Origin of the sequence: Kitasatospora cystarginea, assembly GCF_039533515.1 — a bacterium.
In the GTDB taxonomy this organism is placed as follows: domain Bacteria; phylum Actinomycetota; class Actinomycetes; order Streptomycetales; family Streptomycetaceae; genus Kitasatospora; species Kitasatospora cystarginea.
In genome coordinates, this window is the sequence record NZ_BAAATR010000039.1 from 1 (window position 1) to 57,388 (window position 57,388).

General features: G+C 73.0%; 49 protein-coding genes and 1 pseudogene (1 of these 50 cut by a window edge). 24 read left to right on the forward strand and 26 right to left on the reverse strand.

The genetic code is table 11. The features are described from left to right. Positions 1-537: 537 nt before the first annotated feature. A complete protein-coding gene (locus tag ABD369_RS31605) occupies positions 538-987 on the forward strand; it encodes a PTS sugar transporter subunit IIA (protein WP_344640025.1) in 450 nt (149 codons plus the stop codon). A gap of 183 nt (positions 988-1,170) precedes the next feature. Further along, positions 1,171-2,841: a phosphoenolpyruvate--protein phosphotransferase gene (ptsP, locus tag ABD369_RS31610; RefSeq protein ID WP_344640026.1), complete on the forward strand. Its 1,671-nt coding sequence runs from the start codon at positions 1,171-1,173 to the stop codon at positions 2,839-2,841. 60 nt (positions 2,842-2,901) lie between these two features. Here the strand turns inward: ptsP and ABD369_RS31615 are convergent, their stop codons facing one another. The 3 genes from ABD369_RS31615 to ABD369_RS31625 all read right to left on the reverse strand — a co-directional run bounded on the left by ABD369_RS31615 (position 2,902) and on the right by ABD369_RS31625 (position 6,646). Next, positions 2,902-4,920 carry an acetoacetate--CoA ligase gene (locus ABD369_RS31615; protein ID WP_344640027.1) on the reverse strand — a complete coding sequence of 673 codons (2,019 nt, stop codon included), beginning with the start codon at positions 4,918-4,920 and terminating at the stop codon, positions 2,902-2,904. 149 nt (positions 4,921-5,069) lie between these two features. Beyond that, on the reverse strand, positions 5,070-5,627 hold the full coding sequence (locus ABD369_RS31620) for an NUDIX domain-containing protein (RefSeq protein ID WP_344640028.1): 558 nt from the start codon (positions 5,625-5,627) through the stop codon (positions 5,070-5,072). Next, the gene (locus ABD369_RS31625; RefSeq protein ID WP_344640029.1) at positions 5,624-6,646 is read right to left on the reverse strand and encodes an NUDIX hydrolase; all 1,023 of its coding nucleotides are present in this window, start codon (positions 6,644-6,646) and stop codon (positions 5,624-5,626) included. The genes ABD369_RS31620 and ABD369_RS31625 overlap by 4 nt, the downstream gene beginning before the upstream one ends. Positions 6,647-6,896: 250 nt before the next feature. On the opposite strand from ABD369_RS31625, the gene mmuM reads away from it, so the two are divergent. From mmuM to ABD369_RS31650, 5 genes are all read left to right on the forward strand, one after another. Continuing rightward, on the forward strand, positions 6,897-7,826 hold the full coding sequence (gene mmuM / locus ABD369_RS31630; protein WP_344640030.1) for a homocysteine S-methyltransferase: 930 nt from the start codon (positions 6,897-6,899) through the stop codon (positions 7,824-7,826). Positions 7,827-7,948: 122 nt separating this feature from the next. Then, entirely contained in the window at positions 7,949-8,713 is a 765-nt protein-coding gene (locus ABD369_RS31635) for an IclR family transcriptional regulator (protein WP_344640031.1), read from the forward strand. Positions 8,714-9,071: 358 nt separating this feature from the next. Continuing rightward, on the forward strand, positions 9,072-9,791 hold the full coding sequence (locus ABD369_RS31640) for an MIP/aquaporin family protein (protein WP_344640032.1): 720 nt from the start codon (positions 9,072-9,074) through the stop codon (positions 9,789-9,791). 147 nt (positions 9,792-9,938) lie between these two features. Beyond that, positions 9,939-11,453 (forward strand): glycerol kinase GlpK, encoded by a 1,515-nt coding sequence (gene glpK / locus ABD369_RS31645; RefSeq protein WP_344640033.1) that lies wholly within the window; start codon positions 9,939-9,941, stop codon positions 11,451-11,453. A 197-nt stretch (positions 11,454-11,650) separates the two neighbouring features. Next, positions 11,651-13,246, forward strand: a complete 1,596-nt coding sequence (locus ABD369_RS31650; RefSeq protein ID WP_344640034.1) for a glycerol-3-phosphate dehydrogenase/oxidase — start codon at positions 11,651-11,653, stop codon at positions 13,244-13,246. Between the two features lie 415 nt (positions 13,247-13,661). Here the strand turns inward: ABD369_RS31650 and ABD369_RS31655 are convergent, their stop codons facing one another. Together ABD369_RS31655 and ABD369_RS31660 are read right to left on the reverse strand one after the other, a co-directional pair. After that, positions 13,662-15,068: a GntT/GntP/DsdX family permease gene (locus tag ABD369_RS31655; RefSeq protein WP_344640035.1), complete on the reverse strand. Its 1,407-nt coding sequence runs from the start codon at positions 15,066-15,068 to the stop codon at positions 13,662-13,664. A gap of 141 nt (positions 15,069-15,209) precedes the next feature. Next, positions 15,210-15,740 carry a gluconokinase gene (locus tag ABD369_RS31660; protein WP_344640036.1) on the reverse strand — a complete coding sequence of 177 codons (531 nt, stop codon included), beginning with the start codon at positions 15,738-15,740 and terminating at the stop codon, positions 15,210-15,212. A 138-nt stretch (positions 15,741-15,878) separates the two neighbouring features. Here ABD369_RS31660 and ABD369_RS31665 point away from each other — a divergent pair, with 138 nt between their 5' ends. Continuing rightward, positions 15,879-16,574, forward strand: a complete 696-nt coding sequence (locus ABD369_RS31665; RefSeq protein WP_344640037.1) for a FadR/GntR family transcriptional regulator — start codon at positions 15,879-15,881, stop codon at positions 16,572-16,574. A gap of 327 nt (positions 16,575-16,901) precedes the next feature. Beyond that, entirely contained in the window at positions 16,902-17,156 is a 255-nt protein-coding gene (locus ABD369_RS31670; RefSeq protein WP_344640038.1) for a hypothetical protein, read from the forward strand. A 225-nt stretch (positions 17,157-17,381) separates the two neighbouring features. Here ABD369_RS31670 and ABD369_RS31675 read toward each other — a convergent pair whose 3' ends face one another. After that, on the reverse strand, positions 17,382-18,470 hold the full coding sequence (locus ABD369_RS31675; protein WP_344640039.1) for an NADH:flavin oxidoreductase/NADH oxidase: 1,089 nt from the start codon (positions 18,468-18,470) through the stop codon (positions 17,382-17,384). A gap of 116 nt (positions 18,471-18,586) precedes the next feature. Between ABD369_RS31675 and ABD369_RS31680 the strand changes: the two are divergent. Further along, a pseudogene (locus ABD369_RS31680) lies at positions 18,587-18,925 on the forward strand (ArsR/SmtB family transcription factor); the annotation flags it as partial. A 100-nt stretch (positions 18,926-19,025) separates the two neighbouring features. Here the strand turns inward: ABD369_RS31680 and ABD369_RS31685 are convergent. The 6 genes from ABD369_RS31685 to ABD369_RS31710 form a co-directional block, all read right to left on the reverse strand. Beyond that, a complete protein-coding gene (locus ABD369_RS31685) occupies positions 19,026-19,154 on the reverse strand; it encodes a DUF6126 family protein (protein ID WP_344640040.1) in 129 nt (42 codons plus the stop codon). Beyond that, positions 19,151-19,507: an ArsR/SmtB family transcription factor gene (locus ABD369_RS31690; RefSeq protein ID WP_344640041.1), complete on the reverse strand. Its 357-nt coding sequence runs from the start codon at positions 19,505-19,507 to the stop codon at positions 19,151-19,153. The genes ABD369_RS31685 and ABD369_RS31690 overlap by 4 nt, the downstream gene beginning before the upstream one ends. 2 nt (positions 19,508-19,509) lie before the next feature. Continuing rightward, complete coding sequence (locus ABD369_RS31695) at positions 19,510-19,707, reverse strand: hypothetical protein (protein ID WP_344640042.1); 198 nt, start codon at positions 19,705-19,707, stop codon at positions 19,510-19,512. 197 nt (positions 19,708-19,904) lie between these two features. After that, positions 19,905-24,464, reverse strand: coding sequence for a hypothetical protein (locus ABD369_RS31700; RefSeq protein WP_344640043.1), 4,560 nt, complete (start codon positions 24,462-24,464; stop codon positions 19,905-19,907). Between the two features lie 63 nt (positions 24,465-24,527). Then, positions 24,528-25,400, reverse strand: a complete 873-nt coding sequence (locus ABD369_RS31705; protein WP_344640044.1) for a hypothetical protein — start codon at positions 25,398-25,400, stop codon at positions 24,528-24,530. 124 nt (positions 25,401-25,524) lie between these two features. Beyond that, complete coding sequence (locus tag ABD369_RS31710; protein ID WP_344640045.1) at positions 25,525-27,057, reverse strand: hypothetical protein; 1,533 nt, start codon at positions 27,055-27,057, stop codon at positions 25,525-25,527. Positions 27,058-27,247: 190 nt separating this feature from the next. Here ABD369_RS31710 and ABD369_RS31715 point away from each other — a divergent pair, with 190 nt between their 5' ends. From ABD369_RS31715 to ABD369_RS31730, 4 genes are all read left to right on the forward strand, one after another. Then, positions 27,248-27,892: a hypothetical protein gene (locus ABD369_RS31715; RefSeq protein WP_344640046.1), complete on the forward strand. Its 645-nt coding sequence runs from the start codon at positions 27,248-27,250 to the stop codon at positions 27,890-27,892. Positions 27,893-28,202: 310 nt separating this feature from the next. After that, positions 28,203-28,979, forward strand: coding sequence for a LamB/YcsF family protein (locus tag ABD369_RS31720; RefSeq protein ID WP_344640047.1), 777 nt, complete (start codon positions 28,203-28,205; stop codon positions 28,977-28,979). Between the two features lie 169 nt (positions 28,980-29,148). Then, positions 29,149-29,829, forward strand: a complete 681-nt coding sequence (gene pxpB / locus ABD369_RS31725) for a 5-oxoprolinase subunit PxpB (protein WP_344640048.1) — start codon at positions 29,149-29,151, stop codon at positions 29,827-29,829. An 85-nt stretch (positions 29,830-29,914) separates the two neighbouring features. Continuing rightward, entirely contained in the window at positions 29,915-30,796 is an 882-nt protein-coding gene (locus ABD369_RS31730) for a 5-oxoprolinase subunit C family protein (protein ID WP_344640049.1), read from the forward strand. Between the two features lie 215 nt (positions 30,797-31,011). Here the strand turns inward: ABD369_RS31730 and ABD369_RS31735 are convergent, their stop codons facing one another. The 6 genes from ABD369_RS31735 to ABD369_RS31760 form a co-directional block, all read right to left on the reverse strand. Beyond that, entirely contained in the window at positions 31,012-32,310 is a 1,299-nt protein-coding gene (locus ABD369_RS31735; RefSeq protein ID WP_344640050.1) for an RNA polymerase sigma factor, read from the reverse strand. A 32-nt stretch (positions 32,311-32,342) separates the two neighbouring features. Beyond that, entirely contained in the window at positions 32,343-32,690 is a 348-nt protein-coding gene (locus ABD369_RS31740; RefSeq protein ID WP_344640051.1) for a YciI family protein, read from the reverse strand. Between the two features lie 472 nt (positions 32,691-33,162). Next, positions 33,163-33,540 carry a hypothetical protein gene (locus ABD369_RS31745; protein ID WP_344640052.1) on the reverse strand — a complete coding sequence of 126 codons (378 nt, stop codon included), beginning with the start codon at positions 33,538-33,540 and terminating at the stop codon, positions 33,163-33,165. A 179-nt stretch (positions 33,541-33,719) separates the two neighbouring features. Continuing rightward, positions 33,720-34,499: a DUF1775 domain-containing protein gene (locus ABD369_RS31750; RefSeq protein ID WP_344640053.1), complete on the reverse strand. Its 780-nt coding sequence runs from the start codon at positions 34,497-34,499 to the stop codon at positions 33,720-33,722. Between the two features lie 264 nt (positions 34,500-34,763). Next, positions 34,764-36,224, reverse strand: coding sequence for a HEAT repeat domain-containing protein (locus ABD369_RS31755; RefSeq protein WP_344640054.1), 1,461 nt, complete (start codon positions 36,222-36,224; stop codon positions 34,764-34,766). A 332-nt stretch (positions 36,225-36,556) separates the two neighbouring features. After that, complete coding sequence (locus ABD369_RS31760) at positions 36,557-38,023, reverse strand: DNA-binding protein NsdB (protein ID WP_344640055.1); 1,467 nt, start codon at positions 38,021-38,023, stop codon at positions 36,557-36,559. A 540-nt stretch (positions 38,024-38,563) separates the two neighbouring features. Here ABD369_RS31760 and ABD369_RS31765 point away from each other — a divergent pair. Continuing rightward, positions 38,564-39,724 carry an aminoglycoside phosphotransferase family protein gene (locus tag ABD369_RS31765; protein WP_344640056.1) on the forward strand — a complete coding sequence of 387 codons (1,161 nt, stop codon included), beginning with the start codon at positions 38,564-38,566 and terminating at the stop codon, positions 39,722-39,724. A 267-nt stretch (positions 39,725-39,991) separates the two neighbouring features. Here ABD369_RS31765 and ABD369_RS31770 read toward each other — a convergent pair whose 3' ends face one another. The 3 genes from ABD369_RS31770 to ABD369_RS31780 form a co-directional block, all read right to left on the reverse strand. Next, a complete protein-coding gene (locus ABD369_RS31770; protein WP_344640057.1) occupies positions 39,992-41,236 on the reverse strand; it encodes an acyl-CoA dehydrogenase family protein in 1,245 nt (414 codons plus the stop codon). Positions 41,237-41,577: 341 nt separating this feature from the next. Continuing rightward, entirely contained in the window at positions 41,578-42,072 is a 495-nt protein-coding gene (locus tag ABD369_RS31775) for a hypothetical protein (protein WP_344640058.1), read from the reverse strand. A gap of 855 nt (positions 42,073-42,927) precedes the next feature. Further along, entirely contained in the window at positions 42,928-43,185 is a 258-nt protein-coding gene (locus tag ABD369_RS31780) for a DUF397 domain-containing protein (RefSeq protein ID WP_344640059.1), read from the reverse strand. A gap of 441 nt (positions 43,186-43,626) precedes the next feature. On the opposite strand from ABD369_RS31780, the gene ABD369_RS31785 reads away from it, so the two are divergent. After that, the gene (locus tag ABD369_RS31785) at positions 43,627-44,139 is read left to right on the forward strand and encodes a PTS-dependent dihydroxyacetone kinase phosphotransferase subunit DhaM (RefSeq protein WP_344640060.1); all 513 of its coding nucleotides are present in this window, start codon (positions 43,627-43,629) and stop codon (positions 44,137-44,139) included. 61 nt (positions 44,140-44,200) lie between these two features. Here ABD369_RS31785 and ABD369_RS31790 read toward each other — a convergent pair whose 3' ends face one another. Next, the gene (locus ABD369_RS31790; protein WP_344640061.1) at positions 44,201-44,680 is read right to left on the reverse strand and encodes an NUDIX hydrolase; all 480 of its coding nucleotides are present in this window, start codon (positions 44,678-44,680) and stop codon (positions 44,201-44,203) included. Between the two features lie 116 nt (positions 44,681-44,796). Next, positions 44,797-45,048, reverse strand: coding sequence for a hypothetical protein (locus ABD369_RS31795; RefSeq protein ID WP_344640062.1), 252 nt, complete (start codon positions 45,046-45,048; stop codon positions 44,797-44,799). 534 nt (positions 45,049-45,582) lie between these two features. On the opposite strand from ABD369_RS31795, the gene ABD369_RS31800 reads away from it, so the two are divergent. Beyond that, a complete protein-coding gene (locus ABD369_RS31800) occupies positions 45,583-46,581 on the forward strand; it encodes a polysaccharide deacetylase family protein (protein WP_344640063.1) in 999 nt (332 codons plus the stop codon). A 75-nt stretch (positions 46,582-46,656) separates the two neighbouring features. On the opposite strand, the gene ABD369_RS31805 is transcribed toward ABD369_RS31800, so the two are convergent. Further along, positions 46,657-47,439, reverse strand: coding sequence for a glutamate racemase (locus tag ABD369_RS31805; RefSeq protein WP_344640064.1), 783 nt, complete (start codon positions 47,437-47,439; stop codon positions 46,657-46,659). A gap of 207 nt (positions 47,440-47,646) precedes the next feature. Here ABD369_RS31805 and ABD369_RS31810 point away from each other — a divergent pair, with 207 nt between their 5' ends. Both ABD369_RS31810 and ABD369_RS31815 read left to right on the forward strand, forming a co-directional pair. Then, positions 47,647-48,786, forward strand: a complete 1,140-nt coding sequence (locus ABD369_RS31810; protein WP_344640065.1) for a glycosyltransferase — start codon at positions 47,647-47,649, stop codon at positions 48,784-48,786. Between the two features lie 101 nt (positions 48,787-48,887). After that, positions 48,888-49,670 (forward strand): SAM-dependent methyltransferase, encoded by a 783-nt coding sequence (locus tag ABD369_RS31815; RefSeq protein WP_344640066.1) that lies wholly within the window; start codon positions 48,888-48,890, stop codon positions 49,668-49,670. Between the two features lie 15 nt (positions 49,671-49,685). On the opposite strand, the gene ABD369_RS31820 is transcribed toward ABD369_RS31815, so the two are convergent. Then, on the reverse strand, positions 49,686-50,336 hold the full coding sequence (locus ABD369_RS31820; RefSeq protein ID WP_344640067.1) for a DsbA family protein: 651 nt from the start codon (positions 50,334-50,336) through the stop codon (positions 49,686-49,688). A 372-nt stretch (positions 50,337-50,708) separates the two neighbouring features. Between ABD369_RS31820 and mscL the strand changes: the two genes are divergently transcribed. From mscL to ABD369_RS31845, 5 genes are all read left to right on the forward strand, one after another. Beyond that, positions 50,709-51,152 (forward strand): large conductance mechanosensitive channel protein MscL, encoded by a 444-nt coding sequence (gene mscL, locus ABD369_RS31825; protein WP_344640068.1) that lies wholly within the window; start codon positions 50,709-50,711, stop codon positions 51,150-51,152. Between the two features lie 314 nt (positions 51,153-51,466). Next, positions 51,467-52,318: a DUF6643 family protein gene (locus ABD369_RS31830; RefSeq protein ID WP_344640069.1), complete on the forward strand. Its 852-nt coding sequence runs from the start codon at positions 51,467-51,469 to the stop codon at positions 52,316-52,318. Between the two features lie 169 nt (positions 52,319-52,487). Continuing rightward, the gene (locus tag ABD369_RS31835; protein WP_344640070.1) at positions 52,488-53,372 is read left to right on the forward strand and encodes an MOSC domain-containing protein; all 885 of its coding nucleotides are present in this window, start codon (positions 52,488-52,490) and stop codon (positions 53,370-53,372) included. Between the two features lie 155 nt (positions 53,373-53,527). Further along, a complete protein-coding gene (locus tag ABD369_RS31840) occupies positions 53,528-55,933 on the forward strand; it encodes a right-handed parallel beta-helix repeat-containing protein (protein WP_344640071.1) in 2,406 nt (801 codons plus the stop codon). Between the two features lie 159 nt (positions 55,934-56,092). Continuing rightward, complete coding sequence (locus tag ABD369_RS31845) at positions 56,093-56,908, forward strand: DeoR/GlpR family DNA-binding transcription regulator (protein ID WP_344640072.1); 816 nt, start codon at positions 56,093-56,095, stop codon at positions 56,906-56,908. Between the two features lie 104 nt (positions 56,909-57,012). Here the strand turns inward: ABD369_RS31845 and ABD369_RS31850 are convergent, their stop codons facing one another. Then, positions 57,013-57,388, reverse strand: the 3' portion of a protein-coding gene (locus tag ABD369_RS31850; protein ID WP_344640073.1) for a PLP-dependent cysteine synthase family protein. 728 nt of this gene lie beyond the right edge of the window; 376 of the gene's 1,104 nt are visible here — the last part of the coding sequence; its start codon lies beyond the right edge, outside the window; the stop codon is at positions 57,013-57,015.

Sequence of the window (57,388 nt, forward strand, 5' to 3'; positions counted from 1 at the left end):
TTTGGCACGCTGTTGAGTTCTCAAGGAACGGACGCTTCCTTCGGACCGCCTTCCAGCGGAACCTCCGGGCGCTTCGTTCTTTCGTGTTTCCAGCTTAGCAGATCCGTTTTCCCGGCGTTGACCAGGTGTTTACCGATCTGACTTGCTCCGTTCACCGCTGAAGCGCGGCGACCTGAGCAACGATAGCCGCTTCTGGCGCCAGCGCCTAATCGGGACGCGGCCACTGTCACCCGATCGGATGCGGGGCGCCCGCCCGAGGCACCGGTCGCCACGATCGTCGGGGGCCGCCCGCATGCCGTAGAGTGCGGCGCATTGGGCAAGAGGACTAGACCACTTGAGTTCGCGGGGATCGTCGCCGTCTGGGCTGCGGGCCGGTCTCATCGGTGTGGTGCCCGGCCGACGGCCGGGCGGGACACCGCTGTTTCCACCCGCGAGACTCTTGCGATATGTCCCAACTTGGCATGATTTACGCTTCAGTCGATGTCTCCGTCGCTGCCCGCGGCGGCACGATGTGCTCCGTACTTGGGAGGCTCCACCATGACCACTGTGACCTCACCGCTGGCCGGTCGCGCTGTCGGGCTGGCCAATGTGCCCGACCCCGTTTTCGCCGGCGCCATGGTGGGTCCCGGCACCGCCGTCGACCCGGTGCGGGAGCCCACTGCGGCGGTGGCGCCGGTGGACGGTCTGGTGGTGTCGATGCACCCGCACGCGTTCGTGGTGATGGATGCGGACGGCCACGGCGTGCTGGTCCATCTCGGGATCGACACCGTGCAGCTGAACGGCGAGGGCTTCGAGCTACTGGTCAGCAAGGGCGACCAGGTGAAGCGTGGTCAGCCGGTCATCAAGTGGGACCCGGCGGCCGTCGAGGCGGCGGGCAAGTCCCCGATCTCGCCGATCGTCGCGCTGGAGGCGTCCGCCGAGCAGCTCGGTGAGGTTGTCGAGAGCGGTGAGGTCGCCATCGGCGGCGAGCTGTTCACCTGGAACTGATTCCGGGTACACGCGCACCGTGCGCCGTCCCTCCAGCTCGTGTGGGACGGCGCACCGCACTATCGGGCCGCGGAGCGGCCACCACCCGTAGTGACCCCAGAGACGGACGAGCCCGGTCCGGTCCCGACGAGTGCCAGCAGGAGTGGCGCGTGGCCGGATTGCGGGTGAAAGGAACTCACGAAGATGGAACAGGCACTGCGCGGCGTAGGCGTCAGCCATGGTGTCGCGATCGGCCAGGTCCGGCACATGGGTACTGCGGCTCTCGAACCGCCCGCCACTCAGATTCCGACCGAGGAAGCGCCGCGTGAGCAGGCTCGTGCGCAGGCGGCCGTGGACGCGGTGGCGGCGGATCTGATCGCTCGTGGCAACCTGGCCGGTGGCGAGGCCCAGGCCGTGCTGGAGGCGCAGGCGCTGATGGCGCAGGATCCCGAGCTGATGGCCGACGTCAGCCGGCGGATCGCGGTCGGCAGCAGTGCGGAGCGCGCGGTGTACGACGCCTTCGCCGCGTACCGGGCGCTGTTGTCGGCGGCGGGTGACTACCTGGCCGGGCGGGTCGCCGACCTGGACGACGTCCGCAACCGGATCGTCGCCCGGCTGATGGGTGTGCCGATGCCGGGCGTGCCGGACAGCGACGAGCCGTACGTGTTGTTCGCCCGGGACCTCGCGCCGGCCGACACCGCCTTGCTGGACCCGACGCTGGTGCTCGGTTTCGTGACCGAGGAGGGCGGGCCGACCAGCCACAGTGCAATTCTGGCGCGGGCCATGGGAGTTCCGGCCGTCGTCGCGCTGCCGGGTGCGACCGGACTGGCCGAGGGCCGGCTGGTGGCGGTGGACGGCAGCACCGGCGAAGTGCTGGTCGACCCGTCCGAGGAGAAGCAGGCTGAGCTGCGGAAGACCGCGGCCGAGCGGAAGGCCGCGATGGCGGCCTCGTCCGGTCCGGGGCAGACCTCCGACGGGCACAAGGTGCCGCTGCTCGCCAACGTCGGTGGGCCGGCCGACCTGCCGGCCGCGCTGGAAGCGGGTGCGGAGGGGGTCGGACTGTTCCGCACCGAGTTCCTGTTCCTCGACGACTCGGCGAAGGCGCCGAGCGAGGAGAAGCAGGTCGAGGCCTACCGCAAGGTGCTGGAGGCCTTCCCGGAGAGCCGGGTCGTGGTGCGGGTGCTGGATGCCGGCGCGGACAAGCCACTGGACTTCCTGACCCCCGCGGACGAGCCGAACCCGGCGCTGGGTGTGCGCGGCCTGCGTACGTTGCTGGACCACCCCGAGGTGCTGCGGGGCCAGCTCCGGGCGCTGGCCAAGGCTGCCGAGGGTCTGCCGGTGCACCTTGAGGTGATGGCGCCGATGGTGGCCGACCGGCTGGACGCCAAGGCGTTCGCCGAGGCCTGCCGGGAGGCCGGGCTGGCGGCCAAGTTCGGTGCGATGGTGGAGATTCCGTCGGCTGCGCTGCGGGCCCGCTCGATCCTGCAGGAGGTCGAGTTCCTGTCGCTGGGGACCAACGACCTTGCGCAGTACACCTTTGCGGCCGACCGTCAGGTGGGTGCGCTGGCGCGGCTGCAGGACCCGTGGCAGCCGGCGCTGCTCGACCTGATCGCCGCCGCCGCGGACGCGGGCCGGGCCACCGGCAAGAGCTGCGGTGTCTGCGGTGAGGCCGCGTCCGACCCGCTGCTGGCCTGTGTGCTGACCGGTCTCGGAGTGACCAGCCTGTCGATGGGTGCGGCGTCGATCCCGTATGTGCGCACCGCACTGGCCAAGTACACGCTGGCACAGTGCCGGCGGGCGGCCGAGGCGGCGCGGGCCGCCGACACCGCCGAGGAGGCGCGGGCCGCGGCGCAGCAGGTGCTGTCCGGCGAATGAGGTGAGCGGTGAGAGGTGCGCCCCTGGTGAGGGGCGCACCTCTCACGTCGCGAGGTGCGGTCAGGCCCGGCGTTCGCGGCCGAGGGTCTCGAAGAAGCGCAGGTGGTCGAGGTTGTCGACGGAGCCGGGGTTGACCGCCTGGTCGAGGGGGGTGCCGGAGAGCAGTCGCTTGACCGGGACCTCGATCCGCTTGCCGGTGAGGGTGTGCGGGAGGCCCTTGACCGCGATGACCTCGTCGGGGACGTGGCGCGGGGAGAGCTGTTCACGCAGGGAGGTGCGGATGCGGGTGCGGAGGGCGTCGTCGAGTTCGGCGCCGGGGGCGAGGACGACGAAGAGCGGCATCCAGTAGCCGCCGTCGGCTTCCTCCAGGCCGATGACCAGGGATTCGGCGATCTCGGGCAGGCGCTCGACGACCTCGTAGATGTCCGAGGAGCCCATCCGGACTCCCTGGCGGTTGAGGGTGGAGTCGGAGCGGCCGTGGATGACGACGGTGCCGCGGGAGGTGGTGGTGATCCAGTCGCCGTGGCGCCAGACGCCCGGGTACATGTCGAAGTAACTGTCTTGGTAGCGGCGGCCGTCGAGGTCGTTCCAGAAGCCGGTGGGCATGGACGGGAGCGGCTTGGTGACGACCAGTTCGCCGACCTGGTCGGTGTGGGGGTGCCCCTGGACGTCCCAGGACTCGACGGCGGCGCCCAGGCAGGGGGCCTGGATCTCGCCGAGGTACACCGGGAGGGTGGGGACGCCGCCGACGAAGCAGCTGCAGATGTCGGTGCCGCCGCTGACGGAGGCGAGCCAGACGTCCTGCTTGACCTCGTCGTAGATCCACTGGAAGCCGTCGGGCGGAAGCGGGGAGCCGGTGGTGCCGACGCAGCGCACCGCGCCGAGGTCGAGGTCGCGGCCGGGGTGCAGTCCCGCCTTGCGGCTGGCGATCACGTAGGCGGCGGAGGTACCGAGGACGGTGGCGCGGGTCCGGGCGGCAACGGACCAGAGGGCTCCGGTGTCGGGGTGGCCGGGGCTGCCGTCGTAGGTGACGATCGTGGATCCGACCAGGAGACCGGCGACGAGGAAGTTCCACATCATCCAGCCGGTGGAGGTGTACCAGAGGAAGCGGTCCTCGGGGGTGAGGTCGAGGTGCAGGGCGGCCTGCTTGAGGTGTTCGACGAGGATGCCGCCCTGGCTCTGGACGATGGCCTTGGGGAGGCCGGTGGTGCCGGACGAGTAGAGCACCCAGAGCGGGTGGTCGAAGGGGACCTGTTCGAAGACGGGCGCGGTGTCGGCGCCGACCAGGCCGTCCCAGTGGAGGGCGCCTTCCGGGGCCGGGGCGCCGAGCAGCGGGACGTGTACGACGGCGCGCAGGGTGGGGAGTTCACGGCGGAGTTCAGCGACGACCTCGGTGCGGTCGTGGTCCTTGCCGCCGTAGTGGTAGCCGTCGACGGTGAACAGGACCACCGGCTCGATCTGCTGGAGGCGGTCGAGGACGCTGCGGGCGCCGAAGTCGGGGGCGCAGGAAGTCCAGACGGCGCCGACGGCGGCGGTGGCCAGCAGGGCGACCACGGCCTGCGGGATGTTTGGCAGGTACGCGCCGACGCGGTCACCGGGGCGGACGCCCTGGGCGCGGAGGGCCTCGGCGAGGGAGGCGACCTGGCGGCGCAGCTCGGCCCAGCTGAGTTCGGTGGGCTGCTCGGTGGTCTCGTCGAGGTGGAGGATCGCCGGGCGGTCGGCGTGGGCCGGGTCGTCCGCGTAACGGAGGGCGTGCTCGGCGTAGTTGAGGCGGGCGCCGGGGAACCAGCGGGCGCCGGGCATGGATCGGCCGGCGAGGACGGTGTCGGGTGCGGTGGAGAATCGGACGTCGAACCACTGCGTGACGGCCGTCCAGAAGCGTTCCAGGTCTTCGGTGGACCAGGTGTGCAGGGCAGCGTAGCGGGCGGCGGCCTGGGCGTCGTCGGTGGTCGGGGCGAGGGGCCCGGCCGGGGCGCCGTGGTGCTCGGCGGCCCAGGTCTGGAAGGCCACCAGCTGGGTGCCGGCGGCGCGAGCGGGGTCGGGCCGCCAGAGGGGCTGGTCCTGGGTGGGGGTGCTCACGGTGGTCTCCCGGCCGGGGGTGGGGACGGGGGTGCTCGTGGCGGATCCCGTCCGGCTGGCACTGACGGTGCAGACCATGCCATGTGATCGTCGGCTGCGCCAGGTCTCCTGGGCAGTAGTAAGTGGTGCGGGGGTCGGGACGGGCCGGGTCAGAGGTGGGCGTAGGCGCCCTGGAACCAGGCCGTGGAGACTCGGGTGTGGAAGGGGAAGGCGAGTTGGACGGGCGCGGGTATCAGCTGCCAGCCGTCCGTCTCGTCGGTGGGTTCGGAGGGCGGCAGGTCGGCGAGGTCGCGTGCGGGCAGCAGGCCGAAGAGGCAGAGGAAGCCGCCGGCCCGGTCGGAGTCGGTGGCGACCAGGGTGATCTGCTCGGCCTCGGCCACGATGCCGGTCTCCTCGCGGAGTTCGCGTACGCAGGCCTGCTGCCAGCTCTCGCCGTAGTCCACGTAGCCGCCGGGGAGGGCGAGTTTGCCGTAGCCGGGCTCGATGGTGCGGCGGATGACGGTCAGGGCCTGGCCGTCGGCGGTGCTGACGGGGAGCAGGGTGACCACGACGGGCAGCGGGTTGCGGTAGCTGATCTCACCGCAGCCCGGGCAGGTGCGGGGCCAGGCGACGGTGCCGGCCGGGTAGGCCGTGCCGCACCAGTGGCAGTGCGTGCCCGGACCGAAGGGCCGGCGTTCGGCGGGGTGGTCGGCCTGCTGAGTGGTCATGGGGTGGATGGTAGTGGCCCGGGGTGGCCCGCGGACCCGGGTGCGGCCGGTTCGCCCTCGCGGGTGGGGCGGAGCAGCGGTGGGTGGAGGTACTGGGCGTCGCCGGAGCGGTAGCAGCGGGCCCGGGGGCCGCCGCGGGCCCCGCCGCGATCGGCGGTGGTGCCGGTGCCCTCGACGAAACCGGGGACGGAGAGGACCTTGCGGTGGAAGTTGCCCGGGTGGAGCTTCTCGTCCCATACCGCCTCGTAGACGGCGCGCAGCTCGGGGATGGTGAAGTCGTGGCCGAGGAAGGCGGTGGCCAGTGGGCTGTACTCGAGCTTGGCGCGGGCGCGGTCCAGGCCGTCGGAGAGGATGCGGGCGTGGTCGAAGGCGAGGGCGATGGCGGTGCCCTCGGCCGGGTCGGTGCCCTGGGATGCGGTGGTGTCCTCGCCGGCGGTGGGGCACTCGGTCGTGGTGGTGCTGTCCCTGGCGGCCCGGGCGGTCGTCGGGGTGGTGGAGCGGGCCCCGACCCGTCCGCCGACGCCACCCCCGTGGGCCTCGGCGGACGGGCCGGAGGCCCGGGTGGCAGCGAGGTCGACCGAGTCGACCCCGTGCCATGCGGCGGCTGCCGCGTCGGTGCCGGCCTGGGGGGCCGGCAGGTCAGGGGCGAAGGCCAGGTACGCGACCGAGACGACGTGCATCCGTGGGTCGCGGCCCGGGTCTCCGTAGGTACCGAGCTGTTCCAGGTGGATCCGGCCCAGTGCGGTGCCCGGGTCGGTGCCGAGCCGTAGGCCCGTCTCCTCGGCGAGTTCGCGGACCGCGGCCTGCTCCAGGCTCTCCTTGCCGGCGCGGAGGAAGCCGCCGGGTAGTGCCCAGCAGCCCTGGAAGGGCGGCTCACCGCGTCGGACGAGCAGGACGTGCAGCCTGCCCTGGCTCAAGGTCAGCGCGACGACGTCGACGGTGACGGCGATCGGCGGGTAGGCGGACGGTTGGTAGGCCGCCAACCACTGCTGCTCCGTTGCCACTGGTGGTGTTGACATGCCGCGCCTCCCCCCGGGGAACCGGTCGTTCTCCGACTGAGCAGAACCTAGCGCACGGCTCTGACAACCGGCCAACGGTTTTCGTGCCGGGGGATGCCGGCCAGCGGTGGGAGCGGCCCGGAGCGCGGCAGGAACCGGAGGGGCGGCGGGGCGGGCGGAGACGGGGCGGGATCCCGGCGGGTGGGCTGGTGGGTGGGGCTGACCTGGGGCGTCCTAGAGTGCAGACAGTTGGCACTGTCAGGAGGTCGCCGTGTCCGCCACTCCCCCCGCCGCCCCTTCGGGCGGCTTCGCCGCCGCGCTCGCGGCCGGTCCGCTGGTGCTCGACGGCGGGCTGTCCAACCAGTTGTCGGACGCCGGGTACGACCTGTCGGACGAGCTCTGGTCGGCGCGGCTGCTCGCGGACGATCCGGCGGCCCTCACCGGTGCCCACCTGGGGTACTACCGGGCGGGCGCGAGCGTGGCGATCACGGCCAGCTACCAGGCGAGCTTCGGGGGGTTCGCCCGGCACGGGGTCGGCCGGGCGGCGGCCGGGCGGCTGCTGGCACGGAGCGTCGAACTGGCCCGGGAGGCGGCGCGGCAGGCCGAGGTGGGGCGGCCGCTGTGGGTGGCGGCGTCGGTGGGTCCGTACGGTGCGGTGCTGGCGGACGGTTCGGAGTACCGGGGCGGGTACGGGCTGAGCGTGGCGGAGCTGGCGGCGTTCCACCGGCCGAGGCTGGAGGCGCTGGCGGCAGCCGGTCCCGATGTGCTGGCGGTGGAGACGATCCCGGACATCGACGAGGCCGAGGCGGTGCTGGGTCTGCTCGACGGGCTCGGGGTGCCCGCGTGGCTGTCGTTCAGTATTGAGGGGGAGCGGACCAGGGCCGGACAGCCGCTGGCGGAGGCGTTCGCGCTGGCGGCCGGGGTGCCCGAGGTGCTGGCGGTCGGCGTGAACTGCTGCACCCCGCAGGACGCGGACCGGGCGGTGCGGCTCGCCGCCGAGGTGAGCGGCAAGCCGGTGGTGGTGTACCCGAACAGCGGGGAGCGCTGGGCCGACGGCGGCTGGCGGGGCGAGCCGACCTTCCGTCCGGACCGCGTGGCGGGCTGGGTCGCCGACGGCGCGCGGCTGGTCGGCGGCTGCTGCCGGGTGGGCGAGGCGCAGATCTCGGGGCTCGCGCACGCCGTACGCGCCCTGCGGAGGTGATTGCACACCCGGTGAAGCCGACCGCAACTCCGGGGAAACGTGCGCGCCCGGCCATCGGCCTGGCAGACTCATGGCGATACCACTCGGTCGACAATGTCGACCGTCAGTCAGCGGAGGTGAACATGCCCGGCCCGATCCAGTCGCTCTCCCGGGCCGCCGCGATCATGCGCCTGCTGGCCGGCGGTGAGCGTCGGCTCGGCCTGTCCGAGGTGGCCACGGCGCTCGATCTGGCCAAGGGGACGGCGCACGGCATCCTGCGTACCCTGCAGCAGGAGGGTTTCGTCGAGCAGGATCCGGAGAGCGGTAAGTACCAGCTGGGCGCGGAGCTGCTGCGGCTGGGCCAGAGCTATCTGGACGTGCACGAGCTGCGCGCCCGCGCCCTGGTCTGGGCCGACGACCTGGCCCGGGCGGCCGGTGAGACGGTCTATCTCGGAGTGCTGCACCAGCAGGGTGTGCTGATCGTCCATCACGTCTTCCGGCCCGACGACACCCGCCAGGTGCTGGAGGTCGGCTCGATGCAGCCGCTGCACAGCACCGCGCTGGGCAAGGTGCTGATGGCCTACGACCCGGTTGCGCGCGGGGAGTTGGGCGTGGGCCCGTTGGAGTCGTACACCCTGCGCACCCTGACCGAGCTGGCCGACGTGGACGCGGAGTGCGCGCTGATCCGCGAGCGCGGCTGGGCGGACTCGATCGAGGAGACCTGGGAGGGCGTGGCCTCGATCGGTGCACTGATCCAGGACCGGCGGCGCAATCCGGTCGGCGCGGTGTGCATCAGCGGCGCGGTGGAGCGGGTCTGCGAGGACGGCTTCGTCCGGCCCTCGCTGGTCGCCTCCGTGCGCAGCGCCGCACGGGCGATCTCCCGGGACCTGGGCGCCGGTCGCTTCTGACCCCGCACTCCCCCATCACTGCGTGTCGAAGCGCGGACAGGCTGGAGCCTGTCCGCGCTTCGTCGTTCTGTCGGGTTTTCGCGTCATTTGCGGCCCGACTTCCGGGGGGTCGGCCGATCACTGCGAGTGATGGATCACAGGAGTATCACCCCGTCTTGACGTAGGGGCGACGGGAGGTGGAAGCTCTTCCGCATGGCGGTCGACATTGTCGAACGGCGTCCGTGAGAACCGGAACGCCACCGTCGGGGTGCGGCCCAGGGACGGGACGCACCCATCCCGTTGCGGACTCCCCCGCCGCGACGCGCCCTCCCCCACCTGCTCCGGGCAACACGGACGCCATACGGACAAAGGAGTCTCAGTGTCCGCCTTCTCCAACGGCGACATCTTCGTCGGCGAAACCCTCGGCACAGCCGCCCTGATACTGCTCGGCGGCGGCGTCTGCGCCGCCGTCACGCTGAAGAAGTCCAAGGCCCTCAACGCCGGCTGGCTCGCCATCACCTTCGGCTGGGGCTTCGCGGTCATGATCGCCGCGTACATGGTCGCCCCCAAGTCCGGCGCTCACCTCAACCCGGCCGTCACCCTGGCCCTCGCCGTCGACAGCGGCGACTGGAGCAAGGTGCCGGTCTACCTCGGCTCCCAGCTGCTCGGCGCGATGATCGGCGCCGTGCTGGTGTGGCTCACCTACTTCGGCCAGTTCCAGGCCAACGAGGAGCCCACGCTCGGCATCTTCTCGACCGGTCCCGAGATCCGGAACCCGGTCCAGAACCTGCTCACCGAGATCATCGGCACCCTGGTGCTCTGCATGGCGATCCTCACCCAGGGCCTCACCAAGGGCATCGGCCTCTCCGGCATGGGCGTGCTGATCACCTCGTTCACCGTGGTCGGCATCGGCCTCTCGCTCGGCGGCCCGACCGGCTACGCCATCAACCCGGTCCGCGACCTCGGCCCGCGCATCGTGCACTCGCTGCTGCCGATCCCGAACAAGGGCGGCTCGGACTGGTCGTACGCCTGGATCCCGGTGGTCGGTCCGGTCATCGGCGGTCTGCTCGCCGGTGCTCTGTACCACGTCGCGTTCTGACCTCGCCCCCGAACCACGCCGGGTTTGCCCCGCACCCGCTGACGGGGACTGAGACTGCGTCACCCGCACCCGCCCGTCACCCTCCACCCTTCCGAGGGCGCGCTCAGCGCGGCACCCCTTGGACCACTTACTCAGCCGAGGATCCCAATGACTGCCAACTACATCGCCGCGATCGACCAGGGCACCACGTCCAGCCGCTGCATCATCTTCGGCGCCGACGGCCGGATCGTCGCCGTCGACCAGCAGGAGCACAGCCAGATCTTCCCGCAGCCGGGCTGGGTCGAGCACGACGCCGCCGAGATCTGGACCCGAGTGCAGTCCGTGGTCCGCGGCGCGCTGGAGAAGGCCGGTCTCACCAAGGACGACATCCGCGCGATCGGCATCACCAACCAGCGCGAGACCACCGTCCTGTGGGACAAGAACACCGGCGAGCCCGTGCACAACGCACTGGTGTGGCAGGACACCCGCACCGAGGCGCTCTGCCGCGAGCTGGGCCGCAACGTGGGCCAGGACCGCTTCCGCCGCGAGACCGGCCTGCCGCTGGCCAGCTACTTCGCCGGCCCGAAGATCCGCTGGCTGCTGGACAACGTCGAGGGCCTTCGCGAGCGCGCCGAGCGCGGCGAGATCCTCTTCGGCACCATGGACACCTGGGTCATCTGGAACCTCACCGGTGGTGTCAACGGCGGCAAGCACGTCACGGACGTCACCAACGCCAGCCGCACCATGCTGATGAACCTGCACACCCTGGAGTGGGACGAGAAGATCGCCCAGTCCATGCAGGTGCCGATGGCCGTCCTGCCGGAGATCCGCTCCTCCGCCGAGGTCTACGGCCACGCGGTCGGCGACCTGGAGGGCGTGCCGGTCGCCTCGGCGCTCGGTGACCAGCAGGCCGCGCTGTTCGGCCAGACCTGCTTCGACGAGGGCGAGGCCAAGTCGACCTACGGCACCGGCACCTTCCTGCTGCTGAACACCGGCGAGAAGATCGTCAACTCCTACCACGGCCTGCTGACCACGGTCGGCTACCGGATCGGCGACCAGAAGCCGGTCTACGCCCTGGAGGGCTCGATCGCCGTCACCGGTTCGCTGGTGCAGTGGCTGCGCGACCAGCTCGGCATCATCTCGACCGCCGCCGAGATCGAGACCCTCGCCAACACCGTCGAGGACAACGGCGGCGCCTACTTCGTCCCCGCCTTCTCCGGCCTGTTCGCCCCGTACTGGCGCTCCGACGCCCGCGGTGTGATCGCCGGTCTGACCCGGTACGTCACCAAGGGCCACCTCGCCCGGGCCGTCCTGGAGGCCACCGCCTGGCAGACCCGCGAGGTCGTCGACGCGATGGAGAAGGACTCCGGCGTCGAGCTCACCGCCCTCAAGGTCGACGGCGGCATGACCTCCAACAACCTGCTGATGCAGAACATCGCCGACGTCCTGAACGCCCCGGTCGAGCGCCCGTACGTGGCCGAGACCACCGCGCTCGGTGCCGCGTACGCGGCCGGCCTCGCGGTCGGCTTCTGGCCGGACCTGGACACCCTGCGGGCCAACTGGCACCGCGCAGCCGAGTGGACGCCGCGCATGGACGACGCCACCCGCGAGCGTGAGTACAAGAAGTGGCTCAAGGCCGTGGAGCGCACCATGGGTTGGGTGGAGGAAGACGAGCAGGACTGAACCGAAGCCGGTCGGGGCGCCACGCCCCGGCCGGCCATCGGCGCTTCATCGGAAGCCTCGCCCGGGGCCGCCGACGGAGCTTCATCGCAAGGGAACCGGCCGTGACCAAGGCCGGTCCCCCCGGCCTCCCAGCAGAGGCCGCACCGCACACCGAGAGGAGACACGGCGCCGCCCGCACCGCGCGCCGTACACACACCATGGCAACCATTCCGACCCTGGGCGCCGAGCGCACCGCCGGACGCACCGCCTCCCGCGCCGAGACCCGTGAGCTGCTGGGCAAGGCGACCTACGACCTGCTGGTGATCGGCGGCGGCATCCTCGGCACGGCCGTGGCCTGGACCGCCTCGCAGGCGGGTCTCAAGGTCGCCATGGTGGACGCGGGCGACTTCGCCGGTGCCACCTCCAGTGCCTCCTCCAAGCTGGTCCACGGCGGTCTGCGCTACCTGCAGACCGGTGCGGTCAAGCTGGTCGCCGAGAACCACAAGGAGCGCCGGGCGCTGGCCACCGACGTGGCGCCGCACCTGGTCAACCCGCTGACCTTCTTCGTCCCCGTCTACAAGGGCGGCCCGCACGGCGCCACCAAGCTCGGCGCGGGCGTCTTCCTGTACTCCGCGCTGTCCGCCTTCCGTGACGGCATGGGCCGGGTCTCCACCGCCGCGCACGCCGCCCAGCAGGTGCCCGCGCTGCGCACCGAGGGCCTGCGCTCGGTCGCGGTCTACGGCGACCACCAGATGAACGACTCGCGGGTCGCCGTGATGACGGTCCGCGCCGCCGTGGACGCGGGTGCCGTGGTGCTCAACCACGCCGAGGTGACCGGTCTGCGCTTCACCGGCGGCCGGGTGACCGGTGCCGAGGTCCGCGACCGCCTGGACGGCAGCGAGTTCGGTGTGAACGCCCGCCTGGTGCTGAACGCGACCGGCCCGTGGGTCGACCACCTGCGCAAGATGGAGGACGCGGGCGCCGCGCCCAGCATCCGCCTGTCCAAGGGTGCGCACGTGGTGGTCAAGCGCCGCAGCCCGTGGCGTGCCGCGCTGACCATCCCGATCGACAAGTACCGCGTCTCCTTCGCCATCCCGTGGGAGGACCACGTCCTGCTGGGTACCACGGACGAGGAGTACACCGGTGACCCGCGTGACGTGCGCGCCACCGAGGCGGACATCGACCAGATCATGGGCGAGGCCTCGCACGCGATCCGCGACGAGCACCTCGACCGCGACCTGATCACCTACTCCTTCGCCGGTCTGCGTGTGCTCCCCGGCGGCCCGGGCGACACCGCCGCCGCCAAGCGCGAGACGGTCGTCACCGAGGGACGCGGCGGCATGCTGTCGGTCGCCGGCGGCAAGTGGACCACCTACCGGCACATCGGCCGCACCGTGCTGGAGAAGCTGGCGCACGTCTCCGGCACCGGCCTGGCGGACGACATGTCGCCGATCGCCCGCACCGTTCCGCTGCCGGGTGTCGGCACCCCGAACGCCGTCGCGCACCGCCTGCTGATCGACCGCGAGCCGGGCTCGCGGATGGACCCGCTGGTCGCCAAGCACCTGGCCAGCCACTACGGCACGCTCTCCTTCGAGATCGCGCGTCTGATCGCCGATAACCCCGAGCTGGGCGAGCCGATCCACGAGGACGGCCCGGACGTCTGGGCGCAGGTTGCCTACGCCGCCGACAGCGAGTGGGCGTACACCGCCGACGACGTGCTGCGCCGCCGCACCACCATGACGGTGCGCGGCCTGGACACCCCGGAGATCCGGGACCAGGTCGAGGCCTTCCTGTCGAAGCGCCGACAGGGCTGAACGCGGCAGGGCCGTATGCCCAGGGGCTCGGGCGCGGTGCTCTGAGCCACCAGTCGAAGGGCGGGTACCCGGAAGGTGGGTACCCGCCCTTCGGCGCGCCCGGGACGTTGTCGGATCGACACACGGTCACATGTCGGATGAGCCAGCTGCGGGATGTCGGATGGGCGGATACTCCGATGTCGGATGAGTGGACCGTCCGACGTCAGATCGACCGACCGTACGTCTTCAGACGAGTGGATCGTCCGACATCGGATGAACGGCCGGTCCGGCCTCGCCGGCCGAGCGGCACAGGTCCAACGGTCTGCTGTGATTGCCGCGCGGGGACGGTCGGTTCGGACCGCCGGGGCGGACGGCGCGAAGGTCCGCTCACCGGGCCGGCCTTGCGCCCCGTCGGGACGTCTCCGGCGGTGCGGCGCTAGACGACCAGGCTGAGCGGGAGGATCAAGGCGATGGCGACCACCGAGATCACTGTCTCCATGATCGACCAGGACTTCAGCGTCTGGCCGACGCTCATCCCGAAGTACTCCTTCACCAGCCAGAATCCGGCGTCGTTGACGTGCGACAGGAAGAGCGAGCCGGCGCCGATCGCGAGCACCAGCAGGGCCGCGTGGGTACTGGACATGCCGGCGGCCAGCGGCGCGACGATGCCGGCCGCGGTGATGGTGGCGACGGTGGCCGAGCCGGTGGCGAGGCGGATCAGTACGGCGATCAGCCAGCCGAGCAGCAGCGCCGAGATGTGCCACTTGCCGGACCAGGTGCTGACCACGTTGCCGACGCCGACGTCGATCAGGGTCTGCTTGAAGCCACCGCCCGCGCCGACGATGAAGACGATGCCCGCGATCGGGCCGAGCGACCTCTCGACGGTGCCTGCGATCCGGGCCTTGTCGAAGCCGGCGGCCTTGCCGAGGGTCAGCATGCCCAGCAGTACGGCTGCGAGCAGGGCGATCAACGGGGAGCCGACGAAGTCGACGAAGCGCTGGATGCCGGCCTTGGGGTCGTCGACCACCACGTCGGCGAGGGCCTTGCCGAGCATCAGCACGACGGGCAGCAGGATGGTGGCGAGCACCGCACCGAACCGCGGAGTGCGCTCGGGGCGCTCGTTCTCCCGCGGGGTGGTCTCGGCCGGGAGACTCAGCGGGCCGACCCAGCGCTCGGCGAGGCGGGAGAACAGCGGACCGGCGACGATCAGGGTCGGCACGGCGATCAGCAGGCCGAGCGCGAGGGTCACCCCGAGGTCGGCCTTGAGTGCGTCGACGGCGACCAGCGGACCCGGGTGCGGCGGCACCAGGCCGTGCAGCACGGAGAGTCCGGCCAGCGCCGGGATGCCGATCCGGATCACCGGGACGCTCGCCCCGTACGTGAGCGGCGCCCGTCGGGCGACCAGCAGCACGATCGGGACCAGCAGCACCACACCGACCTCGAAGAACAGCGGCAGCCCCAGCACGGCCGCGATCAGTGCCATCGCCCAGGGCAGCAGCCGCTTGCCGGAGCGGGCCAGCACGGTGTCGGCGATGATGTTCGCCCCGCCGGAGTCAGCGAGCAGCTTGCCGAGCATCGCGCCCAGGCCGATCAGCAGGCCGACGCTGCTCACGGTGGCGCCGAAGCCGGTGACGAAGCTGGTGGTCAGCTTGTCGAAGGGCGCTCCGGCGACAGCGGCGAGCAACCCGGAGCCGAGCGTCAGCGCGAGGAAGGGGTGCAGCTTCAGCTTGGTGATCAGCAGCACGATCACACCGATGCTGAGCAGCACGGCTGCCAGGAGTTGGCCGTCACTGCCGGTGTGCGGCAGGGCCGGTGGGGCGGCCGCGAGGAGAGTGGGGGTCACGCGAGGTCTCCATTGACGGGCTCCAGCCGCCCGGGTCCGGGGCGTGCCGCCGCCCGGAGCGGCGGATGACCGGGGACGAGGGGGTGCGGGAGCGGAAGGCGTGCGAAGCGGGTCAAGAACGCCCGGGGGCGGGCGGGCGAGTCACAGCAGTTCCTCGGCCATCTCGACGAGTTGTGCGGGCGTGTGGGTGACGTCCAGTACCGCGCCGCGCTCGTCCGGCTGCAGCGGTTCGAGGGTGGCGTACTGGGAGTCGAGCAGTGAGGGTGGCATGAAGTGGCCGGTGCGGTGGGCGAGCCGGTCCTCGATCAGGCCGTGGCCGCCGCTGAGGTGCAGGAAGAAGGCGTCCGGGCAGTCGGTGCGCAGGATGTCGCGGTACTGCCGCTTGAGCGCCGAGCAGGTGACCACACCGCCGGTTCCCGCCTTGGCGCACTCGCCGAGCCAATCGGCGAGCGCGTGCAGCCAGGGCCTGCGGTCCTCGTCGTCCAGCGGGATGCCAGCCGTCATCTTGGCGATGTTGGCGGGCGGATGGAAGTCGTCGGCCTCGGCGTAGGGAAGGCCGAGCCGCTCGGCCAGCAGCCGGGCGACGGTGGTCTTCCCGACCCCGGAGACACCCATGACGACCACGATGGGCCGGGGGGTGGTCCGGTGCTGGTTCTCGACGCTGAGAGCCATGGGGTAGTGCTCCTGTTCTGCCTGCTCGGGTGCAACCATCACGCAAAGATATGACTTATTCAAGAGGCTGAAACTCAATCGTCATACTTTCTATGCCTGACGATCTACCGCCGGGGCTGCGCCCTCTACCCTGGACGGATGGACATCCAGGGCCTGCCCGGCCGCCTCCTCGCAGACCTCGGACCAGCCATCGCCTCCGGTGAGATCCCGGCCGGCACGGTGCTGCGCAGCGAGGAGCTGGAGGCCAGGTACGGCGTCTCCCGCACGGTGGTTCGCGAGGCGGTGCGGATCCTGGAGTCGATGCGGATGGTTGCGCCCAAGCGTCGGGTGGGCATCACCGTCCAGCCGAAGTCGGGCTGGGACGTGTTCGACCCGATGGTGATCCGCTGGCGGCTCGCCGGGGCGGACCGCTCGGCCCAGTTGCGTTCGCTCGGCTCGCTGCGGGTGGCGGTCGAGCCGGCCGCCGCAGGACTGGCGGCCCGTCACGCCACCGACGACCAGCGGCGCGAGCTGAGTGCGCTGGCCGTCGAGCTGACCGTCACCGCCCGTGCAGCCGATCTGAAGACCTTCCTGAAGCACGACATCGCCTTCCACGCGACCATCCTGAAAGCGTCCGGGAACGAGATGTTCGCGCATCTCGGCGACACCGTCGGCGCTGTGTTGACCGGCCGGACAGAGCATCAGCTGATGCCGCACCAGCCGAGACCGTACGCGGTTCGGCTGCATCGGGAGGTGGCGGACGCGATCTGCGCGGGCGACGCGGAGCTGGCCGAGCAGTCGATGCGCACGATCGTGGTGGGGGCGCTCGAGGAACTGGACGCCACCCTGGGCTGACCGTATCCGCCTGGTCGCCTGCCCGTTCTTGCCATGGTCCGGCGGTTTTCGGGCATGACCGGCGCGGAACGGGGCAAGGTGTCGCTCGGGTGGCGCACGGCGCGCCGTCGACAGGACGGCGCGTCATCCGTACCGGGGGCGTGTCCGCCCCCGCCGGGGGTGCGCCATTCTTGCTCGCGGCGCATCGCGTGCACGAGGGGCGCATCGTGGCGAGGAGTGCGCCAACTCGGTTCTCGGTCGCCGTTCGTCCGCGCCTTGGGGGTCTGGATGTCCGCTGCACGCCGTCGCCTACCGGACGAGGTACGGTCGGCCGCCGTTCGGGCCTGGATGAGTCTCTCGTGCACCCTGGTCACGCTGATGGTGGCGACGCTGGCCTCGTACGCGGGGAGTTGGCTGCTGGCGCCGGCGCTGCTGGCCACCGGCGTGGGTGTGTTCGCCACCGCTTGGTGCCTGTTGGAGATCTTCATCTCGCGTCAGATCGCGGCGCAGCGGATGAGCAGGCCCAACTCGGCCTCGCCGATGTCCGGAAGCCGCTACGCGAAGCGGCGCCCGGACAGGAGCCGGGCGCCGCTGCAGTACTGATCCGGGCGTCGGCCGTGGATCGCGCCGGGGCGCGGGGAACGGTCCGTTCGGTCGGGGGAGTTGGCCGCACGGATCCCCCGACCGAACGGACAGCGTGCCAGCGCGTTCACCGAAGTGCGCTGCGGCGGCGGATGGCTGACCGCCGCGCCCCTCACGGTAGGAGCAGTGCTGCACCTGGATCGCCCAACTGCGGTTCAGCCACCGATGGTTGGCCCCCTCAGTCGCTCAGCGCTTCAGCACGTAGCCATACTGGACCGGCCAGTCGGGGGTGACGCCGAGCCGCTGGGCCGCGTGGAGCGGCCAGTAGGGGTTGCGGAGGAGTTCGCGGCCGAGGGTGATCACGTCGGCCTTGCCGCTGGTGAGGATCTCCTCGGCCTGGACGGGGTCGGTGATCAGGCCGACCGCGCTGGTGGCCAGGCCGGTGGCCGCGCGCACCTGATCGGCGAACGGCACCTGGTAGCCGGGGCCGACCGGGATCCTGGCGTCGGGGACGAGCCCGCCGGAGGAGGCGTCGAGCAGGTCCACGCCGGCCGCCTGGAGTTCCTTGGCCAGCAGGACGGTCTCCTCGGGCGTCCAGCTCGGCCGGTCGTCGACCCAGTCCGTGGCGGAGACCCGGAAGACCACCGGCAGTTCCTCGGGCCACACGGCGCGGATCGCCGCGACGACCTCCAGCGCGAACCGGGCGCGCCCGGCGAAGTCGCCGCCGTAGCCGTCAGTGCGGTGATTGCTGAGCGGAGAGAGGAACTCGTGGATCAGGTAGCCGTGGGCGCCGTGGATCTCGGCCACTTGGAAGCCCGCCCCCAGCGCCCGCTTGGCGGCGTCGGCGAAGGCCTGGACCAGCTCCTGGATCTCGTCGACCGTCAGCTCGTGCGGCACCGGCCCGCCGGCGGAGAAACCGATCGGGGACGGGGCGACCGTCTGCCAGCCGAGCCCGTCCGCCGGGAGCGGCGCACCGCCTAGCCAGGGCCGGTCGTGCGAGGCCTTGCGCCCGGCGTGCGCCAGCTGGATGGCGGGCACCGAGCCGTGCTGCTTGACGAGTGCGGCGACCCGGGCGAGCTGCTCCTGCTGCCGGTCGTTCCACAGGCCCAGGTCGTAGGGTGTGATCCGCCCGTCGGGGCGCACTGCGGTGGCCTCGACCATCACCAGTCCGGCCCCGCCGGCCGCGCGGGTGGCCAGGTGTGCGAGGTGGAAGTCGGTGGCGACACCGGCCTCGGGCCCCTCGGGGGCGGCCGAGTACATGCACAGCGGTGCCAACCAGATCCGATTGGGGATGGTCAGCGATCGGAGGGTGATCGGCTCGAAGAGTGCACTCACGGCTGCTCCTAGGACGGACGCGCAGGGGTTCATGGAGACACTCGTACGATATCTCTCGTAGTACGACACCTGTCAAACTACTATTCCTCTCGTACTATCGAGGAGTGACCGAGACCATCGCAGCCACCGGAGACCAGGCCGTACTGCCGGAGCCCACCTGCGGGGAGATCCGCCTGGAGGCGGTGCTGCACGCCCTCGCGGACCCGGTACGGCTGCAGATCGTCACCGAACTGGCGGTCAACCGGCACGAGATGGCCTGCCAGGCGTTCGGCCTGCCGGTGAGCAAGTCGACCACCACCCACCACTTCAAGGTGCTGCGCGAGGCGGGCGTGATCCGCCAGTTCCGCAGGGGGACGGCCCGGATGAGCATGCTGCGCACGGAGGATCTGGAACCGCTCTTCCCCGGCCTGCTGGACGGCGTGCTGAACGCCGCGCTGGCCCAGCGGGCCCGCGTGGAGCAGTGTCCGGACGGCGGGGCGGTCGGAACGGGTCCCGGCGAAGCGGGGACGGCCCGGCGAGGCGGCCTGAACGGTCCCCGTAGCGCGCCCGAGGGCGTCAGCGCTTGCCGAGCGTGAAGAGCAGGATCATGAAGCCCGCCCAGATGTGGGTCGCCGCGATGTAGATCAGCGCCCTGGTCAGCATCGCCTTGCGGCGGCTCTTCTCCTCCGCCTTGGCGTCCGTCATCGGTGGGCTCCCTGGGGTTCGGCGGCCGCGCCGCCGCGCAGCTGGGCGAGCAGTGTGCCCTGGTCGGCGAGCAGGGCGGTGAGGATTCGGCGTGCGGCGCCGAGCAGCTCCGCCACGTCGGGGGTGCTCAGCTCGTACACCACGGTGTTTCCCTCGCGGGTCGCGGTGACCAGCTGGGTGCGGCGCAGCACGGCGAGCTGTTGGGAGAGGCTGGATGCTTCGATGTCGATCTCGGTGAGGAGTTCGCGAACCGGCCGCGGGCCGTCCTGGAGGAGTTCGAGAACGCGGATCCGGACCGGGTGACCGAGGGTGCGGAAGAACTCCGCCTTGGCCTGGTACAGCGGTACCGGCATGCTCAGTCCTCGTCCCCTACGTCGTCGTCCGGCTCGTGCGGAACCGTGATGCTGTGGCGGGCGGCGATGCGGAGCAGCCCGGTGATCCGGCCCCGGTACGCATCGATCCCGTCCTCGTCCCCGGCCTCGCGGGCTGCCGCGAGGTCCAGCCTCGCCTGGGCGAGCTGGTCGCGCAGTTCCTCGGCGAACACGTCGGTCACGCGTACAGGATCTATGAATGTGAAGAATTCTTCAAGCCGATCGCCGGCCTCCTGACCGCCGCTCCGGACACCGCTTCCCGCCCACCGGAGCGGCGGCACCCCAGTCCCGCCCGAGTCGCGCAGCAGCAGGGGCGTGGAGCGCCGTGAACGGCTCTCCATGCCCCTGTCGCTGCAACTCCTCACCGCTGGGAAGTCGTTCAGACGGTCGCCGGCTCCGCGGGCCGCTTGAACATCCGGGTCGCGGTGATCTCGCCGTGAATGGTGGGGCCCTCCGGGTCCTGGGGGGCCGGGAGGCCGGGGCGGAGGTGCTCCTCGACGGAGATGTACTTGAGGCCGGCCCGCAGGTCGGCGTCGTTGCGCAGGCGGATGACCAGCGGGAACTCGGCCAGCGCCGTGGTGTCGAACAGACCGGTGGTGTAGATCAGCTGGACGCCCAGGGCGTCGGCCACCGCGCGCTGGAGCTCCAGCAGGTAGGTGGCGTTGGCCCGGCCGATCGGGTTGTCCAGGAAGAGCGTTCCGGCGTGCCGGAGCTGGGACTGGCCGCGGTCGTTGGCCCGCAGCGCGGCCATCGTGCAGTAGAGCGCGATGGCGGCGGTGAGCAGCTGGCCGCCGGAGAACACGTCCGACATCTGGCCGACGCCGACGCGTTCGGCGCGCAGTACCGCGTCCGGCTTGAGGATCTCGACGCTGACGCCCTTCGGACCGATGGCGGCGGCGACTCCGCGCAGCAGCAGGGACATTCCGTCCCGGCGCAGGTCGGAGTTCTTCTTGACGGCGGCGCGGGTTGCCTCGTCGATGACCTCGCCGAGGCGTTCGACCAGCACGGCGTGGTCCGGGTCCTCGAAGCGGATCCGCAGGAACTCCTGGCCGGACCACTCCCCCAGGCCGTCGGGCAGCCGGGACAGGCGCTGGGCGGCGCGCAGGGTGGCCAGCGAGCTCTCCACCAGGCCGCGCAGGCGGTCCACGATGGAGCCCCGGTTGCGTTCCAGCTGCGCCAACTCGTCGCTGAGGACGCGCAGTCGGGGTGCGAAGGCGGCGGCCCATGCGGCCGCGTGGTCGGGCAGCGTGGCGGCCGGGAGTTCGCGGATCTGCTGGCGGGCGGGGGTGCGCACGGCCTCGTAGCGAGCGGCGTTGGCGTGCCGGATCAGGGCGTCGGCGGCGTCGCGGACGGCGAGTTCGGCGGCGCTCAGCTCGGTGGCGGCGGCGCGCAGGCTGCGACGGGTCTCGGTGGCGGCGCTGCGGGCCTCGGCGAGGCCGCCGAGGTACGGGTCCGAACTCTGCTCCGTCTCCTCGGGGTTGTCGCGCAGGCCGTCGCGGAGCCCGGCCGCAGCCTCGTCGAAGTCGGCGGCGGCGCTCTGGGCGGCGTCCAGGGTGCGCTGGAGGTCGGCGTACTCGAGGCGGGCCGTCTCCACCTGCTCGCGGCGCTCGGCCAGCAGCGAGGTGGCGGTGCGCAGCAGGGTCTGGGCGTGCTCGGGGTCGGTGGGGACCAGGTCCTCGGGCAGTTCGGTGTGGCACTCGGCGCCGTCGGCGGGGGCGGAGCGCTCGACCTCGCCGCGCAGGCGGCCGAGTTGCTCGCTGGCGGTGGCGGACCGGGCCTCGATGGTGGCGACCAGCCCCTCGGCCCGCGCGGCGGCGGCCTGGCGGGCGGGGCCGTCGGCGCCGTCGGGGCTGGAGAGCAGTTCCTCGGCGCGGGTGCGGACCTTGTTGGTGAGGCGGTCGAGCTCGGCGGCGGCCGCGGCCTCGTCGCCTTCGGCGCGGGCCTGTTCGGCACGCAGGTCGGCGCCGACACCGACCTTCTCGTAGAGCTGGGAGGCGGCTCGGTAGGCCTCGCGCAGGGCGGGCAGCGAGGCGGGGGCCTCGTCGGGTTCGATGATCTCCGTGCCGGCGGAGATCTCGGCGCGTTCGGCGCGCAGGGTGCGGGCGGTGCGGCGGGCGTCGTCGGCGGCGCGCTGAGCGGCGCGGCGGTCCTCGTCGCAGGTGCGGGCGCGCTCGGCGCAGGCGGCCTGGCGGCGGTCGCACTCGGCGGCGTCCTCGGTGAGTTCGCGGCGGCGGCGGGCCCAGTTGGCGCGTTCGCGCAGCCGGAAGGCGAGTCCGGCCAGAGCGTCGGCGCGGCGACGGGCACGCTGGGCACTCTCCCGGTGGTCCTCGTGGATGGCGGCGGCCGCGGCGTGGTCGGTCTCGGCCTCGGCGTGCTCGGCACGCAGGGTGGCGAGTTCGGCGGCGGCGCTCTCGGCGGCGAGGGCAGCGGCCTGGACGGCTTCGGCGAGTTCGGCGAGGGTGCCGGGCGGGCAGCTGGCGTGCCAGGAGGCGAGGCGGGCGGCGAGGGCGCGGTCGTGGCCGAGCCGGGCCGCGAGTTCGCGGATGTGCTCCTCGCGAGCCATGGCGCGGGCGCGCAGTTCGCGGCGCTCGCCGTCGGCGGCGTTCTCGTCGTGCATGGCCGGGTTCGGTGGCACCAGGAAGAAGGCGGGCTCGTCGGTGATCGGGGCGATCAGCGAGGCGGCGGTGCCGACGGCGACGGTGGAACGCGGCAGCAGGGCGGCGTTGCCCAGGGCCTCGCGGGCGCGGTCGAGCGAGTTGGGGTCGGTGACGACCACGCCGTCGACCAGTTCGGGCCGGGCGGCGAGAATCGCCTCGTGGTCGGCCGGGTCGACGGACTGGGCCAGGTAGCGCCAGCCGGGCAGCGCGGGCACGCCGTGCTCACCGAGGTACTCCACGGTGGCGAGCACGTCGGGGCCCGGCGGCAGCAGCCCGCCGTCGCCGAGCGCGGCCAGGATGCGGGAGTCCTCGGCGGCAGCCGTGCGGAGGTCGAAGAGGGTCCGCTCGGCGGTGGCGATGGCCTGGTCGAGTTGCTCGCGCAGGTCGTCGGCGTTGACGTCGAGGACGGCGGGGGTGAGGAAGCCCTCGCCCTCCTCGGCGCCCTCCTGGTACGGCGTCAGGGAGAGCAGGTCGGCGAGGCGCTCCTCGGCGGCGAGCAGCGCGGCGGTCCGCTGCTCGCCGCCCAGGGCGCGGCGGGCGGCGGTGTGCGCGTCGGCGGCCCGGGCGGCGGCGAGTTCGGCCTTGGCGGCCAGGGCCGAGGTCTCCCGGACCCGGGCGGCGGTCTGCTCGGCGGCGGCCCGGGCCTGCTCCAGTGCGCTGGTGGCGGCCTTCTCGGCGTCGGCCGCGAACAGGGCGGCTCGGGCCGGGTCCGGCTCGTCGGCGTCCGCGTCGATCCAGCCGGCCTCGACGGCGGCCTGGGTCTCCTGCTCGACCTCGGCGAGGCGCTGGCGCAGGTGCTCGTCCTCGCTGCGGGCCTTCTGTGCGGCAGTGGCGGCGGCGGTGGCCTCGGCCTGCGCGGCGGCGCCGTCGGACTGCAGCTCCTCGGCGCGCAGCTCCTCCTGGTCGGCGCGGGTCTCGGCGGCGACGGCGGCGCTCTCCAGCGCCCGGGCCAGCGCACCGGCGGCCTTGGCGCGGGCGGCGAGCGCCGGGGCGGCGTCCAGCTCGGCCTCGCGGATCGCAGCGGCGACCCGGGCCACCCGGTCGGCGGCCGCGCGGTGGCGCAGCACCGCCTCGGCGGCCTGCCAGGCGGAGTGCAGCGTACGGGCGTCGGTCAGCTCGCGGCGCAGCGCGGCGGCCTCGGCGGTCGCGGCGGCGAGCCCGAGGGTGGCGTGGCGGTGGGTCAGCTCCGCGACGATCAGGGAGTGCCGGGTGCGGTCGGCCTCGGCGGCGGTGACGGCGCTCGCGGCGGCCGCGACCTCGATGGCGAGGTCCTGGGCACGGTCGCGTTCGGCGGCGGCGCGGGTGGCGAGGGCATGGGCGAGTCGGCGGGTGCGGCGCTCGGCGGTGCGGTGCGTCTCGCGGACGCTCTCCCGGGCGGTGGTGCAGTCGACGATCCGCTGCAGCAGGTCGAGCGAGCCGGCGGTGAAGTCGCGTTCGGCGGTGAGTTCGGCGCGGCGGCCGAGCTTGGCGGCGAAGCCGTGGACCAGGTCGGCGAGGCCGTCGGTGTCGCGGGTGTCGGTGACGGCGCGCAGCAGCAGGTCGGTGAAGTCGGAGTCGTGCTTGACCGCGAAGAGGCCGGCGGCCTCACCCTCGTCGGCATTCATCTCGCGCTGGTAGCGGAAGAGTTCGGGGTCGAGGCCGAGTTCGCCGAGGTGCTCGGTCCAGCGGTCGTGGCCGTCCTCGAAGGTGAGGTCGAGGTACGGGTGCGCCTTGCCGGTCTCGGTGAGGGCGTCGCGGAAGCCCTTCATGGTGCGGCGGCGGCCACGGGCCCTCTGGTCGGCCAGGTTGATCCGCTCGGCGACCGGGAGCGAGTCCAGGGTCAGGCCGGGGCCGGGGCGGAAGGAGTACCAGAGCTCGGCGAACTTGCGCGGGTCGGAGGAGACCTGGCGGCCGCGCCACTCGCTGACCTTGCCGACCACGATCAGCTCGCCGGTGACGGTGTGCTGCCACTCCAGGGCGACGTGCCCGCAGTCGTCGGCGAGCAGGAACTTGCGCAGCACGCCGGAGCTGGCGCCGCCCAGGGTGTTTCGGTGGCCGGGCAGCATCACGGAGAAGATCAGCTTGAGCAGGACGGACTTACCGCCGCCGTTCTCCAGGAACAGCACGCCGGCGGGGGCGGGGCGGCGCTGCGGACCCTCCGGGTCCTCACCGAACAGGCCGATCTGCTGCGGCACGGGCTCGGGCACCGGTTCGCCGACACCGCGCAGGTCGAGCACCGTGTCGGCGTAGCGGGCGCCGGCCGGTCCGATCGAGTAGAGGCGGACCCGGTTGAGCTCGTACATGTGCGGCGGTTCTCCAGTGACGGGGGGTCGGGGTGGTCAGGGTCGGCGGGCGGTGGCGGTGGATCAGAGGGAGTGGAAGGGCAGGCCGGCGTCGGCGACCAGCTCCTCGCTGTCGTCCGCGGGCAGCAGGCTGGCGGTGCCGTCGCTGACGGCGACCACACCGAGTTCCAGCAGTTCGGCCATCGCGGCGCTGCCCGCCAGGTCGCGGACCTGGAGCTGGTAGCGCGCGGTGGTGCGGTAGGTGCCGCCGGAGTCGTCCGAGACCTTCTGCAGGAAGCCGGAGTCGACCAGGAAGAGCACCGCCTTGGAGACGATGCCGATGGTGGAGCCGGCCAGGCGGCGGGCGTCCTTGGTGGCACCCGTGGCGCTGCGGCGGGCCCACACCCGCCAGGCGGACTCCAGGCCCGGTGCGTCGCTGGCCGGGTCGGTGTTGGCGCCCGCGGCCTCGGCCTGCTGTTCGAGCCGTCGGCATGCCTGGCGGACGAAGGCGTCCACGCCGTTGACGCTGACCCGGCCGAGGTAGCCGTCGTCGGACAGGTCCTCCGGGCGTGGGAAGGCCATCGCGGCGATGGCCAGGTGGGCCAGGCCGTGCAGGAAGCGGTCGGTGGACTCGGCGGCGGCGCGGCGGGAGTAGTCGCCCATCCGGACCGCGAAGACGGACTCCTCGGCGGCGGCGACGGCCATGCCCGCGCGCGGGGACACCTCCAGCACCACCAGGCCCATGCCGGTCGCGACGGCGTCGGCGAGCCGGGCGAACGGCGGATCCTCCCGGTGCCGGCGGATCAGTTCGGCGTACTCCGCGTCCCGGGCCGGGAGCAGCTTCGCCTGCAGTCCGAAGGAGACCAGCCGCGCGGCATCGGCCACGTCGGCGGGCGTGATCGGCGCCGGGGCGGGCTCGGGGTCGGGCGCCCAGGTCGCGTCCGGGTGAGTGATCACGGGTGGTGCTCCTTGCGGATGGTACGAGGGAGGACTGGACGGCTTGCGGGGTTCTTCCGGCGCGCGGCCGGCCGGGGTACCGCCGGCGGAGGCTGACGGTGCGCCGATGGCTGACGGCGAGCCATCAGCTCGCGTCCTTGCGGTCGGCCGCCATGCCGGCGGCGTCCAGCAGGGCGCTGCCGACGATCAGGTCGGCGCCGCCGAACTCCGGGTCGTCCAGCCGGGTGCCGTCGTCGACCGCGAAGAGCAGGCGCTCCTCGCCCTGCCGGTAGGCCGTACCGACCGGCGGGCTAGCCGCGTGCACGGCCAACAGGGCGACCAGGTAAGGAAGTTCCGGATCCTGGCGGCGAGCCTCGGCGAGCAGGCCGGAGAGCCGGCGGGGGGCGTCGGCCGGGAGGTCGAGCAGCTCCAGCGCGGCCTCCAGCTGGGCCTCGGAGAAGCGGCTGTCGTCCGGGGTGGCGATCAGGTCGGGGTCGGGCAGCTCGGCGCCGAGGTGCTCGCGCTCGACGGGCGGGGTGAGCAGCAGGTCGACCAGGTCGGTGACGCGTACCGAGACCGGGGTGCGCAAGCCGATGCCGCGGGTGAAGAAGGCGTCCGTCGGCCGGGTGGCGTCGGCTACCGGCAGGCCGAGCAGCGGGGCGAACAGCTGGCCGTAGAGGTCGATGCCGCTGCGGGCGCTGGGCGCGGCGAAGGCCTGGCGGTCCTGCTCGGCACGGAACAGCGGGCCGGCCTCCAGCAGCCGGGTCTGCAGCTGGGTGTGGCGGCGGATGCAGTCCTTGACGATGTCGACCAGCTCGGCGGCACGGCGCTTGTGCTCCGACCCCTCGGCCTCGTCTCGGGCCTTGCGGATGTTGGTGAGGATCGCGTTCTCGTGCCGGTAGCGGTCGGCGATGTGGTCCAGGGCCTCGTCGATCAGGTCGGGAATGGCCTGCATCCAGTCCACCGCGCGGACGTTGCGCCGGGTGGCCTCCAGGGCGCGGCGCAGCGTCTCGGCGTACTGGACGGTGCGGTAGCGGGCCTGTTCGGCGGCGAGCTGGGCGTCGGCGAGGCGGCCGCGCCTGATCAGCACCTCCAGCTTGACCTCGGCGGCGATCTGAGCGGACGTCACGTCGGTGTCGAGCGCGCCGACCAGGACGTTGACCGCCTCGTCGGTGGTGCGCAGGTAGACGCCGCCGTCGGGGCCCGGCACCTCCTCGATCAGCTTGAAGTCGTAGTCGCGCCTGACGTACCCGCCGTCGGCGGCGAAGGTGCCGTAGACCATGCGGAAGCCGCGGTCGACGCTGCCGACGTTGATCAGCGACTCCAGCACCCAGCGGGCTACCCGCTCGTGCTCGGTGGCGGTGCGGGCGGGGTTCTGCGCGGCGACCCGGGGCAGCAGGCGGGCGAGCACGGTGTCGCGGTCGGCACCGGTGTCGAAGTCCATGTTCAGCGTGACCAGGTCGATCACGGCCAGGCCGATCTCGGCCATGGTGTACGAGCTGTACTCGCCAGCGAGGTTGACCTTGCGGCTGTCGAGGTCGTGCAGCGGGGCCGTGCAGGCCAGTGCCTTGAGCCGACGGGCGAGCCCTTCGTCGGCGGCCGGGCCCGGGGCTGGCCGGGCGGCTGCGGCGGGCGGCCGGAGCTCGGTCTCGGCGCTCTGATCTGCGATGGCGGTCACGGGGGACAAGATTAGAGGTTCGCACCGGCAAGGTCCGAAACGAGTCCGGCCATCCCGGACGCCGGGGACGCGAAAGGCGCCCACAGTGAAGTTGAACGCGTTCAATTCCAGGTCTACAGTCGGCTGCGGAGCGGCCGGACGATGTCCTCCGGCCGCCGCTCGGACAGGTTCGGACAGGTGGGGGCTTGGTATGGGAAACCTGGATGGTGCCGCGACGGCCGGCGAGCGGGTACTGCGCGGGGATGGCGGGGACGGCGGGCGCCGGGGCGGGGGTGGTGCGGCCGACTGCGGGGGTGCCGCAGCCGCGGGCAGTGCGGCCGGAGCCGGTGAGCTGCGCCGGATCAGGACCTGGCTGTGGATCTTCGTGGTCTGCCTGGTGCTGAGCGGGCTGACCGCCTTCCCGCTGCAGACCGAGTCACGCTGGCTGGCCGAGCTGATCGGCGGCTCACCGGTCGGCCACGCCTTCCCGGCGGCGACCGCCTGGGCGGAGCGGATCCGCGACGGGCTGGCCGACACCAACGCCCGCTACCCCTTCCTCGCCTACGGCACCGACTGGCTCGCCTTCGCGCACCTGGTGATCGCGGCGGCCTTCTGGGGACCGATCCAGAACCCGGTGCGCAACGTCTGGGTGGTCAGGTGGGCGGTGACCGCCTGCGCCGGGATCATTCCGCTGGCGCTGATCTGCGGCCCACTGCGCGGCATTCCGCTGGCATGGAGATTCGTCGATATGTCTTTCGGCGTGGTGGGCGTGGTGCCGCTGCTGATCGTGCTGCGCGCGATCCGGCGACTCGAGCGGGCGGCCACCACGGCGCCGGGTACCCCACTGACAGCCTGACCGCGCCCCGTCGGCAGCCCGGCCCCTGGGGTGCGGACCGCGGACGGGGCTCGGGGGACGGGGCGCGTGTCCGTCGACGGACGGCGAGTGGCGCCGCGGTGAGCCGGTGGGCCGCCCTCGTACCAGCTTCCGCACAGCGGAGCAGCCCGTGCACCTGGACGGCTATCCATCGGTTGGGGGAGCGCGCGAGGGCCCGTCGCACGCTCCGTCGCCGGGTCACACTCACCCCTGCCACCGGCCAGGCCCTACGATCAACCCGAACAGCGGGCGTGGGCAGACGCGGCAGCATGACGCGGGAGGCGGGCGTGGCGTGGCCGATGCGGTGATCGATCTCAATGCGGATCTCGGCGAGGGGTTCGGACGCTGGGACCTGACCGACGACGAGGCCCTGCTCTCCGTAGTCACCAGCGCCAACGTGGCCTGCGGTTTCCATGCCGGCGACCCCTCGATCATGCGCCGGGTCTGCGCGCTGGCCGCCGAGCGCGGGGTACGCATCGGCGCCCAAGTCTCCTACCGCGACCTCGCAGGTTTCGGCCGCCGGGCGATGGACGTACCGCCGGAGGAACTGGCCGACGAGATCGCCTACCAGATCGGCGCTCTCCAGGTCTTCGCCCGAGCGGCCGGTTCCCGGGTCTCGTACGTGAAGCCGCACGGCGCGCTCTACAACAAGGTGGTGGGCGATTCCGAGCAGGCCGAGGCGGTGGTGGCCGGGGTGCTGCGGGCGGGAGCGGTGTGCGACGGGCCGCTGCCCGTGCTCGGCCTCCCCGGGTCCCGGCTACTGGCGGTGGCCGAGGGCGTCGGACTGCCGGTGGTCGCCGAGGCGTTCGCCGACCGGGCGTACACCTGGGCGGGCACCCTGGTCCCGCGGCGCGACCCGGACGCCGTGGTGCACGACCCGGAGGCAGTGATCGCGCGCGCCGTCGGCATCGCCAGGGACGGCCTGATCACCGCCGTCGGCGGGGAACCCGTCGCCGTCGAGGCCCGTTCGCTCTGCGTGCACGGCGACACCCCGGGCGCGGCCCAACTCGCCTGGCGAGTACGCGGAGCGCTGGCCTCTGCCGGCGTACGGGTCGAACCGTTCGCCTGACACACCCCGGCACGGGCAACGGCGCGGGCTGACAGGCGGACAAGCGGACCAGCAGGGGTGGGCGACCGGTACGGGCACGGACACGGTACGGACGCGGGCACGGGCACGGGCACGGCCAGGAAGCGGCGGTTGGTGGCTATGGCGGGGGTAGCGGAACATGGCAGAAGGTTTGACGTTACGTCAGGTCGGCGAGGACGCACTGCTCGTGGAGGCCGACCGGATCGAGCGGGTGACCGCCCTGTACATCGAGCTGCTGGCCCGGCGGGACGAACTCCCGGAGATAGCCGAGATCGTGCCCGCCGCGCGCACCGTCCTGCTGGACGGCGTCACCGACCGCCCGCTACTGCTACGGAAGTTGGCCGAGTGGACGGTTCCGCTGCACCCGGCCGCCGAGGGCCCGCTGGTCGAGGTGCCGACGGTCTACGACGGCGCCGATCTGGCCGAGATCGCGGCGCGTTGGGGCGTCTCGCCTGAGGCGGCGGTGCGGATCCACAGCGAACCGGAGTACCGGGTGGCGTTCTGCGGCTTCGCCCCGGGCTTCGGCTATCTGACCGGTCTGCCCGAATGCTATGAACTGCCCCGCCGCGAGACCCCGCGCAGCTCCGTGCCGGCCGGATCGGTCGCGCTGGCAGGCTCGTTCACCGGGGTCTACCCGCACTCCTCCCCCGGCGGCTGGCAGCTCCTCGGCCGCACCACGCTGACGCTCTGGGACGTCCGGCGCGACCCTCCCGCCCTGCTCGCCCCGGGCGTCCGGGTACGGTTCGTCCCGGTTCCGGACACCCTGAGCGGCAGTCGCCTCCCACCGGCGGGCAGCCGGGCAACGAGCGGCCGGGCAACGGACCACCGATGAGCGGGCGCCCGTTGAGCGGCCGACCGCAGGCACCGGCAGGCCTGCTCCCGCCGACCAGCCACCCGACGGACCAGGAGGAGGCTCGTTGAACGGCCTGCTCGTCGTGCGCCCCGGCCCGCTGACAACGGTCCAGGACCTCGGGCGGCGTGGTGTGGCACACCTCGGCGTACCGCGCGGCGGCGCACTGGACGAGCCCGCCCTGCGGACGGCGAACCGGCTGGTCGGCAACCCGTCGGGCACGGCGGCTCTGGAGACCACCGTGGGCGGCGTCGCGGTGAAGGCCCTCTCCCCGCTGCTCGTCGCGGTTACCGGCGCGCCCGCACCCGTGCGGATGGACGGGCGTCCGACCGCGTGGGGTGCGCCGGTCGCGGTACCGGCGGGGGCGGTGGTCGAGGTCGGGCCCGCCACGTACGGCGTGCGCAGCTATCTGGCGGTGGCCGGCGGGCTCGCGGTGTCCGAGGTGTTCGGCAGCCGCTCGACCGATCTGCTGTCCGGGCTCGGCCCCGCACCGCTGGCGGCCGGCCAGGTGCTGCCGGTCGGACCGGCGGTCGGGCCCTACCCCGCGGTGGACGTGGCCCCGCTGCCCGCTCCCCCGGTCGAACTGGTGCTACGCCTGCGCCCGGGCCCGAGGGCCGACTGGTTCACCGCCGAGGCGCTCGCGGGGCTGGCGCGCGCCCGCTACCGGGTGGCGACGGCCAGCAACCGGATCGCGCTGCGCACGGAGGGACCGGCGCTGGCCAGAACCCGCGAGGACGAACTCCCCAGCGAGGGAGTGATGTTGGGGTCGGTACAGGTCCCGCCGAACGGCCTTCCGGTGATCTTCCTCGCCGACCACCCGACCACCGGTGGCTACCCGGTGATCGGTGTCGTCCCGGCCACCGACCTCGCCGCAGCCGCCCAGGCCCGCCCCGGCACCCCGCTGCGGTTCGCCCCGCTGCGCGGCCCCCGGGTCCGGCCCGGCACCTGAGACGAGGGCGGGCAAGCCCCAGGGCCGGCAAGAGAGCAGCACCACGGGCTCCTGCCAGCAGTCGAAGCGGTTCAACGGCCTGCCGCGATGTGGTCAGGTGCTGCGCCGGGGAGGTGCCCGGTGGGCCGCACACCGTCGCCGGTGCCTGCGGCCGGGCCGGTCGGAGGCCGCGGCCCGCCGTCGCCCCGCCGCCCGAGCCGCGTCCGGCGGCCGGGCTACTCCCCCAACTCGGCGAGCCGACGCTCCAGTTCGGCCCGCTCGACCGCGTTGCCGGTCAGCGACAGTGCGTGCTGGTAGGCCCGGGCCGCGCCCTCGCGGTCTCCGACCTGCCGCAGCAGCTCGGCGTGGGCCGCGTGCAGCGGCTGGTAGCGCGCCAGCCGGGAGTCGTCGAGCAGCGGTGCGAGCACCTCCAGGCCGGCCGAGGGGCCGGCCGCCCGGGCGAGCGCGACCGCGCGGTTGACCTCGATCACCGGTGAGGGTGACAGGCGGCCGAGTGCCAGGTACAGCCCGGCGATTCGCGCCCAATCGGTCTGCTCGGCTCTGGGTGCCTCGACGTGCAGCGCGGCGATCGCGGCCTGCAACTGGTACGGGCCCGGGCGGCGCAGCGCCATCGCGGCGTCGAGCGTGCCGAGCCCCTCCCGGATCCGGCCCCGGTCCCACCGGGACCGGTCCTGCCGGTCCAGCGGGACGTAGCGGCCGTCGGCGTCGAGCCTGGCGTCGCGGCGGGCGTCGTGCAGCAGCATCAGCGCCAGCAGACCGCGCACCTCGGCGTCCTCGGGCATCAGGGCAGCGAGCAGCCGCCCCAGCCGGATCGCCTCACCGCACAGCTCGCCCCGGACCAACCGGTCGCCCTCCGCCGCTCCGTACCCCTCGTTGAATATCAGGTACACCACGGACAGCACGCCCTCCAGCCGCCCGGGCAGCGCCGCACCGCTCGGCACCCGGTACGGGATGCCGGCTTCGGCGATCTTGCGTTTGGCCCGTACCAGTCGCTGGGCCATCGTGGTCTCGGAGACCAGGAAGGCCCGGGCGATCTCCCCGGTGCTCAGGCCGCCGAGCGTCTTCAGTGTCAGCGCCACCCGGGCGGGCATCGCGAGGGCGGGGTGGCAGCAGGTGAAGATCAACCGCAGTCGGTCGTCGACGACCTCACCGCCCTCGTCGGCTCCGTGTTCCGGGCGGTGCTCCTGGGCGTCGAGGCGCGCGAGCTCGGCCAGCCGTGCGGCGCGGTCGGCGATAGCCCGTTCGCGCCGCAGCCGGTCGATCGCCTTGCGGCGCGCGGTCACGGTGATCCACGCTCCCGGATTGGCCGGGATGCCGTCCTCGGACCAGGCGGCGAGCGCGGCCGCGAACGCGTCCTGAACGGCGTCCTCGGCGAGCTGGAAGTCGCCGAGGTGCCGGATCAACGTGGCCAGCACCGCACCCTGTTCGGCGCGGAAGGTGCGTTCGACGGCGGCGGCCGGACCAGCCGGTGCCACAGGCTCTGCGGCCGGCCGCCACGCGTCGTTCGAGCTCACGCCCTATCCCACTCCTGTCCTGCCGCGGCCGCCTAGGCCTGGCCCCAGACCGGCCGCACCTCGACCGAACCATAGCTGCTGCTCGGCATCCGCGCGGCCCATTCCAGTGCGACGTCGAGATCGGGCGCCTCGATCAGGAAGTAGCCGGCCAGGTACTCCTTGGTCTCCGCGAACGGCCCGTCGGTCAGCTGGGTCTCACCGCCCCGCACCCGGACGGTCGTCGCCGCGTCAGGTCCGGCGAGTCCGTCGTTGGCGAGGAACAGTCCGGCCTCCTTGAGGTCCTGGTCGTACCGCATCCATCGGGCGTGCTGCTCCCGCATCTCCTCGGGCGCGGGGCCGCCCTTGGTCGGCAGATAGTTCAGCAGCATGTACTTGGGCATCGTGACTCCTCGGTCGGTATCGGCCTGGTCGGTATCGGCCGCTCGTTCGGCGGCCTCATCCAGGACGACGCCGCAGGTCCGCCGGATTCGACACCCCCGGAGAAGTTTTTTTCGGATTCTCGGAAATCCGATGGCCTTCGGACGCCGATCCGGTGGCCGGGGCCGCTCCGGCTCCGGTCACCGGGCAAGCCGGTGGCTGGGCCGACCGCGGCGGCACCGAGGTCGGACGACACGGCCCGCACGCTACCGAGCCCACTTGCCGGACCGTGTTCCGACAGGCCGTGCGTCGGTCCGGCGCCACCCGATCGCGCCGCGCGCCGACCTCTGGCGGTCATCCGGGACCGGGAGGTCCTCGCCACCGTCGTAGCGGATCCCGTCGAACCGCTCCGGCACCCGCGGATCGCCTCGGTCCGCGGCATCGAGTCAGCGCGGTCCGACCCCTCCAGCGGGCACCACATCCACCGGGAGCCGGTCAGTTCCTCCGGAGCGCCGCGAGGAACGCGTCAGGCATTTCGAGACTCAGGCGCAACTCCCGCAGCCGCACCGGGAACTGGACCGCGTATCCGCGTACCGCGGGGTCGATTCCCAGCCGGACCAGCCCCCTCGACGAGCCGTTGACCAGCCAGTGACCGGCGAAGCCGTGCACGCCCCAACCGGTGACCCAGCCGCTGTCCGGTCCGGCTGATCGGATCGCGTCCAACGGGATCCGCGCGCGAAAGGCCCAGCCGATCCGCACCGTGACCGCGCCGTCCCCGACCCGGACACCCGCCCGGCGCCGCCCGAGACCGACCATGGTGGCCAACGGGAGGAACCAGCTGTCGTAGCGCAGTGGGAACTCGGAGATCGTCACCCTGCCAGCCTCGCACAACACCGGGCCACAGAACGGCAGTTCGAGCCGTCCTGACGCTCTGTTGACGCGCGCGACCGCTTCAACGCCTCCCGGCAGGCGCGATCCGAGCCGGACTCGCGGCCCGGGGCGCCCGGCTCGGACCTACGTCGCTCTGCGGCGCACCCGGCTTGCCGCGCGCCTCAGTTCCCGGCAGCGCGGCGGCGCCACCAGACCATGCCGCCGACGGCCGCGGCCAGCACCACCACCACCGTGATGACCACGGGAACACTGCTGGAGGACGAGCCGCTGCCGGATGCCTTCGCCGTGGCCGAGGCGGAGGCGGGCGCCGCAGCGGACGCGGACGCGGAAACAGGAGCGGACGCGCCAGTCGAGGCGCCAGCCGAACCGGCGGTGGTGGCCGGGGCGGTGGCGGTCGGCGTGGCGGGCACAGCCGACGGGTCGGCCGGCAGCGGGGTGGCTCCGGGGGCTGCGGCCGCCAACTTGAGTACGGGCGCCGGATGTTCCGGGGTGGCCCCGCCCTGCGGGAGTTCGATCCAGCGGTCGACGTGGCCGTCCGTGTAGGTCACCAGCGACTTGAACACCAGCTCCTTGGCGTCCGGCAGCTGCCGCACCTTGATCTTGTAGCCGGCGGCCTTCGACGGCGCCAGCGCGGGGCCGGCGACGGTGTAGCCGTCGGCGGAGGGCGTGAGCATCCACCCCTGCGGTCCTTCGGTGAGCGTCACGTCCCCGGGCGCGATACCTGCCGGCAGTGCGACGCGGATCTGGCTGATGCCCGCCGTGTCCGACTCGCCCTCCGCATTGAACGAGACGACCGCGCCGACGGCGAGCGCCTGGGCCCCGTCCGACTCGACCTCGACATGCGCCGACGCGGGGCCCGTCAGTGCGAGCACACCGGCCAGGGCGGCGATCGGAGTGACGACACGGGCCAGGACCCGGGAACGGGAACGGGAACGGTTCATGAGGACAGCTGCTCCAGGAGGCACGGGGCTCGGGTACGGGACGGAGCCCATGGACGGCCGCGGACGGATCGGCCGGACAGCCCCGCCATCATGCCCCACCCGGTGCCGTACCGGGTACAGGGCCTCCACGCGCCGTCGGCGCTCCCGAACCACCGTCGATCTGGCCTCCGGACGCCCGCGCACACCCGCACACTCCCCAGTGTGCCCCGGTGCGCCCACCGCGCGCTGCCGCACGCCCCCGGCGTACGCCTCCGTACGATCCCGTCAGGTACGGTCCCGCGCGGTCAGCCGCCCGCGAACCGCGGCGTGGACCTCGGCCTCCTCGGCCGGGTCGGCGGCGAGGCGGCGCAGGCGCTCCAGCACCCGGACGTCACCGGTGGTGGTGACGTGACGGGCGGCGAGTTCGCGGGTGGACTCCTCGCAGTCCCAGAGGCACTCGACGGCGATACCCCGGGCGAAGTGCGGGTCGGTCACGGCGAGGGCCTGGGCCGCTCGGCCGCGCAGCTCGGAGGAGGCCGCCTCACCGTAGATGTGGCGCAGGGCGGGTACGGCGTGCGCGGCGGCCAGCCGCCCCGCTCCGTCGACCAGGGCGCCGAGCCCGGCACCGGTCACCCCGCGGACCGAGAGCCAACGGCGCAGCGCGGCGACCACCAGCGGGCCGTCGCAGGGTTCCCCGGTGTCGGCCAGCAGTTGCACGGCCGCCTCACCGAGGACGCTGTCGGCGCCACCGTTGTCCGGATCCGCCCAGCGGCGGGCGTGGCCCAGGACCTCGGGGCCGCGCATCCGCTTGACCAGTTCCAGTGCGGCGCAGACGATCCGCTCGTCGATGTCTGCGGCGGCGGTCTCGATCAGGGCGGCCGCCCCGGGATCCTGCTGGTCGACCAGATAACGCAGGGCGGCGATCCGGGCGCCGGGGGCGCCGTCGAGGGCGGCCTCCAGCACGGCGTCGTGGTCCTCCGGGCGGCGGACCACGGCGGCGAGGCAGCGGGCGGCCGCCGCGGCCCTGCGGGCCAGCGCTCCGCCTTCCGGAGGTTCGCCGGTCACCGCGGCCGCGCCCGGCTCCGACCGGTCGGCCCAGGCGAGCACGTCGGCGGTGCTCCAGCCCGGAGTGACACCGCTGCGGTTGAGCTGGCGCTGCCAGAGGTCGAACGGGGACTGCTCGCTCGCAGCGGCGACCCGCGGGTAGTGGGCGGCCCACAGCCGCCACGGCCTCGGTTCGTACGCGGAGCGGATCGCGGCACGCAGCTCGGCCTCGCCGCGCTCGTCCTCCGGGAAGCGGGCCAGCACGGCGGGTGCGAGCGAGAGCAGCGAGCGGTCGTCGTCGCGCAGCGCCAGCTCGTCCAGGGCCCAGGCCCAGTTGGCGCCGACGGCGGTGTAGCCGCGCAGCAGGTCGAGGGCGTCGCGGCGCCCGTAGGCGGCGAGGTGGCCGAGCACCGCGAGGGCGAGGCCGGTGCGACCCTCGTCCTGGTCGAAGACGTCGGCGGGGTCGTGCAGATGCTGCTCGAGGCCGGTGAGCGGAGCCTCCAGCTCCATGTACAGCCGGGCGTAGTAGAGGGAGCGGTTCTCGACCTGCCAATCGGCACGCGGGTCGCAGGTGACACATTCCTCAAGGGCGGCGAGCGCCTCGGCACGGTCGGCTGCCAGCGCATGCAGCTGCCCGTCACCGCGGCCCCGCTGGAGGAGGCCGAGGAGGCTGGCGCTGGGCGCTATCACTGGCTCGAACATGAGGTCAGCATCCGTTGCGGCGGTCGTCGTGGGCAACGGGATTTCCGTCGCCGGGGGTTAACTGGTCGGTCGTGCAAGGGCGCCCCGGGCGCCGGAATCACCGAAGGTTACCGCCTGGGCGCTCCTTACGCACACAGGACCGAGCAGGACTACCCGCGGTCCGACGCCGGAACACCGGAAGCGGTCCATCCGCACCGATCCCACCCGGAACGGTACCGAAATCTTCCGACGACGCACCCTGTTCGCACACAACTCCAGATATCGAAGCGGCGCGGCAGCGACTGGATCAAGCCACTACCGCGCCTCCACCGGAATACCGCCCGCGGACCCTGTCAGATCGTGCGGGGCTTCGGCGGCATCACCGAATGGATCTCGTCCCGCAGCTCCGCCACCGCCGGGACGCCCTGGTACTTCGCCGACAGCCGGTACATCTCTCGCAGCCGGTCCCAGGTCCGCATCGAGGAGGTCTGGTTGATCGCCGCCAGCGCCATCTTGGCCTGCACCTGGGCCTCGTCCGGCTCGCCGGAGATCCAGTAGACCGAGGCGAGGGTGATCCGGTCCATCAGGGCGGAGCGCTCCCGGCCGCTCATGGCCCGCTTCTCGATCGCTCGGCGCGCGTGCAGCTCGGCCAACTTGGCCGCGCCCGGGTCGTGCTCGGCGAGCGTCCGGTAGACCAAGGCCTGCATACCGTGCAGCTCGGCCTCGTCGAAGAGCAGCATCCAGCTCGGTGCCGGGTCGTCGGCCGGCTGGACGAAGAGCTTCTCGGCCTCGCCCAGCACCCTCCTGGTGGCCTCCGAGCGGCCGAGCGAGGCCTGGGCCCAGGCCTCGATGGTGCGCAGCATCGCCCTGGTCTGCGGCAGGGCGCGGTCACCGCTGCTGGCCTGGGCGAGCTGCATCAGCTCCAGGGCGTCGTCGGCCCGGCCGAGGTGCAGCATCTGGCGGGCCGCACGGGAGACCGCCTCTCCTGCCCGGGGACGGTCCCCGGCCTCCCGGGCGGCCTGGGCTGCGATCACGAAGTACCGCTGCGCGGTGGGTTCGAGGCCCACGTCGTGCGACATCCAGCCGGCCAGCACCGAGAGGTTGGCGGCGACCGTCCACAGCCGCTGCTTCACCCCGGGGTTCAGCTCGTGCGTCAGCAGGCCGCCCACCTCGTTCAACTGGCCGACCACCGCCTTGCGTTGGAGGCCGCCGCCGCGGGAGGCGTCCCAGGCCCGGAACACCTCGACCGAGAGCTCGAGCGCGGCCACCTCGTCGGCGCCGACCGGACCGGGTTCATAGACGTTCACCACAGGGTTGGCGCCGCCCTGGGCGATCACTTTCCGAGGCCCGGGACGTTCCGCCGCGTACGCCACGTCGGGGCCACTGAGCCAGTCGTACAGATTGTCGGCGATGACGGCACCGGCCGTGAGCGCGGCTGACGCCCCCACAAATCCGCGTCGGTTGAGCATGAGGTCCATTCCCGTGAACTCGGTGAGGACCGCGGCCGTCCGATCCGACTCCCAGGGTTCTGCCGACGGCGTCGTTCCGGACCTGGTTCGCCGGTGTCGTTCCAGACCGAGGTCCTCAGTGGTGACGACACGGCCGAGCCGCTCCGTGAACACGGCAGCCAGCAGTCTCGGCACGGGATCGCGCGGGATCTCCCCCTGCTCGATCCAGCGCCGGACCCGCGAGGTGTCGGTGGACAGCTGCTGCTGGCCCATGGCCGCACCCCGCCGGTTGACCAGCCTGGCCAATTCGCCCTTGGACCAGCCGGTCAGGGCGAAGAGGTCGGCGAGTCTGGCGTTCGGCTCCTTGCTCACGTGAAGCCCCCAGGTTCCTCGGCTGGCTTCGACACTAGTAGCTGTGTCATGTGCCACGCGACCATTCGCCATGCTTCGCCAGGGTCCGCCACATGGTGTACCAGTGGCGATCGGGTGTCAGGTAGGAGTGCGCCACCTCGACTCCGGGTCAAGGCGGCCGAGGCCCGGTCAGCACACCAGCTGACCGGTCGTCGGCGACCTCTCCCGTGGCCTCGTCGGAAGGGGTGGCGCGGCCGGGTGGCGCGCAGGCGCCGGGCACGGCCACGGCGGCTGCGGCCTCCGCACTTCCCCAGGGTGCGGACGGCCCGCCACCGCCGCCGCGGGCTCCCACAGCCGTACCGTCCGTGCCCGGCGCCTGCGTTCCACCCCGGAAGACCGGTCGGCAGTCGGGTGCATGGACGCCACGCGTCCGACTGCCGACCGGTCGGAGCCCTGACGGCGCGCCAGGACCCGCGCCACCGGGGCAGTCCGTACACGTCAGGGCGTCGGCTCTCACCGGCAGGGGCCACCGATCGGCCAGGAAGGGACTCTCACCACCCCATGTACTCCTCAGCCACCAGCGGCACCACCCAGACCCGCACCGCGCTGCGTCCCCCCAACGCAGCGGCCGGCGGCCGGCCCGCGCAGGGCCCGGTTCCGCGTGGTGCCGAACTCCGCGACCCGCGTGTACTGGCGGGCCGCGGCCCGGTCGGACAGGTCCCGCTCCGTCCGGCCGACCAGCTGGCCGGGCGCCCCGGTGCCGACCGGCTGCTGCGCGGCCGGCACCTGGACCCTTCGGTGGACCGGGTCGACCCGGCCGCCCTGCAGACGCCGGCCGTGCGGGCGGTGCTGGCCAACATCTCGCGGATATGTCCCGCCTTCCTCCCCCGCCAGGTGCTCCGGGAGGGCAGCCAGCACATCCTGATCGCCGGCACCATCGGCCGGGCCCCCGTGGTCGCCAAGTGCGTGTCGCCGCAGGCCCTGCGCAGTGAGCAGCACGTCCAGCTGGTCGAACGCTTCCACCACGAGGTGGCGGTCTACCGGGCCTTCGTCCGGCACCGTCCGCCGGTCCGGCTGCCGCGGCTGGTCGCGGCCGACCACGACCGCTGCGTCCTGGTGCTGGAGCGGGTCCCGGGCCGTCCGGCCTCGCGGGAGCGGCACCCGGTCAACGCGCCGACCCCCGGCGAGGTGCGCGCGGTGCTCGGCGCGGTCCGGACGCTCAACCTGTGGCGCCCGCCGATGGACGTCTTCGGCAAGCCGCTCGACTACCAGCTGGAGGTCGCCAGGTTCCACTCGGTCGGGCAGCTGACCGACCGCGACGCGGGCGACCTGCGCCAGCTGCTGCACGGGGTCCAGCACACCTCCTGGCAGCTCTGCCATGGTGACGCGCTCCTCGGCAACATCCTGCTGGCGCCGTCGGGTCCGGTCCTGCTCGACTGGGAGCAGGCCGGCTGGTACCTGCCCGGGTACGACCTCGCCGTGCTGTGGAGCGTCCTCTCCGGGGACACCGCCGCCCGCCGCCAGATCAGCCAACTCGCCCAGTCCGGCGGGACGGTGGCGCGGGACGCATTCCTGGTGAACCTGGTGCTGGTGCTGATGCGGGAGATCCGGCTGCACGACGTGCCGGGCGCGGGCGAGGAGCAGCGCATCATGATCCGGCGGCTGTACGACGACGCCGCGCTCGCCCGTCGGGCGGTCCGTGCGGCGGTCGGTACTCGCTGAACCTCCCTCCCGGGCGTACCGGGAGGGCAGGCACTCCGGGCGCGTGGGGAGGGCAACTGCCCTTCAGGCGAGTGGGGTTGCTTTCCGGGGCGCGGGGCTCTGATCGGTCAGCCCCGCGCTCCCGGGCGGCGCGACCGGCTTCGGGACTGTTTCGGCTTGCGGCCTTCGGCTCTGCGCCGGGTCCTGCGCCCCCGGCGGGATCGCCCTTCCGTACGCCCCCGGAAAGCAACTTCGCGCCCCGGATGGTCTGCGCGCCTCTCGGATGCCTCAGTGCGCCCGGCGCGTGCCGCGTTCCAGAGCGACGCACCCGAGCGCGTCGAGCACCACTTCCTCGGCCGGGAAGTAGACCCGGCCGCTGAGGATGTCGCGCAGATGGCGCTCCAGCGGGTGGCGGCGGCTGAGTCCGGGATTCCCGGCGAGCGCGACGGCCTGCTGAACGGCTGTGGTGGCGGTGCGGTTGACGGTCAGCTGGGCCGCGGCGGCGCGGTTCACGGCCGTCGGCTCGCCCCGGTCGACCCCGGCGGCCAGACCGCTCACCAGTTCCTCGGCGGCAATCAGCGAGCTCTCCATCTCGCCGAGCGCGGTCCGGTAGCGGGGCAGGTTCGCGAGGGAGTGCCCTTCCCCCGGTCTCCGAGGCCCGGAAACCGGGGGAAGCTCCGTCAGGTTGGCGGGGGGCTTCCGGTCGAGGAAGCGGACCAGCCAGCCCTGCGCCGCACGCGCCACGCCCAGGAGGACGGCGGACAGCGCGAGGTCGCGCCAGGCCAGGTCGAGCCGCTCGGCCGCGAGAACGGCCTCCGAACGCGGTCCGCCCGCCTCGGCCAGCCCGACGGCGGCCTCGACCGGCACCCGCACCCCGTCGAACAGCACGTCGTGCCCGGCGCTGGCACGCAGCCCGAGCTGGTCCCAGACCGGGTCGATCTCGATACCCTCGGCGTCACCGCGGACCAGGAACAGACCGGTCCGCGGAGCCGGTTCGTCGGTCCTGGCCCATACCGCCATCCAGGCCAGTGCCTCGGACCCGGCGCAGTACGTCTTCCGACCGTGCAGCACCCAGCTCCCGTCGGCCGCCCGCCGGGCCACCGTGGCGGGCAGGCCCAATCCGCCGCCGGGCTCGGTGCGCAGGGTGTCGACCAGCGCGGGCCCGCGCCGGGACTCAGCCAGCAGCTTGCGGTAGACCGGGGCAGGCCAGCGGGGCGCTCTGGCCTGCTCGGCGTGCTGGAGCAGGGTGAAGGCTGCGAGCACCGCCACCGAGGCGTCGCCGCGCCCGAGTTGGCCCAGCACCCGGACGGTGTCGGCGAGCGTTCCGCCCGGGCCGCCGTACCGCGGGGCCAGCGTCAGGGTGAGCAGCCCGGCCTCGTGCAGGGCTTCGACGCCCTGGTACGGGAAGGTGGCGTCCCGGTCGTGCTCCTCGGCGCGGGCGGCGAGCAGGTCGACCACCCGGGGCAGCCGGGCGAGGGCCTCGGCGACAGTTGACGGGACGTCGGTCGGAAGATCGGCGGAGCGGGTGGTCATGGTGCTGTGGCCTCCAGGGCGGCAGCGTGAACCTCAGCAGACTTCGATGGCACACCGGCCGGCGTGCGATTTCGGACGCGGCGCCCCGAAACATGGCAGCCCGGCCGATCGGTTCGGCCGGGCACGCGCCGCCTGCGGAACGGAAGGTTCCCCCTCAGCGGCTTCGACACGCCGCGCTCGCGGTTCGCCGCAGGTCGAGACGGCTGCGACGGGTCAGCGGCGGGCGACGACACGACATGCTGGTGACTGTACGAAGCGTTGATCGAAGCCGTCAAGCACGCCCGGGAGGCGGCGGAGCGCCCGCCCGGGCCGACCCCCGCCGCAGCGGTGTCGGGGGCGGATCAGCCCTGCTGGAACATCTCCGCGGGCAGCGGCTTCAGCAGCTGGTAGAGATCGTCCGAAATCGGCCGGTCCCAGGAGGCGATGGTGACCTGGACGCCGTCGCTGCGCCCGAACTGGGCGCAGAACACCCGCTCCTCGCTGACCTTGACCTTCTTCACGATCAGCAGGTCGTCCCCGAGCATGACCGGGAAGTCCTCGGCCGAGACGAACTCGACCGGCTCGTCGTTCTCCAGTGCCTCGAGCAGCTGATGGACCTCGAACGGGACTCCGTCGGCCGCGTCCCTGGCCGGAGAGCCCTCCGGCAGGTTGCCGATGAACATCGCCGGACCGCGGCCGCCGAACAGGTCGTACCGCAGGAAGATGCCCTGGCAGGAGCCGTCGGGGGCGCTCATCATCATGGCGCCGAAGTGGCCGGGCCAGTCTCCCGGGTCCATCGCGAGCACGTCGAAGTCCGGTCCTGCGGGCGAGCCGGAGCGACGGCGGAGAAATGACATGCCACCCATCGTACGTGCCTGTCAGCTGCCGCTTCACGGGGTGGGTGGGGGCGCGGCCGAGATCCACGCTCAGAGACCAATGTTGACTCTGAGCAACCACCCGGGCTACGTTCGGTTCTGCACGGCAGCCGCTGTGGAGTCGATCCACCGGGGGGCGGCATGTCGCGGCGCGCCCGCATGCGCGTTCCCTCGCTGTGCACATGCCGTACGACACACACCAGAACCGCCGGATCACTTCCAGCTGTCCACAGACCACCAACAGCAACGCACAACACCAGAAGCCAGGTTCGCGGGGCCCCAGGCCCGTCGCACTCGCGGACCTGCCCGGGACACCGCCGCGTGGGGGCGTGCGGATCCTGGGCACCGGTTCCACCGCCCGAGTCGCTCTTGGGCTGCTGGAGCCACGCCTCCCGGCGACTGCCGGCCTCTTCGGAGGTCGGGACCGGCCGACGCACCCGGGTGCGTTCGGGGATTCACCTACGGGAGGTGCTCGGCACTCGTGCCGGGCTGTACAGCAGGCGCCGTGTTCGGCCGCGTGGGGGCGGCCGTCACGGCGTCTGTTGTCTTTTCCTACTGTGAGCCGTTGCTTGTCCAGCAGTCAACGAGTTTTCGGCCGCCAGATTTATTCTCAGCCTCCGACGGGCAGCCGGCGATTCCCCCGCGGGCGCGCCCCGGACGGGTCGACCCGATCTCTCCAACTCCGCTGGGACGGAGCGGATCTGACATCTCCTCAGTCGACCTTCCGATCCGGCTGGCGGCCCTGGCCAAGTCGGTTCCTGAGCGGAACGGTCCGGTTCCGGTCGGATCGGCTCGATCCTCACCGGGACCGGAGCGTTCCGGACCGGTTGGTCCTGATCAGGTGAGGTCGAACTCGCCGTCCCTGGCTCCGAGTACGAAGGCGCGCCACTCCGCCGGCGTGAAGACGAGCACTGGCCCTTCCGGCTGCCGGCCGTCCCGCATCGCGATGTACCCCTCGACGAAGGCGATCTGCACATCGCCCACACCTTGGCTGCTTGAGAGCCACTCGGCGTCGGTGAGATCCAACTTCGGCTTCCGGCCGCCCTCCAGGGTCCCCGTGCCGCCGTTCTCCACGCTCGTCCCGCTAGTGGCCACCGCTGTGCTCCTCCCGACAAGTTCCGAAGCCCCAGGGTAGCCACGCCCGGCCCGCGCGGAAGGCCCTGTGTCCAGGTCTCCTCCGACCGGGGCCAGTCGACCGGTTCCGGCCGTGGCGGGGCGGGGACTGTGCTATCGGATGACACGGCCCCGGTTCACCCCGGCGGACGCGCCGGGCTGCGAGAGTGTTGGTCGCACGCCCCCATCACCTCGCCCTCGCTCCACCACCCTCAGGTCCCTCCCCGCTCACCGGCCCTACCAGGCCCGCCCGCCACTCCTGCCACCCACCTGCCGGCCCGTTGGCGAGCCGTACCACCCAAGCCCGCCGGCCCCTCCCCTACCAGCCCCTTCTCGCCCACCGACCCCACCAGCACCGCCCACCAGCCCTGACCCGCCCACCAGCCAGGCCCATTCCACGCCCCAGGCCGACAGGAGCAGCCGATGGACCGCCGGGACGCCCCCCAGGCCGACGTCATCCCGATCTCTTCCGCGCCGTCCGCGCCGCACGCCGAGACCCCGGCCGCGCGGCCGGGTCGGCCGACGGGACACGGCCGGGTCGGTGTGGTGCTGGTGTCGCACAGCGCCGAACTCGCCGCCGCCGCCGGCGCGCTGGCGGTGGCCCTGGCGCACAGCGAGGACCCGGCCCCGGTCGCCACCACCGGTGGCAGCCTGGGTGACGGCCCCGGCACCAGCGCGGTACTGATCGCCGCGGCCGCCCGCCGGGTCGACCAGGGCCACGGCGTCGCCGTCCTCTCCGACCTGGGCAGTGCGGTCACCACCGTCCTCGCCGTACTGGCCGAGGCGGACGAGCACGGGCTGCCCTTCCCGGTCCGCTTCGCCAATGCCCCGTTCGTCGAGGGCGCGGTCGCCGCGGTGGCCACCGCCACGGCCGGCGGCGACCTCTCGGCGGTCCTGGACGCGGCCGAGGAGATGTACCGCCAGCACAAGCTCTGAACGCCCCGCCGACGGCCACCGCCCGGAGCAACCGCTGGGCGTCCTGGAACCGGAGCAACCGCTAGGCGCCCGCGAAGCGGAAGGCGGTCGCGCCGTCGAAGGCCAGGGCGATGTCGATCCTGCGCCGGGTGTACTCGTCGAGCTCGGGCAGGGCGTCCAGCCGGAACCAGCCGACCTCGGTGGACTCGTCGTCGTTCACCCGCGCCTCGCCCGACACCGGACGGCAGCGGAAGGTCAGGTCCAGGTACTGGGCCTGGTCCCCGTTCGGGTACTGCTGCAGCTCGGAGACCGTCACCGAGGTGAGCGCCTCCGGCAGCACCGTCACTCCGGTCTCCTCGAGGCACTCCCGCACCATCGCGTCGGCGGGCTCCTCCCCCGGGTCGAGGATGCCGCCGATCAGCGCCCAGCGGCCGGTGTCGGACCTGAGGTTGAGCAGCAGCCGGTCCTGCTCGTCGACGACCACCGCGGTGACGGCGGAGAGCCAGAGCGGCCGGGTGCCGACGAAGGAACGGAGATCGGCGAGGAATGGAGGGATGGCCATGGGCAGACCTTACGCGCCGGGCGCTCCCCCGAACTCACCGAGAGCCCGCTGACGCCCCATCCGCCTCCTGCGCAACAGGTGCCTCCCGCAACCACGGGACGGCCAGGAGGCACGACTCAGGGCCCGGTGCTCCGGAACAGGGCCAGCGCCACCCGGGTGAGCAGCAGCACGCCTGCCGCCAGGCAGCCGGCCACCGCCATCGCCCAGGCCGGTCCGTCGCTCTCGGGGACCAGCACCGCCACCACGATCCCGGCAGCGACGCAGGCCGCGCCGACCGCACTGATCAGCAGTTGGTGCCGCTCCACGGCGCAGCCGCCGACCAGCCGCGCGAGACGGCCGCCCGGCTGCTCACGTTGGGTCTCGCCCATGGCACCCACGGTATACCCGAGCGGCTCGGCCCACCCGGTCCGTTCGGCCCGGCGGTCCACCGCTGGGGCGGCAGCGCGCCCCTGCCGGCGCCCCGTCGGAGTCCGGCGCGGTCCGACCCCAGCCCTGCCGGAGCCCGGCGCGTCCAGCGCGGCCGGAGCCCGGCGCGTCCAGCGCGGCCGCGAGTGCCGCCACGCGCCCCCGTATGAGCCCCGATGAGCTGCAGCGCGCCCCTTGAGCGTCCCTCGCACCGCCGTAAAAATCCATTGGCCGCCGTACAACCATCCGCGGGCCCGAGTGGTCTCCATTACATCGACCGAGCCACACCACCGATCCGACCCACCCGCCCGCTTCAACCGCGTCAGCCAGACCACTGCATCAGCTGGACCATCCAGGACCGTCCCCGGCGAGGGTTGGGAGTCCCCCCGTCGCGGGCCGGAGATCTCGGGTGCGGAGCCGCCGCGCCCTGGTGCCGGAGGCCTTGTGACGGCGCTCCGGCGGCGCCACCACGCCGCATCGGCGACCGAGGGGGACCTGTGCCGTATCCCGAATCCACCACCGTCAGCACCCGCCCCGGCGGCCCATCGCCGGCCGTCCTCCCCGCCGCTCCCCAGCCCGAGCGGGACCGGGGTGGCTGGCTGCGCTTCTCCCCCGTCCAGCCGTTCTTCCGGGCCCGCGCGGCGCAGCGCCTGGCCGTGCTCGCGTACCACGGGGTGACCGATCCGCGTTCCTTCGGCGCCCAGCTGGACCGGCTGCGCCGGCTCGCGACGCCGGTCTCGCTGCAGGCCGTGGAGCGGGCGATCTCCGAGGGCCGGCCACTGCCGCCGCGCAGTGTGCTGATCACCTTCGACGATGCCGACCGTACGGTGCTGACGCACGCGCTGCCGGCGCTCGCGGCGCGGCGGATCCCGGCGGCGGCCTTCGTGATCGCCGAGCTGATCGGCACCGACCGCCCGTTCTGGTGGCACGAGGCCGCGTTCCTGGCCCAGCACGGCGGTCAGGCGCGTTCGCTGTCGACCAGCGGCCGTCCCGACCAGTTGCTGGCGCGGCTGAAGGCGCTGCCCGATCCGGACCGCCGGCGGACACTGCACGAGCTGCGGGTCAGTGCCAGGCGCCGTCCGCCCGGCCAGGAGCAGCTCGCTCCGGAGGATCTGCGGGCGCTTCGGGCGGCGAAGGTCGCGATCGGCAACCACACCATGGGCCACCCGTGTCTGAGCCGGTGCGACGACGCGACGGTCGCCGCCGAGATCGTGGGCGCGCACCGGTCGCTCACCCAGTGGCTGGGCGAGCCGCCGACGGCCTTCGCCTACCCCAACGGCGGGTACGAGCCCCGGGCGGACTCGGTGCTGCGCGGGCTCGGCTACCGGTTGGGTTTCCTCTCCGACCACCGGCTCGGCCCCCGGCTGCCGGTCCATCCGCTGCGGATCAGCCGGCTGCAGGTGGACTCGACGACCTCGACCCGCCGGTTCGACACCATCCTCTCGGGGCTCGAACCGGCGGTGCAGCGCTGGCGCAGGCACCCCGACGGGGAGTGACCCGGGGCCCGCGGGCCGGGTCGCGCCGGGCGCGCCGGCCGGGAGCAAGTGCTCGGCCGAGCTCGGGACGGGTGCTCAGCCCGCGGCCGGGACGGGGGCGACCAGTGCCCGGCCCTGGGCGTAGTTCGAGGCGGCGGCGGGCAGCTCGGTGACGCGGCCGCTGTGCAGGACGGTGAGGGTGCCACCGCCGGTGGTGGACGCGGCGGAACCGATCCGCCGCAGGACCTGGGCGGCGACCGCGACGGCGGAGCCGAAGCAGACCGGTCCCGGGGCGCCCTGGCCGACGGCGGCCCGGATCCGGTCCTCGACCAGTTCGTAATGGGTGCAGCCGAGCACGATGGTGTCGGTGCCGGCGGGGGTGCGCGCGGCGGCGTTCGCGATGGCGGCGTCGATGGCGGCGTCGTCCCCGTGCTCGATGGCATCGGCCAGTCCGGGGCAGGCGATCTCGGTGATCTCCTCGGCTGCTCCGCCGAACTCCTCGATCAGCCGGCGCTGGTACGGGCTGCCGGTGGTGGAGGGAGTGGCCCAGATCGCGACCCGGCCGCCACCCGCGGCGGCCGGCTTGATCGCCGGTACGGTGCCGATCACCGGCAGGTCCGGCTCCAGTTCGACCCGCAGTGCCTCCAGGGCGCGTACCGAGGCGGTGTTGCAGGCGACCACCAGGGCGTCCGGGCGCTGTGCGGCGGCGGCCCGCGCGCAGGCGAGGGCGTGCGCCGTGACGTCCTCCGGTGTGCGCGGGCCCCAAGGCATGGTGTCGGGGGCGGAGGAGAGCACCAGGTCCGCGTCGGGCCGCAGGTGTCGCACGGCTGCCGCGGCGGCGAGCAGGCCGATTCCGGAGTCCATCAGTGCGATCTTCACAGGGCACGACTCTACTGGACTCCGCGCCGAGGCTTCGGGGAACGCCTCTGACCCACCGTCCGTCCCCGACGGCCCGGGCCTTCGGCAGGCCGACGCCGGAGCGGCACCTGGCCGCATCGGGCCCAGGACTCCCGGGTGCGCGCCACACCGAGAACGCGATCGCCGGTTGGGGGTGGGCGGGCGCCACCCGTGGGGCAGACTGCCGGGGTGACCGTACTGCGCTGGCTGTCGGTGGTGTCCCTGCTCGGTTGGCTCTATCTGGCCGCCGGCCACGGCAGGTTCTGGCGGACGGATCAGCGGCTGCCACCGCGCCGGCCGCCCGGCCGCCGGCCCGAGGTGGCGATCGTCGTCCCGGCACGCGACGAGGCGGAGGTGCTGCCGCTGAGCCTGCCGAGTCTGCTGGCGCAGAAGTACCCGGGCCGGGCGCGGGTGATCCTGGTGGACGACCACAGTGACGACGGCACGGGCGCGCTCGCCCGGCACCTCGCGGAGACCGGCGGACTGCCGCTGACCGTCACCACACCTCCCCCGCTGCCGTCCGGTTGGACCGGCAAGCTCTGGGCACTGCGGCACGGTGTCGAACTCGCCGGTCAGGTCGACTACCTACTGCTCACCGACGCGGACATCGCCCACGGTCCGGACTCGGTCGCCGACCTGGTCGCCGCCGCCGAGAGCAACGGGCTGGACCTGGTCTCGCAGATGGCCGGGCTGCGGGTCGCCACCGGCTGGGAGCGGCTGATCGTCCCGGCGTTCGTGTACTTCTTCGCGCAGCTGTACCCGTTCCGCTGGAGCAACCGTCCCGGGGCCCGGACGGCAGCGGCGGCGGGCGGCTGTTCGCTGGTCCGGCGGGAGGCGCTGGAGCGGGCGGGCGGGATCGCGGCGATCCGGGGCGCCGTGATCGACGACGTGTCGCTGGCCCGCGCGGTGAAGTCCACCGGCGGCCGCACCTGGCTGGGGCTGGCCGACCAGGTGGACAGCGTCCGCCCGTACCCGCGACTGGCCCAGCTGTGGCGGATGGTCTCGCGCAGCGCGTACACCCAGCTGCGGCACTCGCCCCTGCTGCTGGCCGGCACGGTGGCCGGGCTCGGACTGGTCTACCTGCTACCGCCGGCGGCGCTGCTGACCGGCCTGTCCACCGGGCGGGCCGGCCTCGCCGCGACCGGCGGGGCGGCCTGGGCGCTGATGGCGGGCACCTTCCTGCCGATGCTGCGCTACTACCGGCAGCCCGCCTGGTCCGCGCTGTTGCTCCCGTTCACGGCCCTGCTCTACCTGATGATGACGGTGGACTCGGCGGTCCAGCACTGGCGCGGCCGGGGCGCGGCATGGAAGGGCCGGACGTACCGGTGAGAGCGGTGCCGACGACGGGCGGCGCCGCTCCGGGAGCCGGGCGGAACGCGGTTCGACGAAACTCGGTTCACAACCGGGCCGTGTCGGCGCAGACTTTCCCGATGGACCGTCATCTGATCTCCCGTATCGCGCACGCCGAACACCCCATCGCGGCGCCGCTCTCCGACGAGTCGGTGCGAGGGCTGCTGGACCGCGTCCTCGGTGCCGGTGCCCGGCGCATGCTGGATCTCGGCTGCGGGGAGGGCGCCTGGCTGCTGCGCGCCCTGGCCGCGCGGCCGGAGCTGCACGCCGTCGGCGTGGACCTGGACGCCCGAGGCCTGGCCCGGGCCCAGCAGGCGGCCGCTGTGCTCGGGGTGTCGCAGCGGATCGGGCTGCACCACCGGGACGCCCGCGAGTTCAACCATCCGGAGCTCTTCGACGCGGTGCTGTGCGTGGGTTCGACGCACGCCTTCGGCGGTCTGCTGCCGACGCTCACGGCGATCGACCGGCAGCTGGCGCCGGGCGGCGTGGCGCTGGTCGGCGAGGGGTTCTGGGAGCGGGAGCCGACCGAGGCCGCACTGGCGGGCCTGGGCGGAGCGTCCGCCACGGACTACGACGACCTGGCGACCACCGTCGACCGGGTCACGGCCGCCGGGTGGACGCCGGTGTACGGGCATGTCAGCAGCCGGTCCGAGTGGGACGACTACGAGTTCTGCTGGACCGGCTCGCTCGCGGCCTGGGCGCTGGACCACCCCGAGGCCCCGGACAGCGCGGAGGCGGCGGCGGTGGCCGCCGAGCACCGCGCGGAGTGGCTCGGCGGCTACCGGGGCACGTTCGGGTTCGTCACCCTGGCGCTGCGGCGGACGGCCGACCCGGGCACGGGCGGTACCGGCACCGCCCGCTAGCCGGGGGCGCGGCGCTCAGGACCGGGCGATCAGGTCGTCCAGGACCTCCGGCATCCGCTCCACGCCGCCCGCGCGGCTCGGGGAGGTACGGAAGCGGCCGCCCCGCACCATGACGGTCGGCACCTCCTTCACCTCGTACCTGACCAGCAGGTCGGACGCACCCCTGGTGGCCCGGTCGACCTCCGGCGAGCGGTAGGCCGCGCGGAACGCCCGGGCGTCGAGGCCCTGACGCCGCGCCCAGTCGGCGGCCTGCTCCTCACCGGCCAGGTCCTCGCCCTGGTCCCGCACGGCGCGGAAGGCGGCGAGCTGCAGGCGGTCCACCTCGCCGAGCTTCTCCAGGGTGTAGTACAGCCGGGCGTGCGCCAGCTGGGCCCGCTCGTCGGGCCCGCCGGACCAGACTGCGGGGACCCGGCGCAGCGTCACGTCCCCGTGGTGCCGGTCAGCCCACTGCTCCAGTGGCTGCTCCAGCTGGTAGGAGTGCGGGCAGCCGTACCAGAAGAACTCGACGGCCTCCCGGCGCTCCACGGCCCGGACCGGTCGCGGGTGGTCGAGGTGGGCGAACTGGGCTCCGTCGTGCGGGACTTCGGGGGCGGCGGCGGCGGAGGGGCCGGTGAGCAGTCCACCGGCGAGGGCGAGCAGGGCGGCGGTGCGCAGCAGAGGGTTCATGGACGTCACCCTGCCAGTCACGGAGAGCGACCGGCCAGCCACCGGTCGGGGCGTTGAGGGTCATTCACCTGATCAGAGCAGTTTGAAAGCGCCTCGGCCCGCATGTCCGTCCAGCTCCGCACGGCGGCTCCCCGGCAGTACCCGCCTCCGGGGCCGTGGCGGCAGTGCGGCACCTGACGCCCTCACTCCCGCGGCGCGGCCTCCCACCCGGTCGCCCCTGGGGCCGGGACCCTCGTTCGAAGCCGGGACAGAGTTGCGACGGTTAGCCAGTTCAGGTGAACTCAGCTGGACCACAAGGGTGTTGGATCGGCAGGATCGTCAGCCGGGCCCGTCGGCCCCGCTCCCCTGCCCGCCCCGAGTTTGGAGTTCCCGGTGTTCAAGGGTTTCCGCAGCTTCCTGCTGCGCGGAAACGTCGTCGACCTGGCCGTCGGCATCGTCATCGGTGCAGCCTTCACCGCCGTCGTCACCGGGTTCGTCACGGCCTTCCTCACCCCGCTGGTCGGAGTCGCGACCGGTGCCGTGGGCGACTTCAGCCAGAACCACTTCTCGGTCGCGGGGACCACCTTCCCGTACGGCGCCTTCCTGAACGCGCTGATCAGCTTTGTGCTGATCGCCACCGTGATCTACTTCTTCGTGGTGGTGCCGGTCGGCCGGCTGCAGGACCGCTTCTACCCGGCGAAGGACGTCCCCGTCGCCAAGACCGACTGCCCCGCGTGTCTGAGCTCGGTCCCGGTCGCCGCCACCCGCTGTGCGCACTGCACCTCGGAGCTCGCCGGTCAGCCCGGAGTGCCGGCCCAGACGGCGCAGAACCGCTGACCTCGGCGCACGTCTGTTGACGAGCGCTCAGCCCCCGGCATCCGCGCCCTGTGACCAGGGTACGGGCGCCGGGGGCTTGCCGACGACCTCCGCACGCCCTCGGTTCGCGACCAGCACACTGGATTACGTCCGGAAGGTGGCGTTCGTCCGCTGTTCGACTGTCCATCAGACGACGGATTGGCCGAATCTGAACCAGCAAAATGTCGGATCTAAGCAAGTTCGAGCGGTTTGTGCGAGCGAAGACTCTGTAAACACTCGAACTCCTGGGCCTTCCAGTCTCCTCAGCAGGCACAGTTGGGCTTACGGTATGCCCCATGACCTCGCCCCGCTCCTACGACGGAGTCGGCTACCCCTCTCCGTCCTTCTCCTCCGGCACGCCCATCTACGACAGCCTCGTCGCAGAGCGCGGGGTGCCGCAGATCGCCCCGATCAACGTGCCGGCGGCACTGCCGCCCGCCCTCCCGTCCGGCTATGCCTCGACGTCCGGCTACGGCGCGTCCGGCTACGGCCCGGGCGCGCAGGGCTTCGGCGCCCCCGGCCTGCCCGCCCCGGCGATCCCGACTCCCGGTCTCCCGACTCCGGGCTTCGGGACCCAGGGCCTTGACGGCCCGACGGGCAACCTGCCCGCGCTGCCTCCGGCCCGCCTCGCGCTCGGCCCGGGCTCCGGTGGCAGCGGGCCCGCCACCGCGTACCTGCCCGCACAGGCGGCCCCGGTCCCGGCCGGGTACGCGGCCGCGCCGCAGCCGCCCGCACCCGGCTACGGCGGTGTGCAGCCGGTCCTGCCGTCGCAGCGGCCGGTGGTTCCCGTCCCCGCCCAGTCGTTCCAGCCGCAGGCCGGCCAGAGTCTCGGCGGTCAGAACGGCTTCGCGTCGGCCCCGCAGGGCTTCGGCGGGCAGCCCTCCGGCGGCCTGCCGGGCCAGGGCGGGCCGAACGGCCAGAGCTTCGGCGGGCAGGGCTTCGGCGGCCAGCCGTTCGGCGGCCAGGCGCAGCAGGGTTTCGCCGACCAGAGCCTCGGCGGGAACCAGTTCCGCCCCGCCGCGCCGGTCGCGCCCGTGCGGCCGGTCCAGCCGCAACGTCCGGCGCAGTACGGCGAGCAGCAGTACCAGCAGGGCCTGGGCCAGCAGTTCGCCAACCCGCAGGCCGGCCTGCAGGCCAACGCCTTCTGACCGGCCGCGCGCCCACCGAGTAGCACCCGGAGAACCACAGGACCCGGCGAACGAGGGCGCCGGGCCCGGCAGGGCAAGGGTCGTCCGCGAGGGCCGTCCCGATCGCAGCATGCCTGCGATGGGGACGGCCCTCGCACATATGCACTACTGATGCTGGCAGGATGTCGACATGCCACAGCTCACCGCACTTCACCTCCACCCGTTGAAGTCCGCCTACCGACTGAGCCCCGGGAGCGCCCGGGTCGAACCCTGGGGCCTGGCGGGCGACCGCCGGTGGATGCTGGTCGACGAACGGGGCAAGGCGTACACCCAGCGCGAGAACCCGGCCGTCGGCCGGTTCAAGGTGCTGCCCGGCGAGGACGGCTCGCTGACCGTGACCGGTCCGGACGGTGCCCACCTGGTGGTGGTCGCGCCGTCGGGCGCCGCGGGCGCCGAGCGGGTCAACGCGGACATCTTCGGCTCGGTCTTCGAGGCGGCGCCGGCGGGCGAGGAGGCGCAGCGGTGGTTCGGCGAGCGGCTCCCGGGTGTGCGGCTGCTGCACCTGGACGATCCGCGCAGCCGCGCGGTGAGCCCGGAGTACTCCGAGCCGGGCGAGACCGTGTCGATGGCCGACGGCTTCCCGCTGCTGCTCACCACCACGGCCTCGCTCGCCGCGCTGAACGAGCTGATCGCCGCCGAACACCCGGGGGACGAGGTCAATGGTGCGGCGCTCCCGATGGAGCGATTCCGCCCCAACCTGGTGGTCTCCGGCACCGAGGCATGGGCCGAGGACGGCTGGCGCCGGATCCGGGTCGGCGAGCTGACGTTCCGGGTGGTCAAGCCCTGCGGCCGGTGCGTGATCACCACCACCGACCAGGAGACCGGCGAGCGTTTCCATGAGCCGTTGCGGACGCTGGCCAAGTACCGCCGCTTCGGGAAGAGCCTGGTGTTCGGCCAGAACCTGATCCCGGACCGCCCGGAGGGCGTGTCGGGCGACCTGCTCGGCACCGTCCGGCTCGGTGACGAGGTCACCGTACTGGAGGAGGGTCCGCGTCCGGAGCCGGACCGGCGCTGACCGGAAGTGACCAGCGCTGACCGTGGCAGGCTGTGGCACCGGCACCCGGGGTCCGCTCGCTCGTTGTCCTCGGTGAGCGTCCGAGGGCCCGGGCCGGGCACGCTACCGTGGGCACGGGGCGGGCAGGTTCGATGAAGGTGGGATGACGGTTCGTCATGGGTGAGCACAGGGTCCGGGTCACGCAGGACAGCGCCTCTCGGTGGCGGCGGCGCGCCGGGGATTACCAGACGCTGGGCGAGGCGCTCGCGGTGGCCGAACCCGGGGACACCCTGACGATCCGTCCCGGCACCTTCCGGGAGGGCCTGGTGGTCGACAAGCCGGTCACCCTGGTCGCCGCCGAGGGCCCGGGCACCGTCCGGATCGACCCGCCCGGCGGGGTCGCGCTGCTGATCACGGCCGCCGTCACGGTGCGCGACCTGGTGGTCGAGGGCAGCGAACTCTCCGCCCCCGCCGTACTGGTGACCGGCCCGGAGGCCGCCGCCGAACTGGTCGGCTGCCGGGTGACGGCACGCTCCTCGGCCGGTGTCGAGGTCGCCGACCGGGCCCGCGCCGCCCTGCGCGGCTGCACCGTGCACAATCCCTCGGGCCTCGGCATGCGGGTGCGCGCGCAGGCCGCCGCCGTGATCGAGGACAGCGAGCTCGCCGAGGCCGGGCAGGCCGCGCTCGCCGTCCTCGGCGGCTCGAGCGCCACGCTGGACCGCTGCCGGCTGCACCACGCGAGCGGCGCCGGGCTGCTCCTCGCCGACCCGGGCAGCAGCGCCGAGCTGACCGGCTGCGAGGTCTACGAGATCCGGGGTAGCGGTGTGCAGGCGGAGGGCCAGGCGGTCGGCCGGCTCGTCGACTGCACCGTCCGCCGGGTCTCCGGCAACGGCCTCACCCTGGACACCGATGCCGAGCTCACCCTCACCGGCTGCCGGGTGCACGACCTGCCGGAGAACGCCGCCGACCTGCGCGGCCGCTCCCGGCTGGTGCTGGAGCACAGCACCGTCCGGGACTTCGGGCGGGGCGCGCTGTCCATCTGGGACCAGGGCACCCGTGCCGAGGCGCTCGCCACCGAGATCCACAGCAGTGACGGCGACTACCCCGCCGTCTGGGTCAGCGACGGCGCCGGGCTCACCCTGGTGGACTGCTCGCTGCACGACCTCCCCGACGCCCTGTTCGTACTGGACCGGGACTCGCGTGCGAGCGCCAAGGACTGCTCGTTCAGCCGGATCCGCAGTTCGGCCGTCTCGGTCAGCAGCGGCGCGACCGTCGACCTCTCCGACTGCCGGATCCAGGACGCCGGTACCGGCCTGTGGTTCCGCGACCACGGCAGCGGCGGGCGGCTGACCGGCTGCGAGATCTCCGAGGTGGCCACCGGTGTGATCGTCACCAAGGGCGCCGACCCCGAACTGCGCGAGTGCACCGTGCGGGAGAGCGAGGACGCCGCCGTGTACGTCTCGGCGCAGGGGCGCGGTGTCTTCGAGGACTGCCGGGTCTCACACGGCAGGGGCTTCGGTTTCCACATCATCGACGGCTGCCGCACCGTGCTGACCCGCTGCCGGGCGGAGCAGAACGGCCGGGCGGGCTTCGAGTTCTCCGAGCCCGGGCCGGTCGCCGAGGGGTGCGTCTCGGACGACGTGCCTTCGACTGCGGACGTCCCGGCGCCGCGCAGCGTGCCCCCGGTTGGGGCCGTCGGCCGGGCCGTGGCGCAGACCGCCCCCGTGCCACTGGCGTCGGCTGCCTCGGCCGCACGGATCGCGCCGATTCCCGACTGCCGCCCGGCCGGCGAGGCGCTGGCCGAACTCGACGCGCTGGTGGGCCTGGCCACCGTGAAGCAGGAGGTCCGCACGCTGATCGACCTGATCTCGGTCGGCCGGCGGCGTCAGCAGGCCGGGCTGAAGGCGCCCTCACTCCGCCGCCACCTGGTCTTCACCGGCTCCCCCGGCACCGGGAAGACCACCGTGGCCCGGCTCTACGGCGAGATCCTGGCCTCGCTCGGGGTGCTGCAGCGCGGTCATCTGGTCGAGGTGGCCCGGGTCGACCTGGTCGGTGAGCACATCGGCTCCACCGCGATCCGCACCCAGGCCGCCTTCGACCGGGCCAGGGGCGGGCTGCTCTTCATCGACGAGGCCTACTCGCTGGCGCCCGAGGACGGTGCCAGGGACTTCGGCCGGGAGGCGATCGACACCCTGGTCAAGCTGATGGAGGACCACCGGGACGAGGTGGTGGTGATCGTGGCCGGCTACACCGCCGAGATGGAGCGCTTCCTGTCCACCAACCCCGGTGTTTCCTCCCGGTTCTCCCGCACCGTCACCTTCCCCGACTACTCGGCGGACGAGCTGCTGCAGATCGCCCGGGCCCAGTGCGCCGAGCACGAGTACGCCCTGACCGAGGCCGCCGAGTCCGCCCTGCTGGACCACTTCGGCTCGCTGGAGCGCGGTCCCGGCTTCGGCAACGGCCGCACCGCCCGGCTGGTCTTCGAGACCATGGTGGAGCGCCATGCGATGCGGGTGGCCCAGCTCCCCGACCCGTCCACCGAGGAGCTCCAACTGCTGGTCCCGGCGGACCTGCCCGGCTGACGGGCGACCGGGCGGCTGGCTGGACCCGCTGCTCCACCGATCTGCCGACCCACCTGCCTGCGGTCCGCGTCCGACCCGGTGCACCTGCCGACCGGCCGACGGGCTGTCCGGGGCGTCTGCGAGGATGGCAGCGGACGAGCCAACGGGAGGTGTGGACACGTGGCCGACAACGGCAATCTGCTGGCCGAGCAGCGGCGCGCGCTGATCCTCGACGAGGTCCGGCGGCGCGGCGGCGTCCGGGTCAACGAGCTGACCCGGCAGCTGAACGTCTCCGACATGACGATCCGTCGGGATCTGGACGCGCTGGCCCGGAGCGGCGTGATCGAGAAGGTACACGGCGGCGCCGTGATGGTCGAGGAGGCCCGCACCCACGAGCCCGGCTTCGAGGCCAAGTCGGTCCTCGAACTCTCCGCCAAGGAGCAGATCGCGCAGGCCGCCGCCGAGTTGGTCACCCCCGGCAGCGCCATCGCGCTCTCCGGTGGCACCACCACCTATGCGCTGGCCCAGCACCTCACCGAGATCGAGCAGTTGACGGTGGTCACCAACTCAGTCCGGGTCGCCGACGTCTTCGACCGGGCGCAGCGCACGACCGGCGCCCCGGCCGCCACCGTGGTCCTCACCGGCGGCGTGCGCACCCCCTCGGACGCCCTGGTCGGCCCGATCGCCGACCGGGCCATCCGCTCCCTCCACTTCGACCTGCTCTTCCTCGGCACCCACGGCCTCTCCCCCGAGGCGGGCCTGACCACCCCCAACCTCGCCGAGGCGGAGACGAACCGGAACTTCATCGCCTCCGCCCGCCGCGTCATCGCCGTCGCCGACCACACCAAGTGGGGCATCGTCGGCCTCTCGACCTTCGCCGCCCTCGCCGAGGTCGACACCTGGGTGACGGACTCGGGCCTGCCCGCCGAGGCGGCGTCGGTGGCCCGCGAGCACGTACGGGAACTCGTCCTGGCTCAAGAAGGTAGAGCCGGCTGACCGGTTGAGGTACCGGGGCTGGACACTCCAGCCGTCGACAACGCGGGTTGGCGGAACGCCTGCGTCCGGTAGGTCTGTTGACGCTTCCCGACGGTGGTGCCGGGTCAGCCCAGCAGGCCGGTGCCGTTGAGGAAGGCTTCCAGTTCGTCCTGGTACGGGGCGATGTCGATGCCCTGGCCGGCCAGCCAGTCGTCGGAGTAGTACTTGTCGAGGTAGCGGTCGCCGGGGTCGCAGATCAGGGTGACCACGCTGCCGCGCCGACCGGAGGCGCGCATTTCGGCGACGATCCGCAGTGCGCTCCACAGGCCCGTACCGGTGGAGGCGCCGGCCTTCTTGCCGAGTTGGTGTTCCAGGACCCGGATGGCGGCGATCGAGGCGCCGTCGGGGACCTTCATCATCCGGTCGATGGCGCCGGGGACGAAGCTGGGTTCCATCCGGGGGCGGCCGATGCCCTCGATCCGGGAGCCGCGGTCGCAGGTG

Excerpts from the sequence above, each read along its gene's own strand:
- ABD369_RS31605 (WP_344640025.1), top strand. The coding sequence starts at position 538 with ATGACCACTGTGACCTCACCGCTGGCCGGTCGCGCTGTCGGGCTGGCC.
- ptsP (WP_344640026.1), top strand. The coding sequence starts at position 1,171 with ATGGAACAGGCACTGCGCGGCGTAGGCGTCAGCCATGGTGTCGCGATC.
- ABD369_RS31620 (WP_344640028.1), bottom strand. The coding sequence starts at position 5,627 with ATGACCACTCAGCAGGCCGACCACCCCGCCGAACGCCGGCCCTTCGGT.
- ABD369_RS31625 (WP_344640029.1), bottom strand. The coding sequence starts at position 6,646 with ATGTCAACACCACCAGTGGCAACGGAGCAGCAGTGGTTGGCGGCCTAC.
- ABD369_RS31635 (WP_344640031.1), top strand. The coding sequence starts at position 7,949 with ATGCCCGGCCCGATCCAGTCGCTCTCCCGGGCCGCCGCGATCATGCGC.
- glpK (WP_344640033.1), top strand. The coding sequence starts at position 9,939 with ATGACTGCCAACTACATCGCCGCGATCGACCAGGGCACCACGTCCAGC.
- ABD369_RS31650 (WP_344640034.1), top strand. The coding sequence starts at position 11,651 with ATGGCAACCATTCCGACCCTGGGCGCCGAGCGCACCGCCGGACGCACC.
- ABD369_RS31660 (WP_344640036.1), bottom strand. The coding sequence starts at position 15,740 with ATGGCTCTCAGCGTCGAGAACCAGCACCGGACCACCCCCCGGCCCATC.
- ABD369_RS31665 (WP_344640037.1), top strand. The coding sequence starts at position 15,879 with ATGGACATCCAGGGCCTGCCCGGCCGCCTCCTCGCAGACCTCGGACCA.
- ABD369_RS31670 (WP_344640038.1), top strand. The coding sequence starts at position 16,902 with ATGAGTCTCTCGTGCACCCTGGTCACGCTGATGGTGGCGACGCTGGCC.
- ABD369_RS31685 (WP_344640040.1), bottom strand. The coding sequence starts at position 19,154 with ATGACGGACGCCAAGGCGGAGGAGAAGAGCCGCCGCAAGGCGATGCTG.
- ABD369_RS31690 (WP_344640041.1), bottom strand. The coding sequence starts at position 19,507 with ATGCCGGTACCGCTGTACCAGGCCAAGGCGGAGTTCTTCCGCACCCTC.
- ABD369_RS31700 (WP_344640043.1), bottom strand. The coding sequence starts at position 24,464 with ATGTACGAGCTCAACCGGGTCCGCCTCTACTCGATCGGACCGGCCGGC.
- ABD369_RS31715 (WP_344640046.1), top strand. The coding sequence starts at position 27,248 with ATGGGAAACCTGGATGGTGCCGCGACGGCCGGCGAGCGGGTACTGCGC.
- ABD369_RS31740 (WP_344640051.1), bottom strand. The coding sequence starts at position 32,690 with ATGCCCAAGTACATGCTGCTGAACTATCTGCCGACCAAGGGCGGCCCC.
- ABD369_RS31750 (WP_344640053.1), bottom strand. The coding sequence starts at position 34,499 with ATGAACCGTTCCCGTTCCCGTTCCCGGGTCCTGGCCCGTGTCGTCACT.
- ABD369_RS31755 (WP_344640054.1), bottom strand. The coding sequence starts at position 36,224 with ATGTTCGAGCCAGTGATAGCGCCCAGCGCCAGCCTCCTCGGCCTCCTC.
- ABD369_RS31765 (WP_344640056.1), top strand. The coding sequence starts at position 38,564 with ATGTACTCCTCAGCCACCAGCGGCACCACCCAGACCCGCACCGCGCTG.
- ABD369_RS31770 (WP_344640057.1), bottom strand. The coding sequence starts at position 41,236 with ATGACCACCCGCTCCGCCGATCTTCCGACCGACGTCCCGTCAACTGTC.
- ABD369_RS31775 (WP_344640058.1), bottom strand. The coding sequence starts at position 42,072 with ATGTCATTTCTCCGCCGTCGCTCCGGCTCGCCCGCAGGACCGGACTTC.
- ABD369_RS31785 (WP_344640060.1), top strand. The coding sequence starts at position 43,627 with ATGGACCGCCGGGACGCCCCCCAGGCCGACGTCATCCCGATCTCTTCC.
- ABD369_RS31790 (WP_344640061.1), bottom strand. The coding sequence starts at position 44,680 with ATGGCCATCCCTCCATTCCTCGCCGATCTCCGTTCCTTCGTCGGCACC.
- ABD369_RS31795 (WP_344640062.1), bottom strand. The coding sequence starts at position 45,048 with ATGGGCGAGACCCAACGTGAGCAGCCGGGCGGCCGTCTCGCGCGGCTG.
- ABD369_RS31815 (WP_344640066.1), top strand. The coding sequence starts at position 48,888 with ATGGACCGTCATCTGATCTCCCGTATCGCGCACGCCGAACACCCCATC.
- ABD369_RS31820 (WP_344640067.1), bottom strand. The coding sequence starts at position 50,336 with ATGAACCCTCTGCTGCGCACCGCCGCCCTGCTCGCCCTCGCCGGTGGA.
- ABD369_RS31830 (WP_344640069.1), top strand. The coding sequence starts at position 51,467 with ATGACCTCGCCCCGCTCCTACGACGGAGTCGGCTACCCCTCTCCGTCC.
- ABD369_RS31835 (WP_344640070.1), top strand. The coding sequence starts at position 52,488 with ATGCCACAGCTCACCGCACTTCACCTCCACCCGTTGAAGTCCGCCTAC.
- ABD369_RS31840 (WP_344640071.1), top strand. The coding sequence starts at position 53,528 with ATGGGTGAGCACAGGGTCCGGGTCACGCAGGACAGCGCCTCTCGGTGG.